51 protein-coding genes and 1 pseudogene (1 of these 52 only partly in view) are annotated in these 56178 nt (G+C 67.1%); 24 read left to right on the top strand and 28 right to left on the bottom strand.

The window, feature by feature from the left end; all coding sequences use genetic code 11:
* Together AC1EJR_RS04435 and AC1EJR_RS04430 are read left to right on the top strand one after the other, a co-directional pair.
* On the top strand, positions 1-1637 hold the 3' portion of the coding sequence (locus AC1EJR_RS04435; RefSeq protein ID WP_477113023.1) for a hypothetical protein. 955 nt of this gene lie to the left of the window's left edge; the window shows 1637 of its 2592 coding nt (coding positions 956-2592); its start codon lies off the left edge, out of view; the stop codon is at positions 1635-1637.
* A 181-nt stretch (positions 1638-1818) separates the two neighbouring features.
* A complete protein-coding gene (locus AC1EJR_RS04430) occupies positions 1819-1986 on the top strand; it encodes a hypothetical protein (RefSeq protein ID WP_177219923.1) in 168 nt (55 codons plus the stop codon).
* A 40-nt stretch (positions 1987-2026) separates the two neighbouring features.
* Here AC1EJR_RS04430 and AC1EJR_RS04425 read toward each other — a convergent pair whose 3' ends face one another.
* The 3 genes from AC1EJR_RS04425 to AC1EJR_RS04415 all read right to left on the bottom strand — a co-directional run bounded on the left by AC1EJR_RS04425 (position 2027) and on the right by AC1EJR_RS04415 (position 6138).
* Entirely contained in the window at positions 2027-3481 is a 1455-nt protein-coding gene (locus AC1EJR_RS04425; RefSeq protein WP_441592701.1) for an aldehyde dehydrogenase family protein, read from the bottom strand.
* A gap of 167 nt (positions 3482-3648) precedes the next feature.
* Positions 3649-5457, bottom strand: a complete 1809-nt coding sequence (locus AC1EJR_RS04420; RefSeq protein ID WP_092295036.1) for an ATP-binding response regulator — start codon at positions 5455-5457, stop codon at positions 3649-3651.
* 18 nt (positions 5458-5475) lie between these two features.
* Entirely contained in the window at positions 5476-6138 is a 663-nt protein-coding gene (locus AC1EJR_RS04415) for a response regulator transcription factor (protein ID WP_092295038.1), read from the bottom strand.
* Between the two features lie 110 nt (positions 6139-6248).
* Between AC1EJR_RS04415 and AC1EJR_RS04410 the strand changes: the two genes are divergently transcribed.
* Positions 6249-6674, top strand: coding sequence for an amidase family protein (locus AC1EJR_RS04410; RefSeq protein ID WP_441592699.1), 426 nt, complete (start codon positions 6249-6251; stop codon positions 6672-6674).
* Between the two features lie 60 nt (positions 6675-6734).
* Here AC1EJR_RS04410 and AC1EJR_RS04405 read toward each other — a convergent pair whose 3' ends face one another.
* Positions 6735-7757, bottom strand: coding sequence for a class I fructose-bisphosphate aldolase (locus AC1EJR_RS04405; protein ID WP_477113021.1), 1023 nt, complete (start codon positions 7755-7757; stop codon positions 6735-6737).
* Positions 7758-7955: 198 nt separating this feature from the next.
* Between AC1EJR_RS04405 and AC1EJR_RS04400 the strand changes: the two genes are divergently transcribed.
* Entirely contained in the window at positions 7956-8336 is a 381-nt protein-coding gene (locus tag AC1EJR_RS04400) for a hypothetical protein (protein WP_092295119.1), read from the top strand.
* A gap of 39 nt (positions 8337-8375) precedes the next feature.
* On the opposite strand, the gene AC1EJR_RS04395 is transcribed toward AC1EJR_RS04400, so the two are convergent.
* From AC1EJR_RS04395 to AC1EJR_RS04350, 10 genes are all read right to left on the bottom strand, one after another.
* Positions 8376-9602, bottom strand: a complete 1227-nt coding sequence (locus AC1EJR_RS04395; RefSeq protein ID WP_477110087.1) for an MFS transporter — start codon at positions 9600-9602, stop codon at positions 8376-8378.
* An 18-nt stretch (positions 9603-9620) separates the two neighbouring features.
* The gene (locus AC1EJR_RS04390; protein WP_092295044.1) at positions 9621-10829 is read right to left on the bottom strand and encodes a chromate transporter; all 1209 of its coding nucleotides are present in this window, start codon (positions 10827-10829) and stop codon (positions 9621-9623) included.
* Between the two features lie 48 nt (positions 10830-10877).
* A complete protein-coding gene (locus AC1EJR_RS04385) occupies positions 10878-11846 on the bottom strand; it encodes a chromate resistance protein ChrB domain-containing protein (protein WP_441592697.1) in 969 nt (322 codons plus the stop codon).
* Between the two features lie 78 nt (positions 11847-11924).
* A complete protein-coding gene (pepE, locus tag AC1EJR_RS04380; protein WP_441592696.1) occupies positions 11925-12617 on the bottom strand; it encodes a dipeptidase PepE in 693 nt (230 codons plus the stop codon).
* Between the two features lie 161 nt (positions 12618-12778).
* Entirely contained in the window at positions 12779-13627 is an 849-nt protein-coding gene (locus AC1EJR_RS04375; RefSeq protein WP_477113020.1) for a phosphodiesterase, read from the bottom strand.
* Entirely contained in the window at positions 13624-14691 is a 1068-nt protein-coding gene (locus AC1EJR_RS04370) for an ABC transporter ATP-binding protein (RefSeq protein ID WP_092295051.1), read from the bottom strand. The genes AC1EJR_RS04375 and AC1EJR_RS04370 overlap by 4 nt, the downstream gene beginning before the upstream one ends.
* Complete coding sequence (locus AC1EJR_RS04365; RefSeq protein ID WP_092295121.1) at positions 14684-15568, bottom strand: ABC transporter permease; 885 nt, start codon at positions 15566-15568, stop codon at positions 14684-14686. The genes AC1EJR_RS04370 and AC1EJR_RS04365 overlap by 8 nt, the downstream gene beginning before the upstream one ends.
* Before the next feature lie 32 nt (positions 15569-15600).
* Positions 15601-16419 carry an ABC transporter permease gene (locus AC1EJR_RS04360; protein ID WP_477113019.1) on the bottom strand — a complete coding sequence of 273 codons (819 nt, stop codon included), beginning with the start codon at positions 16417-16419 and terminating at the stop codon, positions 15601-15603.
* Between the two features lie 180 nt (positions 16420-16599).
* Positions 16600-17634 carry an ABC transporter substrate-binding protein gene (locus tag AC1EJR_RS04355; protein ID WP_092295053.1) on the bottom strand — a complete coding sequence of 345 codons (1035 nt, stop codon included), beginning with the start codon at positions 17632-17634 and terminating at the stop codon, positions 16600-16602.
* Positions 17635-17709: 75 nt separating this feature from the next.
* Positions 17710-18801, bottom strand: coding sequence for a substrate-binding domain-containing protein (locus AC1EJR_RS04350; RefSeq protein ID WP_477113097.1), 1092 nt, complete (start codon positions 18799-18801; stop codon positions 17710-17712).
* A gap of 405 nt (positions 18802-19206) precedes the next feature.
* Between AC1EJR_RS04350 and AC1EJR_RS04345 the strand changes: the two genes are divergently transcribed.
* Positions 19207-20055, top strand: coding sequence for an EAL domain-containing protein (locus tag AC1EJR_RS04345; protein WP_255370827.1), 849 nt, complete (start codon positions 19207-19209; stop codon positions 20053-20055).
* Between the two features lie 12 nt (positions 20056-20067).
* On the opposite strand, the gene AC1EJR_RS04340 is transcribed toward AC1EJR_RS04345, so the two are convergent.
* Positions 20068-22623 carry a penicillin-binding protein 1A gene (locus AC1EJR_RS04340; RefSeq protein ID WP_441592693.1) on the bottom strand — a complete coding sequence of 852 codons (2556 nt, stop codon included), beginning with the start codon at positions 22621-22623 and terminating at the stop codon, positions 20068-20070.
* Positions 22624-22925: 302 nt separating this feature from the next.
* Between AC1EJR_RS04340 and AC1EJR_RS04335 the strand changes: the two genes are divergently transcribed.
* Complete coding sequence (locus AC1EJR_RS04335; protein WP_092295055.1) at positions 22926-23999, top strand: porin; 1074 nt, start codon at positions 22926-22928, stop codon at positions 23997-23999.
* 137 nt (positions 24000-24136) lie between these two features.
* Here AC1EJR_RS04335 and AC1EJR_RS04330 read toward each other — a convergent pair whose 3' ends face one another.
* A complete protein-coding gene (locus tag AC1EJR_RS04330; protein WP_092295057.1) occupies positions 24137-24445 on the bottom strand; it encodes a hypothetical protein in 309 nt (102 codons plus the stop codon).
* 472 nt (positions 24446-24917) lie between these two features.
* Here AC1EJR_RS04330 and AC1EJR_RS04325 point away from each other — a divergent pair, with 472 nt between their 5' ends.
* The 4 genes from AC1EJR_RS04325 to AC1EJR_RS04310 all read left to right on the top strand — a co-directional run bounded on the left by AC1EJR_RS04325 (position 24918) and on the right by AC1EJR_RS04310 (position 27714).
* Positions 24918-25925 carry a M35 family metalloendopeptidase gene (locus AC1EJR_RS04325; protein WP_477113018.1) on the top strand — a complete coding sequence of 336 codons (1008 nt, stop codon included), beginning with the start codon at positions 24918-24920 and terminating at the stop codon, positions 25923-25925.
* 12 nt (positions 25926-25937) lie between these two features.
* Positions 25938-26378: a hypothetical protein gene (locus AC1EJR_RS04320; RefSeq protein WP_144203527.1), complete on the top strand. Its 441-nt coding sequence runs from the start codon at positions 25938-25940 to the stop codon at positions 26376-26378.
* 109 nt (positions 26379-26487) lie between these two features.
* Positions 26488-26928: a hypothetical protein gene (locus AC1EJR_RS04315; protein WP_441592691.1), complete on the top strand. Its 441-nt coding sequence runs from the start codon at positions 26488-26490 to the stop codon at positions 26926-26928.
* 348 nt (positions 26929-27276) lie between these two features.
* Positions 27277-27714: an OmpA family protein gene (locus tag AC1EJR_RS04310; RefSeq protein ID WP_477113017.1), complete on the top strand. Its 438-nt coding sequence runs from the start codon at positions 27277-27279 to the stop codon at positions 27712-27714.
* Positions 27715-27846: 132 nt separating this feature from the next.
* Here AC1EJR_RS04310 and AC1EJR_RS04305 read toward each other — a convergent pair whose 3' ends face one another.
* The gene (locus tag AC1EJR_RS04305) at positions 27847-29331 is read right to left on the bottom strand and encodes an alpha/beta hydrolase (protein ID WP_477113016.1); all 1485 of its coding nucleotides are present in this window, start codon (positions 29329-29331) and stop codon (positions 27847-27849) included.
* A gap of 232 nt (positions 29332-29563) precedes the next feature.
* On the opposite strand from AC1EJR_RS04305, the gene AC1EJR_RS04300 reads away from it, so the two are divergent.
* Entirely contained in the window at positions 29564-31102 is a 1539-nt protein-coding gene (locus AC1EJR_RS04300; protein WP_092295065.1) for a catalase, read from the top strand.
* Between the two features lie 54 nt (positions 31103-31156).
* Here the strand turns inward: AC1EJR_RS04300 and AC1EJR_RS04295 are convergent, their stop codons facing one another.
* A complete protein-coding gene (locus AC1EJR_RS04295) occupies positions 31157-31798 on the bottom strand; it encodes a DUF2459 domain-containing protein (RefSeq protein WP_092295067.1) in 642 nt (213 codons plus the stop codon).
* Entirely contained in the window at positions 31798-32391 is a 594-nt protein-coding gene (locus AC1EJR_RS04290) for a TetR/AcrR family transcriptional regulator (protein ID WP_092295068.1), read from the bottom strand. The genes AC1EJR_RS04295 and AC1EJR_RS04290 overlap by 1 nt, the downstream gene beginning before the upstream one ends.
* A gap of 92 nt (positions 32392-32483) precedes the next feature.
* Between AC1EJR_RS04290 and AC1EJR_RS04285 the strand changes: the two genes are divergently transcribed.
* Positions 32484-32915 (top strand): VOC family protein, encoded by a 432-nt coding sequence (locus AC1EJR_RS04285; RefSeq protein WP_477113015.1) that lies wholly within the window; start codon positions 32484-32486, stop codon positions 32913-32915.
* Between the two features lie 12 nt (positions 32916-32927).
* Here AC1EJR_RS04285 and chrA read toward each other — a convergent pair whose 3' ends face one another.
* From chrA to AC1EJR_RS04270, 3 genes are read right to left on the bottom strand one after another with little or no spacing between them, the layout of a single operon-like run.
* Positions 32928-34142: a chromate efflux transporter gene (gene chrA / locus AC1EJR_RS04280; RefSeq protein ID WP_441592688.1), complete on the bottom strand. Its 1215-nt coding sequence runs from the start codon at positions 34140-34142 to the stop codon at positions 32928-32930.
* Complete coding sequence (locus tag AC1EJR_RS04275) at positions 34139-35533, bottom strand: ATP-binding protein (protein ID WP_092295071.1); 1395 nt, start codon at positions 35531-35533, stop codon at positions 34139-34141. Before AC1EJR_RS04275 ends, chrA begins: the two co-directional genes overlap by 4 nt.
* Positions 35530-36219: a response regulator gene (locus tag AC1EJR_RS04270; protein WP_092295131.1), complete on the bottom strand. Its 690-nt coding sequence runs from the start codon at positions 36217-36219 to the stop codon at positions 35530-35532. Before AC1EJR_RS04270 ends, AC1EJR_RS04275 begins: the two co-directional genes overlap by 4 nt.
* 139 nt (positions 36220-36358) lie before the next feature.
* Here AC1EJR_RS04270 and AC1EJR_RS04265 point away from each other — a divergent pair, with 139 nt between their 5' ends.
* From AC1EJR_RS04265 to AC1EJR_RS04250, 4 genes and pseudogenes are all read left to right on the top strand, one after another.
* A complete protein-coding gene (locus AC1EJR_RS04265; RefSeq protein ID WP_477113014.1) occupies positions 36359-38131 on the top strand; it encodes a glycosyltransferase family 39 protein in 1773 nt (590 codons plus the stop codon).
* Between the two features lie 39 nt (positions 38132-38170).
* Positions 38171-39229, top strand: coding sequence for a bifunctional UDP-4-keto-pentose/UDP-xylose synthase (locus AC1EJR_RS04260; protein WP_477146878.1), 1059 nt, complete (start codon positions 38171-38173; stop codon positions 39227-39229).
* A 7-nt stretch (positions 39230-39236) separates the two neighbouring features.
* Entirely contained in the window at positions 39237-40127 is an 891-nt protein-coding gene (locus tag AC1EJR_RS04255) for a polysaccharide deacetylase family protein (RefSeq protein ID WP_092299942.1), read from the top strand.
* 60 nt (positions 40128-40187) lie between these two features.
* Positions 40188-40399 (top strand): annotated as a pseudogene (locus AC1EJR_RS04250) (hypothetical protein); the annotation flags it as partial.
* A gap of 39 nt (positions 40400-40438) precedes the next feature.
* Here AC1EJR_RS04250 and AC1EJR_RS04245 read toward each other — a convergent pair.
* On the bottom strand, positions 40439-42757 hold the full coding sequence (locus AC1EJR_RS04245; protein ID WP_477146877.1) for a heavy metal translocating P-type ATPase: 2319 nt from the start codon (positions 42755-42757) through the stop codon (positions 40439-40441).
* 136 nt (positions 42758-42893) lie between these two features.
* Here AC1EJR_RS04245 and czcI point away from each other — a divergent pair, with 136 nt between their 5' ends.
* The 4 genes from czcI (at position 42894) to AC1EJR_RS04225 (ending at position 49036) form a co-directional block, all read left to right on the top strand.
* Positions 42894-43259 carry a cation efflux protein, CzcI family gene (gene czcI, locus AC1EJR_RS04240; protein ID WP_092299937.1) on the top strand — a complete coding sequence of 122 codons (366 nt, stop codon included), beginning with the start codon at positions 42894-42896 and terminating at the stop codon, positions 43257-43259.
* A gap of 79 nt (positions 43260-43338) precedes the next feature.
* Entirely contained in the window at positions 43339-44604 is a 1266-nt protein-coding gene (locus AC1EJR_RS04235; RefSeq protein WP_143093935.1) for a TolC family protein, read from the top strand.
* Positions 44605-44623: 19 nt separating this feature from the next.
* A complete protein-coding gene (locus AC1EJR_RS04230; RefSeq protein WP_477113913.1) occupies positions 44624-45847 on the top strand; it encodes an efflux RND transporter periplasmic adaptor subunit in 1224 nt (407 codons plus the stop codon).
* Positions 45848-45862: 15 nt separating this feature from the next.
* A complete protein-coding gene (locus tag AC1EJR_RS04225) occupies positions 45863-49036 on the top strand; it encodes an efflux RND transporter permease subunit (protein WP_477110478.1) in 3174 nt (1057 codons plus the stop codon).
* On the opposite strand, the gene AC1EJR_RS04220 is transcribed toward AC1EJR_RS04225, so the two are convergent.
* Genes AC1EJR_RS04220 through AC1EJR_RS04210 form a run of 3 tightly spaced genes read right to left on the bottom strand, consistent with a single transcriptional unit; the run spans position 49020 to position 51633 of the window.
* A complete protein-coding gene (locus tag AC1EJR_RS04220; protein ID WP_441644359.1) occupies positions 49020-49427 on the bottom strand; it encodes a VOC family protein in 408 nt (135 codons plus the stop codon). The genes AC1EJR_RS04225 and AC1EJR_RS04220 overlap by 17 nt on opposite strands.
* A gap of 49 nt (positions 49428-49476) precedes the next feature.
* Entirely contained in the window at positions 49477-50928 is a 1452-nt protein-coding gene (locus AC1EJR_RS04215) for a heavy metal sensor histidine kinase (RefSeq protein WP_255370953.1), read from the bottom strand.
* A gap of 27 nt (positions 50929-50955) precedes the next feature.
* Positions 50956-51633 (bottom strand): heavy metal response regulator transcription factor, encoded by a 678-nt coding sequence (locus tag AC1EJR_RS04210; protein ID WP_092299922.1) that lies wholly within the window; start codon positions 51631-51633, stop codon positions 50956-50958.
* 201 nt (positions 51634-51834) lie between these two features.
* Here AC1EJR_RS04210 and AC1EJR_RS04205 point away from each other — a divergent pair, with 201 nt between their 5' ends.
* On the top strand, positions 51835-52194 hold the full coding sequence (locus AC1EJR_RS04205; RefSeq protein WP_092299919.1) for a hypothetical protein: 360 nt from the start codon (positions 51835-51837) through the stop codon (positions 52192-52194).
* A gap of 18 nt (positions 52195-52212) precedes the next feature.
* On the opposite strand, the gene AC1EJR_RS04200 is transcribed toward AC1EJR_RS04205, so the two are convergent.
* A complete protein-coding gene (locus AC1EJR_RS04200; protein ID WP_092299916.1) occupies positions 52213-52518 on the bottom strand; it encodes an H-NS family nucleoid-associated regulatory protein in 306 nt (101 codons plus the stop codon).
* A gap of 323 nt (positions 52519-52841) precedes the next feature.
* On the opposite strand from AC1EJR_RS04200, the gene AC1EJR_RS04195 reads away from it, so the two are divergent.
* The gene (locus AC1EJR_RS04195; RefSeq protein WP_477113914.1) at positions 52842-53102 is read left to right on the top strand and encodes a copper resistance protein CopQ; all 261 of its coding nucleotides are present in this window, start codon (positions 52842-52844) and stop codon (positions 53100-53102) included.
* 30 nt (positions 53103-53132) lie between these two features.
* On the opposite strand, the gene AC1EJR_RS04190 is transcribed toward AC1EJR_RS04195, so the two are convergent.
* Entirely contained in the window at positions 53133-55196 is a 2064-nt protein-coding gene (locus tag AC1EJR_RS04190; RefSeq protein ID WP_092299910.1) for a putative bifunctional diguanylate cyclase/phosphodiesterase, read from the bottom strand.
* A gap of 384 nt (positions 55197-55580) precedes the next feature.
* Here AC1EJR_RS04190 and AC1EJR_RS04185 point away from each other — a divergent pair, with 384 nt between their 5' ends.
* Together AC1EJR_RS04185 and AC1EJR_RS04180 are read left to right on the top strand one after the other, a co-directional pair.
* Complete coding sequence (locus AC1EJR_RS04185; RefSeq protein WP_092299907.1) at positions 55581-55763, top strand: glycine zipper 2TM domain-containing protein; 183 nt, start codon at positions 55581-55583, stop codon at positions 55761-55763.
* Positions 55764-56076: 313 nt separating this feature from the next.
* On the top strand, positions 56077-56178 hold a 102-nt coding region (locus tag AC1EJR_RS04180; RefSeq protein WP_477106569.1), incomplete at its 3' end, for a transposase.

Raw genomic sequence — 56178 nt, 5'->3', positions numbered from 1 at the left:
TCAGCACCGCCGGCTTCGTGACGCTGCCGGTCGTCATCACCTCGGACGTGACCGTCAACGCGCCGCTGGACGTGCGTCTGGTGGCGCCGAACATGAGCTATCACCAGACCTTCCACCTCGTGGCGGGCACGCATAGCTACAACCTCGCCGTGCCGGTGCAGCCGCAGACGTACGCCGTGGAGGTGTCGGACTTCATCTACGACGGCGTGGTGTACAACACGCAGACCGCGGACTACCTCGTCGTGCTGTCCACGGGCAAGGCGCAGCTGCATATCGACGTCGCGCAGGGCGCGAACCTCAAGGTGCGCGGCTTCCCGGATTTCCTGAGCTTCGGCGGCTGCGCCGACCTGACGCCGGGCAATGCGGTGGACTTCGTCGCGGCGCGCGCGTCATCGGTGTTCAAGTACGCGGGCTTCGATGGGGCCGGCGATCCCGGCCAATACCTGACCGACGACGCCCAGACCACGCGCACCATCCTGCTCGCGCGCGATGTGGAGCAGCAGATTGGCGGCGGCCACAAGGTGCTGCCGGTGATGGTGTCCTATACCTGCAACCTGTCCCTTGGCGACACGCCCACGCAGCTCGCCAACACGCAGGGGCTGGCTCACAGCTTCGGCAACCTCATCCTGTCGCTGAACCTGGCGAAGGCCCACACCGATGTCGACCATCCGGTGCCGTGCGGCTTCGTGGTCAACCCGGACTTCCTCGGCGCCTGCCAGCAGGGCGGATTCGCGCCGGACTACGCCATGCCGGTGCGCGAGCCGCTGCGGCAGGCCCTGGCCCACTGGAAGGTGGTCGCCACGATTCCGCAGAACATCGAAGAGAACATCCGGGGCTATGTGGCGGCCGTGAACTGGCTGATCCGCACCGTGGCGCCGGCGGTCACCTTCGGCTGGCAGGTCAACCTGTGGGGGGTGGGGGCGTCCGAGTGGATCTACGCATCCGACGACTCACCGGTCCGCAACGGCCGGGTCACCGCCGCGTATGTGCGGGCGCTGAAGGTCCACGAGGGGCCGTACGCGCCGGACTTCCTCGCCGTGGACCGCTACGAGGCCGACGACTTCACCATCCGCGCCTACGCCAACGGCTATTGCTACTGGGTGCACGAGTGGAAGCGCTTCTTCGACTTCTGCGCCGAACTGAGCCGCGATCTCAAGGTGCCGATCATGCCGTGGCAGGTGCCGGCCAGCCATGCGCCGCTGGTCACGGACCCGGTCAACGACAACTTCGACACGCAGAACTGGGGCACGGGCGGCACGTACATCCTCGGCGATCCGGCCATCGGCAGCGATTACCACAACATCAATCCGAAGATCATCGCCCTGCAGTTCCCGGATGCCTTCCACTGGGCGATGGGCACGAGCGCCGAGGACATGTTCGAGCGCTCGATACCGTTCGACGTCAGCGCCCCGGCCTATGGCGACTTCCCGTATCGCGGCATCTTTACGCTGCTGCTGGGCGGCGGCGCCACCACGGGCATCATCTCGACGGTGGGCGATGACACCTCCTTCGTGCGTGACAAGCTCAACGCGTACATGGACCACCCGATCCCGTTCGGCAACGACGCCGCGTCGCTGGGCACGCCCCGTCCGCAGCGCCGGCTGCGGCGGCGCGGATTGGTGCGATGCGGCAAATAAGGCACGCGCCATAGGCGATGAGCCAGGCGCGGCAGGAGCAGGGATTTCCATGATTGTCACGGCCCGGTGAAGTGACGACCATGGGCCTCAATAGATTGCGTTGGGCAGTACCGCGGGCGCCCCGATTCGAGCCAGCCCGCCATCACAGAAGTAGTCGAAGAACGAACTCTGGGAGACATCCATGCAAGTCTATGACGGCCTTGTTTTTGCCTGCGCCATGATGCTGATCTGCGCGTACACGTATCTGGGCGTGCAGTCGCAGAGCCTGGCGCTCAAGTACGGCTCCCCGGCCATCGTCGGCGTGCTGACGATCGCCTACGCGCTGCTGCCGATGCGGATGGTCGGCTGACCGACCCTCCGCATCCCATCCTCCTCCGTTCTGGCTGACGCTAGCGTAGCGACAGCCAGATCGCCTTTGGTTCCGTGAAGTTCTCGATGGCGGCATCGCCGTGCTCGCGCCCCAGGCCCGAGTCGCCCGACCCGCCCCACGGCAGCCTCACGTCCGTATAGCCATAGGTGTTGATCCACACGGTGCCCGCGCGCAGCTCGCCGGCCACCTTGTGCACGCGCGCGATGTCCGCGCTCCACACCCCGGCCGCGAGGCTGAAGGCGGTGCCGTTGGCGATGCGCACCGCGTCCGCCTCATCGTCGAACGGGATCACGCTGGCCACCGGGCCGAAGATTTCCTCCTGCGAGATGCGCATCTCGTGCTCGACGTTGGCGAACACGGTGGGCGCCACGTAGAAGCCGCGCTCGCCGATGCGCGCGCCGCCGGTGACCGCGCTCGCGCCTTCCTTCTTGCCGATCTCCACGTAGTCCAGCACGGTCTTCATCTGCGCCGCCGAGACCACCGGGCCCATGGTCGTGCCGGGCTCGGCCGGGTCGCCCACGCGGATCGCGCGGGCGCGCGCGGCCATCCGCTCGACCACTTCGTCGTAGACCTGCCGCTGCGCCAGGATGCGCGAGCCCGCCGAGCAGACCTGGCCCGCGTTGAAGAAGATGCCGGAGGCCGCCGCGCGCGTGGCGGCGTCCAGGTCGGCATCGGCAAAAATCACATTGGCGGACTTGCCGCCCAGCTCCAGCGTCACGCGCTTGAAGTTGGCCGCCGCGCCCTGCATGATGCCGCGCCCCACGCCCGGCGAGCCCGTGAAGGTCACCTTGTCGACGCCCGGGTGCGCCACCAGCGCGTTGCCGACCACGCTGCCCTTGCCCGTGACGATATTGAACACGCCCGGCGGCACGCCAGCCTCCAGCGCCAGCTCGGCCACGCGCAGCGCGGAGAGCGGGGTGATTTCGGCCGGCTTCACCACCAGCGTGCAGCCGCATGCCAGCGCCGGGGCAATCTTCCACATGCCGATCATCAGCGGGAAATTCCACGGCACGATGGCGGCCACCACGCCCACCGGCTCGCGCACGGTGTAGGTCAGCGCGTCGTTGCGGGCGGGAATCACCTGGCCGTTGATCTTGTCGCACCAGCCGGCGTAGTAGCGCACGGTGTCGATGGCGGCCGGCACGTCCTGGCGCCGCACGCCGGCCAGCGGCTTGCCGCAGTCCTGGCTTTCCAGCTGCACCAGTTCCTCGGCGTGGGCTTCCAGCAGGTCGGCGAAGCGGTAGAGAATGCGCCCGCGCTCGGCGGCGCGCATGCGGTTCCAGACCTTCAGCGCGGCGCGCGCGGCCTGCACGGCGCGGTCCACGTCGGCGGCATTGCCCTGCGCCACGCGGGCGATGGGCGTTTCGTTGGCCGGATTGATGTCAGTGGAGTATTCGCCACTTCCGGGCGGCGCGCGCTGGCCGTCGATCAGCAGATCATGGGTCGGCAGGTCGCCGGATGGGGATAAAGGCATGGAAGGCTCCTCGCTGCTGGGTCATTGTTGGGGATGACGTGCGCATTGGCCGGACGAGCTGCGGTGCCGCGCCCGCTTCTGCCTTGCAGTGTGGTGGGCGTGCTGATCTAAGTCCAATTAATAGGACTGATTCATTCATGCTTTTAATGCATGAATGGGGGTGGGGCTTATTGTTCCGCCCGCGAGCATTCACCCTGGTCGATTTCCACCCAGTGGGACTCGCGCAGCAGGGTGCTGATGGCCGCGTGGAGTTCGCCCGGCACCACGGGTTTGTGGAGCAGGGCGGTGCCGCCGGCATGGGCATGCCGCAGGCGGTCAGCGGCGGTGTCGCCGGTGATGATGATGGCCGGCAGCGCACGGCCCACGCGCTCGCGGATGGCCGCCATGGCTTCCTGCCCGGTGCGATGGCCGCGCAGGCGGTAATCGGCCAGGATCAGGTCCGGGGTGAAGGCGTCCAGCGTGGCCAGCGCCTCTTCCTCGCTCTCGGCGGTGCGGCACTGGCAGTGCCAGACCGCCAGCAGCCCGGCCATGGCCTCGCGGATGGCCGGGTCGTCGTCGATCACCAGCACGCGCAGCCCGTCCAACCGCATCGCGGCGCGCGGATGGGCGACTTCCTCGGGCGCGGTCCAGGCCAGCGGCAGCCGTAGCCGGAACACCGAGCCACGCTCTGGCGCGGAGGCCAGCGTCACGCGCGTCTGCATCGTGCGCGCCAGTCCTTCGACGATGGCCAGCCCGAGGCCCAGCCCCTTGCGCTGGTCGCGCTCGGGATTCCCGAGCTGGTGGAACTCGCGGAAGATGTCCTGGTGCTGCGCGGCCGGAATGCCGATGCCGGTGTCCCAGACCTCCACCGACACATGGAAGCGGCGCGTGCGGCAGGCCACCAGCACGCCGCCCGTGCGCGTGTAGCGGATGGCGTTCGCAATCAGGTTGCGCAGGATCAGTTCCACCAGCGTCGGGTCGCCGAACAGCGTGGCGGTGGTGTCGCGCGTGCGGTAGACCAGCCCGCGCGCGTTGGCTTGCGGCGCGAACTCGTTCTCGAGCTTGTACAGCAGCGGCTGCAGACGGAACGGGCGCGGCCGGGGCGTGATCACGCCCGCTTCGAGCTTCGAGAAATCGAGCAGCGTGTTCAGCATCTCGCGGGCCGCGCCGGAGGAAGCCTCGATATGGGCCAGCAACTGGCGCTGGTGGTCATCGAGCCGCGTGCGGCCCAGCGAGACCACGAACAGCCCCAGCGCGTGCAAAGGCTGGCGCAGGTCGTGGCTGGCGGAGGCCAGAAACACCGACTTCGCCCGGTTGGCTTCCTCGGCCCCGCGCTGGGCGTGGCCGGCGCGCGCGGTCTGGTCGCGCAACTGCGAAATGAGTTCGACGTTTTCGAAGCGCAGGGCGATGGCATGCCGCGCCACGCGCGCGTAGTTGCGCGCGAAAATCATCAGCACGACCAGATAGAGCGGCGTGCCGAGGAACATCGGCAGGTAGGCGATATCGCCCGTGGCCAGGAAGACCATCCAGACCGGCACGATCGACGGGATGAAGAAGCCCACCGCCACCGGCAGGCAGGCCGAGAACACCGCGAGCGCCGCTGCACTCATGCCGGCGATCAGCGACAGCACGCAGATCACCACGGCCGGGGAGCGGATATCGAGATAGAGCCAGGCCACCAGCCCCCACAGGCTGCCGATCAGCACCAGCATCACGGTCATGACCCGCGCGTAGCGGCCCGAGCCGGATTCGGTGAGCCGGTTCGGTACCGCCAGCCGGCCGAAATAGGCCGCCGCGCAGGCGATGGCCATTGCCGCCGCCCAGGGCAGCGCGCCCGGGTGCCCGCCGGTGATGGTCAGCCCGCTGGCCAATATCAGCGCGGCCAGCGCGCAGCCGAGCATGGCGATGCCAAAACTCTGGTCGATCAACTCCATCTGCGCCGTCAGCAGGCGCGGCTCGTCGTAGCGCGGGAGCAGGCCGAATGGAGTCGATGTCATGCGGATGGCGGCGGGCAGTCAGCGTTGCGCCTGCACCAGCCCGCGGCGCTGGGCCTCGAGGATGGCTTCCACGCGGCTGACCACGCCAAGGTGGCCGAGAATGGCCGCCACGTGCACGCGCACGGTGTTCTCGGACAGCCCCAGGTGATAGGCGATGACCTTGTTCGACCGCCCCAGGTTGAGCTGCCCCAGCACCTCCAACTGGCGCGGCGTGAGCTGGCTCGGCGCATAGTGCGCCGCCTGCGGGGCGCCATTCAGCCCATTCAGGCCATCAAGGCAGCCGCCGTTGCCATCCGTGGCGAAATGCGTGCCGCCGCTCAGGCAGCAGGCAATCGCTTCCTCGATCTCGCGCGCATCGGCGGACTTCGGGAGGAATCCGGCAATGTCCTTGCGCGCCTCGGCTGATATGGCGTCGAGCCCGGAGGTGCCCGAGACGATCAGGAATTTCGCCGTCTGAAAGTGACGCTTAAGTACCTTTACGCCCTCGATCCCGTTCAGGCCCGGCATCTGGATGTCGAGCAGGACGATGTCCACCGGCTTCTCGCCATGCTGCGCCACGGCCTCCATCACCGAACCGGCCTCGATGATCGTATCCACGCTCGGACTGTCCGCCAGCAACAGCTTGAGCCCCGTGCGAAACAGGGTGTGGTCATCGATCAGCAGGAGGCGGGCACGGGGCATGGAACGGCGGGGGGCGGGGGAGGAGACGATTGGACTCGATTCCGGCCAGCTTGTCCATGCGGGGCGTTGCGCAGACGCCCGGCTAGTCCGGAAAGATTATTGGCACTCGCGTGCCGGGGTGCGAGGATCGCCACGTGGACGAATTCCGCGACTTGTCCATACCACTTTGGATACCCACTCCCTCCCGGCAGTGGGTATTTTTTTGGGCTTTTGCTTGTCGACGGTGTGCGGGGCCGGGCTTACGCCGGCAGCAGTCCCGCCGTACGCCCGTGTTACCGATTCCGGCACACAAGCATGGCGTCTCGACATTCCTCATCAACGGCCAAACCGTGGACGCTACCTATCTGCAGGGAGCAACCGTGCCCCTGAACCTGACCGGCCTTCCGGGATTGTCGATTCGGTTCGGTTCAAGCCACGACGGCATGCCGATCAACGTTCAATTGGTATCCAGTTGGCAGGCCGAGTCGACGATTCTTCATCTCGCCGGCCTGCTGGAAAGGGCGAGCCAATTCCACGGTCTTCGCCCATCCCTCTGAACGAACGAGACGCCGCTCGGATGCCGACGTCCCACGTGGCGCACTGAGCGTGTTGCAGGCTCAGCCTGTGGCATCCTCGAGCGCCGCCTGGTATTGGCCCAGGCAGGCCATGCCGTTCAGGCGGGAGCGTTGCAACAGGGCCCGTTGTGCGAGCGCCGCGTTGCCTGCCTCGCCTCTCCACGCCAGCAGCGCCGGTTCCTGCAAGGCGCGCCCGTACGAAAACGACAGCCGCCAGGGCAGCGGGGCGAGTCGGTTCATCGCATCGAGATTGGCGGTGGCTTCGGAGGGTGTCTGGCCGCCGGACAGGAAGAAAACGCCCGGCACCGCCGCCGGCACCGTGCGCCTGAGTATCTGCACGGTATGCATGGCCACGTCGGCCGCTGCAGCAAGCCCGCACGCCTTGCCGGGCAGCACCATGCTCGGCTTCAGCAGCATGTGCTCGAGCACCACCCTGTGCCGGTGCAAGGCGTGGAAGACTTCGTGCAGCACGGCCTCGGACACCTCGGCGCAACGCGCCATGGTGTGCGCGCCGTCCATCAGCACCTCGGGCTCGACGATCGGCACCACGCCCGCTTCCTGGCAGGTCGCGGCATAGCGCGCCAGCGCTTCCGCGTTCGCTGTGATGGCGAGCCGGCCCGGGAGCGTGTCCGAGATGTTGTACACCGCGCGCCACTTAGCGAAGCGCGCGCCCTGCTGGCGATAGCCCGCGAGCCGTTTCGCCAGCCCATCGTGGCCCTCGGTGATCTCGTCCCCGGGCGCGTGGGCGAGCGCCAGCTTGCCCTTGTCCACCTTGATGCCGGGCACGATGCCCTGGCGCGCCGCCATCTCCGGTAACGGTGTGCCATCGTCGGCGCGCTGGCCCAGCGTTTCCTCGTACAGGATCACGCCACTGATGAACTCGCCGAGCCCCGGTGTGGACAAGAGCAGGCTGCGCCACGCGCGGCGCGTCTCCTCGCTTGATGGGACACCGATGTGCTCGAACCGCTTGGCAATCGTTGGCCCGCTCTCGTCGGCGGCCAAGAGGCCTTTGCCGGCCTGAACCAGCGCATCCATGGTGCTTTGCAATTCGCTTTTTGTATCCATGATGTGCTCCGGGACGCGTGGCATGAGCCCCCACGGCATGGGGTTGTGCTCTTCAGGCGCCTATAAATGTAGGAGACGGCCACGTGTTTGTGAACGATTCACGGAATCCATCTGGCCGGTGGTTGCCGTCAACGGTCAGTCGCCAGAAGCGCCATGTCCTTCCTCACACTGGTCTTCCATGGACGAGCCCGGTTCGCCATGACGGGTGTTCACATTCTTTTGGCGACGTTCGGGTTGGCTGCCTGCGTGTCGACTGGCGTCGATGTGAAGCAGGAACAGTTGTCGTACTTCATGATCGGCTTCTCCACGCTCGACGACGTTACCGGGCAGCTCGGAAATCCGACCTGGCGGGCATCCCTAAGTAGCGGCTCGACGGTCCTGATCTATTCGTTTGCCAGCTCCAGGCCACATCCCGAGAGCTTTCTGCCGTTCATTGGCCCGCTGTTCTCAGGCGGCGAGATTCGGTCGGTGATGGTCCTTTTCGAATTCGACCAAAACGGCGTCCTCCGGAGTCACGGGAGGACGACATCCAGTAGCGTTTCAGGATGGAGCGTATTGCCGCCCGGCACCCTGCCGTGACGTGGTGCGCTCATGGCGATATTCAACGCCGTGTTCCCATCAATTCAGGGTGCCAACACGCCGGAAGGCGACCAGCATGGCAAGGTCATAGCCGATTTTCAACACACCACAAGCCAGCAATGGCGCTCCAGCCCACCCCATTGCCATGAGCCCACCGGCCAGCACTGGGCCGATCGCGGCAGCCAGGCTGCGCGGCACCGCCGTCAGGCTTGCTGCCGCCGTCCGCTCGGCGGGGGTGACCACCGCCATCACGAATGCCGTCCGTGTTGGTACATCCATTTGAGACAGCGCGCTGCGCGCCAGCAGCAACAGTAACGTCAAGCTCAACGACGGTGCGAACGCGGCGGCAATCAGGAACGCGCTGGAAGGGATATGCGTGAACACCATGGTGTTCAGTAGCCCGATCCTTCGGGCCAGTGGCACAGCGGCGAGCTGGGAAGCCGTGGTAAGCAGCCCGGCCCAGAAGAAGAACTGGCCCGCCGCACCCGGGGACATCCCGAAACGCTGCATCAGCCAAAGCGACAGCAAGGCATTGACGACCAGGCCGCCCGCAAACGCATCGACACTGAACAGCATCGCGAGCCGGATGACGATCTGGCGCGATGGCCCCAACGGCGCGGCCGTCGACATCGACTGCGGATGGGGTTCGGGCAACCTCGCGTAGAGCACCCAGAGCGCCATGCCCGTCAAGGCGTAGACGAGGAACATCAGGCGCATGCCGTCCAGGAAGGACAGGTCGGTATGCCTGCCAAGCCAACCAGGTATCGCTGCGGCCAACGCTCCGAACGCCGCGGAGAGGGAACCCGCAAGTCCGTAGCGCGCGAACAATGCCGTGCGCGCGTCAGGTGTCGCGGCCTCGGCCAGCCGCGCCTGCTCCAGCGGCAGGAACACGCTGACATCCCCCGAGCTCGGGTTCAGCGTGCCGATAAAGGCAACGATCAAGAGCGGCCAGAGCGATGACAGACCCGCAAAGGCCGCCCCGGTGCCGGCCATCAGGGCGGCCGCCAGTATCAGCAGACGGCGCTGCGGAAAGCGGTTCCCGACGAGTCCGACCAGAATGGTCGTCATCGCGGAGCCAATCAGCGTGACGCTGCTGATCAGTCCCACGGCGAGTGGGTCGAAGCCCAGGGCCAGCAGGTACGCGGGCAGCAGTACAGCCACGAATCCATCGCAGAAACCGCGCAACGCCCGCCCGGCGAGCAGCGGCATCACGCCTGCGTCGGTGCCGGGTGGAAAGGCAAGGTCGGAAAGCAATGCGCGAATCATTTGCTGTGCCGCAACACGTCAGTGATGGAGCAACGGATAGGCCACCAGGCCAATCAAGGCCGCAGCCGCGACGATCATGGGTTCGGACAGCTTCTTGAACCTGATCAGCAAGGCGACGGTAAGGAGCGCCAGGAGCGCGGTCGGGATATCGACAATCGAGCGCTTGGCCAGGACGATCACCGCCCCGGTGATGGCGCCGATGGCCGCCGCGGTGACGCCGTCGACGAACGCCAGGATGGCCGGCAACTTCCCGTACTTCTTGAAGTAAGGCGCCGGCAGGACGGTGAACAGGTAGCAAGGCAGGAACGTCGCCGCGGCCGCCACGCAGGCACCAGGCAGGCCCGCAACAAGGTAGCCAATGAAGCCGACGGTGATGACAACCGGGCCGGGCGTAATCATGGCGACCGCCACGGCGTCGACAAATTGCTTGTCGTTCAGCCAGTGATGTTCGGTCACCACGCCGCCATAGAGGAAGGGCACGATGGCAAGCCCGGAGCCGAAGACGAATGCACCGGCCTTGGCAAAGAACACACCGATCTGCGAGAGCAGCGGCCAATCCACGGTACTCAGCATGCCGCTTGCGGCCGGTAATGGGGCTGCCGCGATCGCATTCAGCCTGCCTTGCCGCAGCCACTTTGGCGGTGCGCGCCAGAACCAGACCAGCACCCCGGCCGCGAGGAACAGCCACGCGACCTCCGATTCGGTGATGACCGTGACCGCCACGAGCACCAGATAGATGAACCACAGCAGCTTGTCTTTGCCTACGCTCTTCCTGGTCAGCTTGTAGGCGCTGATCGCGATGATGCCGATCACCGCCGCGCCCACGCCGTAGAACACCGACTGCATCCAGGTGAGACCGCCGAAGCGTACATAGGCCCAGCCGAGCGCCAGCACCATCAGGAATGATGGCAGCACGAAGGCGACGCCGACGAGTGTGGCCCCGAGGATGCGGTAGTGCACGTATCCGAGGTAGATCGCGAGTTGGGCGGCAAGCGGGCCCGGCGCCAGTTGCGCGAGGGCAAGGCCTTCCTTGTAGTCGGCATCGGTAATCCACTGCCGCGCATCGACCAGATCCCGGTGCATATAGCCCGCAAGCGCCACCGGTCCCCCGAAGCCCAAGGTGCCAAGCCGCAGGAAGTACATCACCAGTTGCCGCAGCGTGTAACCGGGGCGTTCGTGCGCAGAAGGGCCGGAAGGGGCGGAAGCAGGCGGCTGGGGTGAGTTCATCTTGGCTTGCGTGGAGAGCGGTCCGGCAGTCTGGCAGCAGGCAACGACCTAGCGTTTGCGCGCGCTGGAAAAGTGCGCATAGAGCGAGTCGAGGACATTCCCTACCTCCTCCAGTAGCGCATCGTCATCGGGCAGGCGCTCGCGTGCGCCTGCCAGTACCGCTTCAAAACCACTGGCCTCCGCAACGGGTGTCCCGCCGATGTCCAGTACGTGAACCATCTGGCCCACGCGCGCCAGTCCCTTGTTCTCGTCGAGCCCGAAGCTGGCGAGCAGCACCTCGAAGGAGACCCGGTCGCCGACATGGGTGAATGTCGCACCATCGAAGTCGAACCCCAGCGCCTCCTTTGGGCATTGGCGAACGTCCTCCAGCCAGAGGAAGTTGGCGTGGGGATCGATAAAGCGCCGGATCAGCCAGGCACAGGCAACGCGGTCCACCCAGAGGTGCCGGCGCGTTGCCCAGCGTCGGCCTTGGTATTGGCTTGGGTCGCGTCTCGGAATGCTGCCCGCCATGCCCTGTGGTTCGCCCGGCGACAGCATGATGTCGATGGCCGCATTGAAATCGCGCCACTGTGCTTCGGCGCGGGCCGAGGCCTCATTCGGGAAGAAGTCGATCTTGCGGATCGCTTCGAATCCACGGCCGTACCGGCGAGCCATGCGTAGGAGGCTTGCTTCGTCCGTTTCCGCCAACGTCGCACGGGCGCGGGAGAGTTCGGCCATCCAGTCGGCGTATTCGGGAGTCCGATCGAACAACGCGCGGTACTCGGCATCTTGCTGTGTGTCGGTGGCCTGCACGGAAAGCGTCCAGACCTTGCCATCCTCGCTGGTCGCGTCTGTGGCCAGGGCTTGCAACGGGTCTCGCAAGCCTGCGACGTCGGGCACGACATAGACGCCATCGCGTAATGCCGCCGCGCCCAACGCCTTGATGCCGCGCCAGAATCGCATGCGAGCGGTGGCGGCCGAGGTGGGCAGGCTGACAACCAGCACCACCCAGGGGGAAGCGAATTGAAGAGCAGTCATGCGCCCAGCTTAATGGGTCGTAGGCCCTGCTTCAATGCTGTAGAGATCTCTACAGCCCAATGGTCGCCGATTATGAAGTCAAGGCGCTGCCAATGGCCCCGCCGCCACATCCCAAGTCCGATCCCCCAAAAACCATCGCGCCGCATGCGGGCCGTGCAAGGTGTGGCGATTACCCGACACGCGGACCCAGTTGCCTTCGGGCAGGCCGAGGACGGGGGTGTCGGGTGAGAGGGTGGTGAACTCGGCCAGGCGCTGGTCGCGGGTTTCGCCGCGGAAGCCGGGGATCACGAGGTTGTAGTAGTGCGGGTTGAGCTGGAACGGGATCAGGCCGAGGGCGTCGAGGCCGCCCGGGTCTACCACGGGCATGTCGTTAGTTGTGCGGATGCTGGGCGTGGCGAGGTTGGAGCCGGCACTCCAGCCGATATAGCGCGCGGCGCCGGCGCGCACGCGGGCGGCCATCGGGGCCAGCAGCGCCTGCTGGCGCAGTACCTGGAGCAGCCGGAAGGTATTGCCGCCGCCCACCACGATCAGCGTGGCCGCGTTGACTGCCGCCAGCGGGTCCGCCTCGGCGTGCAGGCCGCGCACGGTGATGCCGATGGGCGCCAGCGCCTCGCGGACCTGTTCGGTGTAGGCGTCCCAGTCACGCGTGACCCCGGCGTAGGGGACGAACAGCGCGTCGGTACGGCCATCGGCCAGTTCCGTGATGGCCGCGTGCGCGTGCACGAGGTAGCCGTCGTCGGAGGTGGAATTGCTCAGCAGCAGGAGATCCATGTCGAAGCAGGTCGTCGTGTTCCGTTATGCGGAACCGCGATCCGGAAGTTGGGTAAGCCGACGATGGTACCCAAGGTGGCGGGCGCATGACAACCGCGCCCCGCTCATCTCCTGTTCATCTCCCTATATCTATTAGTGTGTCTTGCGGTTTCCGGGCCGGATCAGTCGATCAGCCGCCCGCTGGCGTCGAAGAACGGGTGCGCCGGGCCGTAGTCCCCGCTGGCGGCGAGGTGGGTCACCAGCCCGTGGGCCGGGTGCCACCAGTGCAGCAGGTAGCCGGGCGGCTCCATGCGGAAGCGGGAGGCGGCCTGCGGATCGAGGTCCAGCGCCACCTGGTGGGCCGGCCCCGGCGCGGTGATGGCGATGGTGCCGCCAAAGCGCCGCGTGATCTGGCGGTGCAGGTGGCCGCAGACCACGCGCTCCACCTGCGGGTGCCGGGCGATCAGGGCCTCCAGCGCGGCGGCGTTGTCGAGCCCCTGCTGGTCCATATGGCCGATGCCGGTGACAAAGGGCGGATGGTGCAGCATCAGCAGCGTCGGCTGGGCCGGCGCGGCGGCCAGCGTGGCATCGAGCCAGGCCAGTCCTTCGTGCGTCACCCGGCCGCCGGGCTGGCCGGGGACGGTGCAGTCGAAGCCGACCAGCCGCAGCGGGCCCGCCGCCATCGCATAGTGGATGGGCGCCTCGCCGTCGCCGTGGTCGAACAGGTAGGCGTGGTCGGGGAACACCTTGCGCAGCGTGGTGCGGTGGTCGTGGTTGCCGGGCAGCAGCCGCACCGGCATCGGCAGCCGTTGCAGGATGTCGCGCAGGAAGCGGTATTCGTCTTCGCTGCCGAAGTCGACCAGATCGCCGGTAATGATGACCATATCGGGGATTTGCGGGGCCGCCAGCAGGGTGTCGATGGCCTGATGGAGCGCGCCGGCCGTATCGACCCGCCGATAGGACAGCTTGCCGCCGGCCTTGATATGGAGGTCGCTCAGTTGCGCGACGAGATAGGGGGAAGGAGCGGTCATGCAGCGTCGGGAAGGGTGATCAGGTGGGCGGTGTCGATGCGCAGGCCGACGCGCGCGCCAGCCGGCCAGCCGTCGCGGCGCGCGGTATCGACAATCAGCGGCGTGGCGGCGCCCACGTCCACCAGCAGGCGTGTGTGGTTGCCGAGGAACAGCGCGGTGACCACGGTGCCTTCCACATGGGCGCGATCGGCGCTATCAGCGTGCACCAGCGCCACGTCCTCGGGCCGGAACATCAGCCGCGCGGCTGGCGTCGCGGGGGCGTCGCTGGGCGGCCCCATCGGCACGCTGCCGCCTGGCACGCGCCACAGGCCGGCTTCGGCCTGCGCGGGCAGGTGGTTCATGGTGCCGATGAAGTCCGCCACGAAGGCGTTGGCCGGCGCGCGGTAGATCTCCTGCGGCGTGCCGGACTGGGCGATGCGGCCGCGGTCCATGACGATGATGCGGTCGCCCAGCGCCATCGCCTCGGCCTGGTCGTGGGTGACGTAGACCGCGGTGATATGGAGGCTGCGCAGCAGCTGGTTGATGTCCGCGCGCAGGGCGTCGCGCAGCTTGGCGTCCAGCGCGGTCAGCGGTTCATCGAGCAGCAGCACGCGCGGCTGCACGGCGATGGCGCGCGCCAGGGCCACGCGCTGCCGCTGGCCGCCGGAGAGCTGGTCCACGCGGCGGTCGGCGAACGGCTCGAGGTGCATCATCGATAACATATCGCCGACGCGCCGGCGCTGCGTGGCACCATCCACGCGCCGCACGCGCAGGCCATAGCCGATGTTCTCGGCCACGGTCATGTTGGGGAACAGCGCGTAGTTCTGGAACACCATGCCCACGCCGCGCTGCTCGATCGGCTGGTCGGTCACGCGGGTCTCGCCAAACCAGACCTCGCCACCCGCGTCCGGCTGCTCCAGCCCGGCGATGATGCGCAGCGTGGTGGTCTTGCCGCAGCCGGACGGCCCCAACAGCACCACGGTCTCGGCGGCCCCGATGTCGAGGTCAAGCGGTTGCAGGGCCAGCGTGCCATCCGCGAAGGTCTTGGCGCACTGGCGCAGGCGAATCGGGGTGGGCTCATGCATGGCGGGTCTCGGCGGAGGCAGTTACGGGCGTGGCGGCGGGGAGTGGGGCGGTGGCCGGCTCGGCAGGTTCTGATACATGGCGGCGCGCTCGGGCGCCCATGGCGCTGAACGCCTGCATCGCTACCAGCAGCGGAATGATCATGACAAAGAAGACGATGGTGTAGGCGGAGCCGATCTCCAGCCGCATCGACGCATAGCTGTCTGCCAGCCCCACCGGCAGGGTTTGCGTGGTGGGCGTGTGCAGCATCCAGGTCAGGTTGAACTCGCCCACGGACAGCGTGACCACCATCAGCGCCCCGGCCAGGATGCCCTGCCGGCAGTTCGGCAGCACCACGGTGAAGAAGCGCTGCAGCCGCGTGGCGCCCAGGCTGGCGGCAGCGTCTTCCAGCGTGCGGATGTCGATGGCGGACAGGATGGCCAGCACTGCCCGCACCATGAACGGCAGCGTGAACAGCACGTGGCCGATCAGGATGAACACCCAGCTCGTGCGCAGCGCCTGCCAGCCACCATAGAGCAGGATCAGCCCCAGCGCGGTGGCCAGCCCCGGCACGGCCACCGGTAGCATCAGCAGTTCCTCGATCAGCCGGGTCACGCGGTTGCGGCGCAGCGCCATGTAGTAGGCGGCGGGCACGCCAATCACCAGCGTGCAGGCGAGGCAGGCGAGCGCAATGCCGAGCGAGAGGAAGATGGTGTTGCGATAGAGCGCCCAGACCTCCAGCAGCCAGCGCGTGGTGAGCCCGCTGGAGAGGCCCACGAAGATGTTGTTGGTCAGCCCGGCCAGCACGGACAGCACCACCGGCACGGTCATGAACAGGCAGACGGCCAGCGTGAGCGCCAGTTGCAGCCAGTAGCCGGCGCGGCGGCGCGGTGCGGTCATCGGCGGTTTCTTCATGGCTTTTTTCGCGGTACTCATGCGGTGGCGGCGACGGCGTCGCCCGAGATCCAGCGCGCCACAGCCAGCAGGGCCCAGGTGACCGCGCCGAGCAGCAGCGAGAGCGCAGCGGCCATGCCGAAGTTGGCGTAGTTGGTGAACTCGTTGTAGATGGTCAGCGGCAGTACGTCGAGCTGCGTGGCGAGCGTGAAGGCCGTGCCGAAGGCGCCCATGCTGGTGGCGAAGCAGATCGCCCCGCTGGACAGCATGGCCGGCATCAGCGCGGGCAGCATGACGTCCCGCACCACGCGCCACGGACTGGCGCCGAGCGAGCGCGCGGCTTCCTCGAGCGAGGGGTCGAGCTTCTCCACTGCGGCCATCACGGTCAGGATCACGCGCGGAATCGAGAAATACAGGTAGCCGACGAACAGCCCGGCCAGCCCGTAGGCGAAGGTCCAGCGCTCGCCGACCAGCGCGTCGCCGACCATCGCCAGCAGGCCGTTGCGCCCGCCGAGCATGATGACCATGAAGCCGATCACCACGCCGGGAAAGGCCAGCGGAAAGGTGAGGATGGCCACCAGCACGGGTTTGCCGGGTACGGAGTGGCGCTGGAGGAAGGTGCCGGCGATGCCGGCAATCACCAGCGTGGCCAGCGTGACGGCGGCGGAGAGCGCCACCGTCACCAGCAGGCTATGCAGGTAGCGCGCGCTGGTCAGCACGGTCCAGTAGACGCCCGCGCCCTGCTTGCCGGTGACGCTGACCTCGATCAGGCGCGCCATCGGCAGGCAGAAGAACGCCAGGAAGACCACCAGCGCGGGCAGGGCGAACAGGAACAGCGGGAGAGATCGCTTGGTCATGGCAGTGACGGGGGCGGTTTGGTCCAAGATTGGTGTTCTCCCCTCTCCCTTTGGGAGAGGGGCGGGGGAGAGGGCAGGCGGTTCGACATGCGGTATCGCACCGAGATGCTCCAGCCCTCTCCCCCGGCCCCTCTCCCGCGAGCGGGAGAGGGGAGAACACACGCGGCAAGCTGCAAATGCTTACCGTACTTCCTTCATGTACTGCTCGCTGAACGCCTTCTGCGCGGCGGCCATCTTGCCGAAATCGACCGGCTTGGCGCGGGCGTAGTCGGCGGCCGGCAGGAAGCGCGCTTCCACGTCCTTCGGCATCGGCACGTTACGCACCGGGCGCAGGTAGGCGTTGGCCCACAGCGCCTGGCCGGCGTCCGACAGCACGAAGTCCAGCACCTTGCGGCCCTCGGCCGGGTGGGGCGCGTTGTTGACCAGGCTCATCACGTACGGCACCACCAGCGAGCCTTCCTTCGGAATCACGAAGGCCACGTTGGCGCGGTCCTTGTAGCGGGCGCGGTAGGCGTTGAAGTCGTAGTCGAGCAGGATCGGGATTTCGCCGGACAGCACGCGGGCGTAGGCGGTCTGCTTCGGCACGATCGGCTGGTTCTTCTGCAGGTCCTTGAAGAACTTGTAGGCCGGCGCGAAGTTGTCCAGCGAGCCGCCGAGGGCCTGGTTCACGGCCACGGCACCCACATAGCCGACGAAGGCGCTGGACGGGTCCAGGTAGCCGATCAGCCCCTTGTACTCCGGCTTGAGCAGGTCGGCCCACGACTGCGGCACGGGCTTGCCGCGCAGCGCATCGACGTTGACCATGAAGCCCAGCGTGCCCGAGTGGATGGCGAACCAGTTGCCCTGCGGGTCTTTCAGGCCCTCGGGGATGTCGGCCCAGTGGGCCGGCTTGTACGGCTGGGTCACGCCGTCGGCCTTGGCCTGGATGCCGAAGGTCACGCCGAGGTAGGTCACGTCCGCCACCGGGCTGGCGCGCTCTGCCACCAGCTGCGCGAGCGCCTGGCCCGAGTTCTTGTTGTCGAGCGGCACCGTCACGCCGGTCTTTTCCTTGATGGCGCGGATCTGCGCGGCCCAGTCGGCCCATTCGGGCGGGCAGTTGTAGCAGATGGCGGTCTGCGCGGCCGCGCCCTGGCTGAAGGCGACGCCGAAGGCGGTGGCCGCCACGGCAGTGGCCAGCCAGCGCAGCGGGCGGCGCCAGGAAAATTGCGTTGTCATGTCAGGCTCCCGGGTTTGAGATCGATTGGATAAGGACAGCAGGGCGGCAGGCGAAACGGTCAGTCAGGCGATCGGTCAGGATGCAGGCGGCGCGGCCACGGTGCCGGCCACGCGCAGCGCGTGGGGCAGCAGGGTCACGCTCGGGGCGGAGGCGGACAGCGCCTCCGGACGCGTGCCGGCGTGCAGGCGCTTGAGCAGCAGGCGCACGGCGGTGGCGCCGATGTCGGTATTGGGCTGCACCACGGTGGCCAGCGGCGGCTCCACCAGTGCGCCGAGCGCGATGCCGTCGTAGCCGAGCACGGAGACGTCGCGCGGCACGCGCAGGCCCAGGCGCTTGAGATCCGAAATCACGCCGATCGCCAGCAGGTCGTTGGTGCAGAAGAACGCGGTGGGCGCGGTGGCGCCGCCCATCAGCGTGCCAATCCGCTCGCTATGGCTGGCGGTATGGGAGGGCAGGTTCACGGGCGGCAGCGGCGGCAGGCCATGGGCGCGCATCGCATCCTCATAGCCGGCAAACCGTTGGCGGGCGCGGTCGGACGCCATGAACGCGCCCGACACCACCGCGATACGCCGATGGCCCGCAGCGATCAGCGCGTTCACGCCCTCGCAGGCGCTGGTGCGGTTGTCCACGGAGACCGAGTGCCGCTGGCCGGCCGTGCTGGCCTGGTTGTAGGCCAGCACGTAGGGCACGCCTTCACTGTCGAGCTGGTCGAGCACGGCGCTCTGCGCGGCGTCCGAGACGGTCAGCACCATGCCGTCCACGCGGTGGCGCAGCAAATATTCCACACGTTCGCGCTCGCGGGCGGAGTCGTAGCCGCTGGTCACCAGCATCAGCGAATAGCCGGTGGCCAGCGAGACTTCCTCGATCCCGGCCCAGCATTCGGCGAACACCGCGTTCTCCAGCGTGGGCAGCATCACGCCCAGGATGCGCGTCTGCTGCGAGCGCAGTTTGGCGCCGAGCAGGTTGGGCCGGAAGGCCAGCCGGCGCGCGGCCTCGTGCACGCGCTGGGCGGTGGTCTCCCGCACCAGCTGCGGATGGCTGAACACGCGCGAGGCCGTGGCCAACGAGACTTCGGCGGCCAGCGCCACGTCCGCCAGCGTCACGCCATTGCCGCGTTCGCCTTCGGTATCGGCAGACAGCAAAACGGAACGGCGGGCGTTGGGCATGGGCAGGTTCGGCGGGTAGTCGGCGAGCAATGAAAACGTTTTCATTGAAGCGCCAAAAAATCAGGCGTCAAGGTATTCCGTCGCTGCGGTGCCGCATTTGCGGCAGGCCCGGCGGGCTTGCGCCTGTTGAATCGGGGTGGATTCTCCGGCCGTTTCATGACGCCGCCATGACAGCACCCATGCGCCTTTCGTCACAAAATTGCCACACAAGATCGGGAATATGCCGGACCGGGCGCATGGACCGCCGCCTTGTCGCGGGTACGGCACCGGTGTGACGCAAGTGCACGCTGCATGGCATCCCCCCTGCAAGTGGGGGATCAAGTTGCGTCTTGGGCGCGCCGTTAGCCAACAGTGGGAGTGGCTTTTGCCCACAGCACGATCCACAGCCAGTTTGAGTGCAAGCCCTTGTCGCGACCTCTGACGCCTACTATTGCCGATTGCCTCGAACACCAACGCCTGCGGCCTGTCTTCCAGCCGATCGGGTCGCTCGCCAATGGCGAGATCATTGGCTACGAGGCCCTGATCCGCGGTCCCGCCGGGACGCCGCTGGAGAGCCCTGTTGCGCTGTTCGCTGAAGCGGCGCGTCTGGGTTGTCTGGTGCGGCTCGAGCGGTTGGCGTCACGCATCTGTATTGCCGCGTTCATGCGCGCCGGGCTCCCCGGCAAGCTCTTCATCAACTACAGCGCGGATTCGATTCGCGAGGTGGACAGCCATCGCGACGAAGTGCGCGCCTTCCTGAAAACCCACGGCATTACTTCGGACCGCATCGTCATCGAACTGACCGAGCAGGCCCCGCTGGGCTCGCTGGATAGCCTGTCGCGGGCGGTGGAGTCCATCCGTGGGCGCGGCGCCCAGTTCGCGCTGGACGACTACGGCACCGGCCACGCCAGCCTGGGGCAGTGGATCGCCCTGAAACCTGATTACGTGAAGATCGCCCGCGTGGTGGTGGATGGCGTGGCGACGTCGCCGTTCCAGCTGGAGGCGCTGCGCGCCATACGCCGGCTGGCCGATAGCAGCGGCACGGCGCTGGTGGCGGAGGGTATCGAGCAGGAAGCGGATCTGCGCATCTGCCGCGACCTTGGCATCGACTACGCGCAGGGCTACCTGCTGGCACGGCCCACGGCCGAGCCGCCGCTGACGATTTCGGAAGACGCCTTGCGCGTGATCCGTTCCGGCCCGGTGGAGGTGTTGCCGGGCGACAAGGTGTCCGAGCCGGGCACCGACCCAGCCATGCGCCTGCGGTCCGGCGAGTAAGCCCGGCCGTCCTTAGCGGACGGGCGCCGGCGCCATCGACGGGCCCGCAGGGAGCGGGGAGGGTGCGCTGGGTCCGATCGGCGCGCCTGGCGCAGAAGCCATCACCGGTTCTGGCTCCGATGCCGGGATGACCTCGACGACTTCATTGGCATCGAGCGCCATGCCGGGCTCGGCGGCTTCCCCGTGCTCGGTATTTGCCCCGCCTGCCTGACTGTTCCCAGCCATCGCCGCAGAGGCACCAGTTCCCCCCGAACCTCCCGAACCTCCGGATGGCATGGCCTCCGCCTCCGTGGCCGGCAGTACCGGCCGGCGCGGCGACGGGCGCGGGGTGGCCGGCGCCTGATCAGACTTGTTCGAAGCGAACAGCCGCTGGAACCAGCCACGCACCTGCCCCGTGATCGACGTGTACCAGGTCTTCTCGTCCGCCTCCGCAAACCGCGCGCGGCCGTCGATGACCCGCGTGCGTAGCGCGCGCTGGTAGAAATCGCCGACGATGGGCAGCGCGCTATGGGCGCCCTGGCCCCAGTAGTCGCTACGCAGCGTCACGCGGCTGTCGTTGAAGCCCACCCAGGCGCCCGCCACCAATTGCGGGTGCATCAGGATGAACCAGCCGTCGGCGTTGTCCTGCGTGGTGCCGGTCTTGCCGGCCACGTCGGCGCGGATGCCGTAGCGGCTGCGGATGGCGGTGCCGGTGCCGCGGTCGATCACATCGCGCATCACATCGACCAGCGTCTCGGTGGCCGTGGCCGACAGCGCACGCTCGGGTGACGGCTCGCGGAACTGCGCCAGCACATTGCCTTCGCGGTCCTCGATGCGCGTGACCATGGTCGGCGCGATGTACAGGCCGCCGTTGGCGATGGTGCCGTAGGCCGACACCATCTCCTTGAGTGTGACCGGGCTGGTGCCCAGCGCCAGCGACGGTACGGCATCGAGCTTGCTCTCGCGCACGCCCATGGCCCGCGCCAGCCGCGCCACGCGGTCTGGCCCCACGGCCTGCACCAGTTGCGCGGTGATGGTGTTCTTCGAATAGACCAGCCCGTCGCGCAGGCTCAGGGCGCGGCCCGTGGCGGGGGACTCGTCGGTCGGGCGCCAGATCTCGCCGCCGGCCAGTTGCATTTCCACCGGGTTGTCGAACAGCGTTTCCTCGGGGGCGTGGCCGTGCGCGAAGGCTTCGCCATAGACGAAGGGCTTGAAGGTGGAGCCCGGCTGGCGGCGCGCCTGGGCCACGTGGTCAAAGGCATCGACCGTGAAGTCCCGGCTGCCGACCCAGGCGCGGATGGCGCCCGTGGACGGGTCCAGCGCCATGAAGCCGGCCTGCACGCGCGTCTTCTGCTGGCGCAGCGCCTGCATGAACGCGCGGTCGGCGAAGAGACGCTTGAGCGCGTCCTCCTCGCTCTGGCCGCTGGCGACGGCGTTGCGGAACTCGGGCGTCTCCCGCACGAAGGCCTGCACCAGCGCCCGGCTTTCCGCCCAGCCCGCGCGCGGCGCCCAGGCCGCGTTGGCAATCGACTGAAGCTGGTTGCCCTGGCGCGTGACCGCCTGGTTGGCCATGGCCTGGAGGCGCGAATCGATGGTCGTACGGACGACCAGCCCATCGGTATAGAGGTTGTAGTCGTTGCGATCGGCCCAGCCGATCAGCCATTTGCGTAGCTGCTGGGCGAAGTGGGCGGCCGGGCCGGGGGCCTCGGTCTGGCGCTCGAAGTCGATCCGCAATGGCCGTTTCCTGAGCGTCTCGAAGCGGCCGGCGTCGAGCTTGCCGCGCTTGACCATCTGCGCCAGCACGATGTTGCGCCGCTCCAGCGCGCGCTCGGGGTTCAGCACCGGGTTGTAGTAGCTGTTGCCCTTGAGCATGCCGATCAGCGTGGCGGCTTCCAGCACGTCGAGCTTGTCGGCGGATTTGTCGAAATAGGTGCGCGCGGCCATCTCGATGCCGAACGCGTTGTACAGGAAGGGCACCGTATTGAGATACGTCTCAAGGATCTCGTCCTTGGAATACAGCGCCTCGATCTTGAACGCGGTGATCGCTTCCTTGAGCTTGCGCGTCATCGTCGGCGCACGGCCGATGTCTTCGGGATAGCGGTTGCGGGCCAGCTGCTGCGTGATGGTGGAGCCGCCCTGGCGGTCACCCGAGAAGGTGTGGAACGCGGCGGAGGCGGTGCGGCGCCAGTCCAGCCCGTGGTGCTGGTAGAAGCGGTGGTCCTCGGTGGCGATCAGCGCATCGATGACATTGGGGGAGATGTCCTTGAGCCCGACCCAGTCGCGGTTGGCCCAGCGGTAGACGGCCAGTTCCTTGCCATCGGCGGAGAGTACCTGCGCTGGCTGTTCGGACTTGGCCTTGCGGATGTCGCTGATGCCCGGCGTGAACGGAATCAGGACCAGCAGATAAAGCAGGAACAGCGCCGGGATGGCCGCGAGGCCCAGCAGGACTTCGCGCCGGGTGGGCCGGCGCAGCCGCTGGATTGCCGGTTGCAAGACCGGCAGCCACCGCGATTGCAGGTGGGTGCGCAGTCGAGCAAGCGGAGCGGCAAGCCTTGGCTTGACAGGTCTTCTGATGGGGTCCAGGGGCATGACGCAGGCATGTTGCGTCCGCATCACATCCGGTCCGCTCACACGCCAATCTCGAAAGGTGTGAATCCTACCAAAACCCGGGTCGGGAAAACCCGGATTTTGCATGTTTTGCGTGCGCGTATCCCCCGGTAGTGGGGTGTTGCAGTAATGCCTACGACACATTCATTTCATATTGGGTTGTAACAATCCGCCTCGCCCCCCAAAGACCCGCACGGGCATCTGGTCCAGCAAGGCGCCGCCGCGCGCCTGCCGCGACCGGAACGGGGAAGCATCTCAATGTCTTAACAAAACGAGAAACCACAGTGAAGAAAGCTCTATTTGCCCTGGCGGCAGCCGCTACCTGCGCAACGTCCGGCGCAGCCCTCGCCCAGTCCGCATCCAACGTCACGCTGTATGGCATCGTCGACGCCGGCGTAGAAGTGGCGACCCACGTGCCGGGCGGCAATGGTCAGACGGCCGTGCGCATGAACTCGGGCAACCTGTCCGGCTCGCGCTGGGGCCTGCGTGGCGTGGAAGACCTCGGTGGCGGCCTGAAGGGCATCTTCACCCTGGAATCGGGCTTCGATATCGACACCGGCGTGTCCGGCCAGGGCAACCGCCTGTTCGGTCGCCAGGCTTTCGTCGGCCTGCAAGGCAGCTTCGGCGCCGTGACCCTGGGTCGCCAGCAGAACTCGCTGTACGACCTGTTCGGTGCCTATGACCCGATGGGCGTGGGCCCGCGCTACTCGCTGAACAGCGTCGATTCGGGCTTCAACGGCCGCGCCGACAACGCCCTGAAGTACACCGGCAAGTTCGGCGGCCTGACCGCCACGGCCTTCTACAGCACGGGCCGTGACGCCGTGGCTGGCTCGCCGGGCGAACTGCCGGGCGACTACAAGGCTGGCCGCAACGTGGGCGCAGGCGTGGCCTACACCGCCGGCGGCTTCTCGATCGGCACGGCGTATGACCAGTACCAGGGCGCCACGTCGGCTACGTCCGACCGCGCTGCCAAGCGCCTGGCCGTGGGCTCGTCGTACGACTTCGGCGTGGCCAAGGTGTTTGCCGGCTACCGCTGGATGCGCGATGACGGCATCGCTACCGCAGCCACGGCAGCGACCCGCAGCAACGTCTACTGGCTCGGCGGCCTGTACCGCGTGACGCCGGCCCTGTCGCTGACCGGCGCCGCGTACTACACCGATGCCAACGACAGCGGCAACGATCCGTGGATGTTTGTCCTGTCGGCCGACTACTCGTTCTCGAAGCGTACGGACGCTTACCTGAACGTTGGCTACGTGCGCAACAAGGGCACGTCCAACCTGGGCCTGAGCGGAGTTGGCACGGCTGTGGCCGGCCAGAACCAGACCGGCGCAGTCGTCGGCGTGCGTCATCGCTTCTAAGCACCACGTTTGAGCGAGAGCCGGCAGGCGAGGCCTTTCCCCTCGTCCTGCCGGAAAGCACAACGCCCCTTACCCGGCTTGGCGGGAAGGGGCGTTCTGCTTTTTGTGTTCGGTATTGGGGGCGGCGCGGAAATGGATCAGATGGGACGGGCGTGGCTCGCGTCCTCGGCGCGCAGGCGCTCCAGCGCCTTGGTCAACATCGCACCCTCTTCGGCTTCAGCGGTGTGGCACAGCGTGTTGATGGCCTGATGCAACTGCGTCTTGTCGTGCGGCGACAGCATGTCGGCGGCTTCCATGGCCTCCAGCTCCTTGCCAACGCGCTTGGCAAGCTTACGCACGAATTCCGGGTCGAGCTGCCCCTGGCTGGCACCATGGGCAAGGTGATAGACGAGGGCAGCTAGGCCCTCTGGTGTCGTTTCCGTCACGGCAATGGGATGGCGTTTCATGGCAACTCCGAGTTAAGGGCCGTTTCATTCTAACGATGGATCAGGTCGCGTAGTTTTCGAAATTTGTGTCAGCAGAGGCTGGATGTGCGTGATGCTGCCCGCTGGCGACTTATTACGGAAATATTGCGTGCGCAGAATGTCATCTTGTCGCGTCCGCTGTATATATCGCACTGAATAATGCGACCGGAGGGGTTGCCACGGGCCCGACAAAACACCGCCTGACCGATATCCACGGCAAGCCATAGAGCTACCGGGATGGGTCGGGTGGATTGCCAAGCAAGCGGGGAATCGGAGCCGTCCTAAGGACGGCTCTATTTGTTTGTGCGCCGGCACATTTCCATTGCAGTCCCACGACGATTCGGAAGCCGCGGCGGGAAACTCCCCGCACGCCGCGCGAATTCAGAGAACTGCTATAGACCGCCTCAATCGCGTCACGTGATGCTGTGTGCTCTTACCATGAATGGAAGAGGACATGATGCGAAACGACAAGCGGCACATGCTGGATGGGGCGAGCCGCACCGGCACTGGTGGCTGGCTGATCGCCACCAGCGATTCTACAAACATGGGCAAACGCCTTGGCCTGGAAGGGGACCACGCCACGTGCCCCGCCTGCAAGGTCGGCGGCCCGGTCTACAACGACTGCGATCCACGCTGGACCGACATGGGGAAATCCGTGCTGGTGGAAGGCGCGCGCGTGTATTGCCAATGCAAGGAAAAGCCGCGGGTGTTTGCATCGCAGTTCACGATGTCCACGGAGGTTGTCAGCGGCAATGTGAAGGGCGCGGCGGCGGGCGCCGATTCGAAAATGCCGTACACCCATAACAATTTGGCGGGCCGTTCAACCACGCCTGACGCAGCGAGTCTTGCCGCGTACGAGGCGGATCCGACGATGATTTGTCCCAATATGACCAACGCGGAATTCTATGCGGCGGTCATGCGGGTACGGGATATTGCCGTCGCACACATGGAGGCGCGTTTGATGGAACTGGCGCGCTGGAGCGAGTCGGATAAGGATAAGGTACGCATCTGGTTTACGAATGCCACGCCGGACATTCGCAAACGCTTGCGTGAGGGAATCACGAGAATTCGGAAAATCTCTCTATCGCTTACCGAGAAAAATTTCGAGCGCTTTAGTGAGGAAGCGGTGCGGCGCGTTGGCTGTGTGCCCGCCGCCGGGAAAGGCGATGAACCGGCGTGGGCGAGCGTCTGTAAGTCCGATAAGACGTTTGCGATATTCATTGGCACCACATTTTGTTATTTGCATGAGGAAAAGAGGAATTATCAAGGAATAATCGAAAATGTCAGCAGTATGACCACGGTTTTTATTCATGAGGTTTCCCATTTTCCCGCTGCAATGGACACGGTAGATCGCTATTCTGGCATCAAGGCGGCCCGGCTGCTGGCGAAGCTCCGCAATAGATTCGTCATTGAAAATGCCGATAACATCGCTGCATATGTCGCCGACGTTCCGAACTGGTAATGGAGGGGGACGATGAAATCCTTGAGTCGCCTTACAGTTGCATTAATTCTCGCCGCCATAACATTCAATGCCGGCGCCTGCCATATGCTCGAAGTGGAGCACACCGTGTACTTCGAAAATGGCGCTACAGCTGTGGGAGTCCACCAGATCAAGAAATTTGCCGAATGGCGAGTTGGCACCCGCAAGAAATTCTATTCTGGCTTCGATGTCTACCTTTTGGGATTCGAAGGGCGCGGCATTACCGGTGAAATGGCGAAGAAGCGGATCTCAGAGGTTCAGAGGCTGTTATTGAACTCCGGCCTGCCTCAGGATGCGCTGAAAGAGGTGGAAATACGGCCGTGGTATACCGCATCAATAACCGATGGGCCAGATGTGGTGCGTATCGACGCCCTTGCTCACTGCCCCAACTACTGTTGCAGCCTCGAACCACTCCCCGACAACGTCGTCCGCTGATTCATCCAACCCGACAAACAGAGCCATCTCCCGACGGCTCTTCGAGCGGTTCAGCCGAGAAAATCTGGTGGCCGTCGGCTATGTTCCCGCACGGCTCCGGAGACCACAAATGGAAACCCTGACGTGCCTCGCAGTGATCGCAACGTTCACGCTCACAAGCTTTGGTTCCCACACCTGCAGTCTGTCGGCAGCCACGCACGAAGTGAAGTTTCTTCCCGGTTCGACGACGCTCTCGACCACGGAGGTCAAGCGGTTTGCGGATTGGCGGATCCAGACGCGAAAGTATTTTCCCTCGGGGTTCGACGCAATAATAATCGTCGCGTGGGAGGGCTATGGGGTTACCCGTAAAACGGCCGAAACGAGAGTGGAACACGTGCAGCGACTGCTGAAGAACTCGGGTATGCCGGATAGCGCGTTGGCTGAACCTCCGCAGATCCGCCACACGGACATGAGGGGAGCCGACGACCAAATGCTCCACACAGTCGAGATTGCTGTCGCGGCACGGTGCCCCAATTACTGCTGTCCAGCTTCCGACCATATCGCCAGATAATCCACGCTAGTTGACAAACAGAGCCGTCTCCCGACGGCTCTGTATGCAAGGCCGACAAGACGTTTACGATTTTTATCGGTGTCACATATTGCTACTTACCGATCGAAGCCATCCGCCATAGAGGTGTGGTGGAGCCTGATGACAGCATGGTCACGGTCTTTGTTCATGAAGTTTCTCATTTTCCCGCCGCGATGGATAGCGCGGATACCTGTTCGAGTATCAAGATTTCCCGCCTACTATCAAAGTATCGAAATAAATTTCTATTTAATAATTCCGACAGCATTGCTGCATACATTTCGAATGTCTCCGATTAACGGCATCGTAATCATGGTAAATATGAAGAAACTAATGGCAGCTTTCATCTTCGCTCTAACAAGCTTGAATGTCGCTGCCTGCATCGTCTATGAGAGGCAATATCGCGTTCACTTCGAATCGGGATCCGCAACGGTAACCGCGAAGGAGATCAAGCGATTCGCCGAATGGCGAATCGCGACCCGGAAGTATTTCTTCTCAGGTTTCGACGTGTACCTGACGGCTTGGGAAAGCGAGGATGGATCTCGTGAACTGGCAACGGCCAGGGTCGAACAGGTTCGCAATCTGCTGCTGAAATTCGGCCTCAGTGCCAATAATGTGAAGGACACGGAATTCCGGCCCATTTATGCGGCGTCCGTGCATTACGGTCCGGACCTGGTGCGGATCGATGTGGATGCGCGTTGTCCGAACTATTGCTGCCGCGACGAGAAATGCTGCCCTGCGTGGCGGGCTGCGGAGGAGGCTGCCAGGTAGACCCCGGTTCGCCCCCAGTTCGCCGCAATATCACCTGGATATTGCGGCGAACGGCATTGATAGCGGGGATCCTCGCCGCCAAAAACAGAGCCGCCTCAAAGACGGCTCTGTTAATCCTTCGTTCTCCCAAACCTACGGCAAACAAGGCGCCGCCATCGCCGCCCCCTGCCGCAGGGCCTTGTTGGTGTCTGAGTCGTCCGCCCCCAGCGTGTTGTCGGTGAACTTGCAGCCGTAGTTGGCGTTGGCCACTACCGATGGCGTCAGCACGTCGTCGCCGGCGGGTGGGGTGCCGGTTTGCTCCCAGGCCACCATGTCGTCGAACGCGCGCACCTGCTCGGCCACGGTGAAATCGCAGTGGCTGATGCCCCGGATCGCGCGCTGGACCAGCCATTTCGCCGTGCCGTTGGCGTCCGCGCGGCGCTTGTAGATCTGCTCCATGCTGAAGGGCACGTACATGTCGCCCAGTGTGTGCAGCGTCAGCACCGGCACGCTGATCTGCGCCGCCGTTTTCGGAATCCAGCGCAGGCCGTCGCGGCGCAGGCGGTTGGCGTCGGCCACCGGCTTCACGCGGAAGATCGAGGTGTTGATCGCCTGCTCCTCGGGCGTCAGCGCCGCGTCGTCATCCATCTGGAAGGTCAGGCCGGTGGTGTCCACCACGTTCTGCGTCAGCACGCCGTTGACCGTGCCATCCTGGCCGAAGGTGCTCCAGACCGCGTCCTGCAGGCTCTTGGAGGCGGGGCTGCCGCTGAAGCCGATGGCGAACATCGGCCGCTCGCCGCCGGTCAGGTTCTTGACGATCTGGCGGAGTTTCTCGCCCTGGCCCGTGTTGGTGACCGGGTAGGTGGTGAACAGCGCCGCCTGCACCGAGGTCACGATCTGCGCCCAGTTGCTCACGGGCCAGGACGTGGCCGGCACGTTGGCCAGCAGTTGGGCGGCGGTCTGGTAGCCGCCGAAGTAGTTGAACAGCTCGGTGTCGCCCACCACGCCGCACATCGGCACCGCGCCGTGGTACGTGACCTTGTGGTTGGCCGTGGCGATCGTCTCGGCTTCCACGGCTGCCGCGCTGACATGGCCGCCCATCGAATGGCCGATGATGTACACGCGCGTCGGCGCGGCCAGCGTGCGGCCGTTCTGTTTGGCGATGTTGACGAAGGCCAGCGCGAGCGCGTTCGTGTCTTCCACACCGGCCCGCACGTCATAGTAATTCGTTGAATAACTGGACGCGGCCCAGGCATAGCCGGCTTCCAGCAGGTGACGGCGGATGCTTGGCGGATTGACGTCGAGCGCGTTGCCGGTGCCGGCGTAGCCATGCGCATACATCACGAGCTTGCCGTTCCAGGCCGCGGGCACCTCGACCATGTAGCCGGCCTTGCCGAGCACGCCGGACCAGCGGTCGGCGGCGGGTGCGCCCGCCATCGGCGTGAATTTCTGCGTCACAGCGGCGGTGTCGATGGTGAACGTGCGGGTGTCCTGCGGCCGCGCGTCCTCGGGCTGCACGGTGGGCGGCGGGGTTTCGGCGACAGGCGGAGCAGGTGGTGGATCGTCACTACCGCCGCATCCCGACAAGAGGAGGCCGGCCACGACGAACAGGGCTGCCTGCGAAACAGCTCGATGCATGATGTCTCCTTGGAATTCGTTTTTATTCGATAGGTGAAGCCGCGTCACTGTAGCGCTGGCGCACGCGGCATCCAACATCTCAAACGGGTGTAAGAAATGGTGCGGCGCATCGATTGATGCAATGCATCAGGGTCATTGAACATCACAATTGGCGCCATGGCAGGCGGGCCAAATAAGATGGCGCGGCGCCCCCTCACTTGCCTGTTTTCAGGCATTTCCGAGGACCCACAAAATGGCTCGATTCAGACGATTCGCACTCAGACCCGTCGCTTACGGCCTTGCTGCCCTGTTTTCCCTCTCCGCCGGTGCCCAGACCATGACGCGCGACAACGGCGCGCCCATCGGCGACAACCAGAACTCCCAGACCGCCGGCCCGAACGGTCCCACGCTGCTGCAGGACGTCCACCTGATCGAGAAGCTCCAGCGCTTCCATCGGGAGCGGATTCCCGAGCGCGTGGTGCACGCACGCGGCACTGCAGCACAGGGAGAATTTGTGTCCGAAGGCGATTTTTCGGACCTGACTACCGCCAAGGTGTTCGCCGGGGCTGGCAAGCGCACGCCGGTCACGGTGCGGTTCTCGACGGTGATCCACGGCAAGGGATCGCCCGAGACCGTGCGCGATCCGCGCGGCTTCGCCACCAAGTTCTACACGGACGAGGGCAACTGGGACCTGGTGGGCAACCACACGCCCATCTTCTTTATCCGTGACGCGATCAAGTTCCCGGACATGGTTCACTCGCTGAAGCCGTCGCCCGTGACCAACCTGCAGGACCCGAACCGTTTCTTCGACTTCTTCAGCAGCGTGCCGGAGAGCACCCATATGCTGACGCAGCTCTATTCGGACCTCGGCATCCCGGCGTCGTACCGGATGATGCAGGGCAACAGCGTGCACGCGTACAAGCTGATCAACGCCAAGGGCGAGGTGCACTACGCCAAGTTCCAGTGGCGTCCGCGCCAGGGCGAGAAATATCTCACCCGGGCAGAGGCCGCGAAGATCCAGGGCGCCGACTTCAACAACCTCACCAGCGATCTGTTCGGCGCCATCCAGCGGGGCGATTTCCCGAAATGGGACTTCTACGTGCAGCTGATGAAGCCCGAGGATCTCGGCAAATATCGATTCGATCCACTCGATTCGACCAAGGTCTGGCCCGACGTGCCGTTCCGCAAGCTCGGCACCATGACGCTGAATACCGTGCCGGAGAATTTCTTCGAGACCTCGGAGATGTCGGCCTTCGCGCCGTCGAACCTTGTGCCGGGCATTGAGCCGTCCGAAGACCGCATGCTGCAGGGCCGGCTGTTCTCGTACTACGACGCGCAGACGTACCGGCTCGGCGCCAACAAGCAGAAGCTGCCGGTCAACCGTCCGCGCGTGGCGGTCCGCAACTACAACAGCGACGGGCATGGCGATATCGGCGGCACGACGGGCGATATCAACTACCAGCCGTCGCGGATGGCCGGGGCGTATTCCGACAATCCGCACTATCGCTTTGCACGCACGCCGCTGGCGGGCACGACCCAGCAGGCGCCGATCGCTCGCACGGACAACTTCACGCAAGCCGGCGACTACTATCGCAAGTTGTCCAAATCGGGGCAGGAGAACCTGATCGGCAACCTGGCGGCCGACCTCGGCGTGGTGAAGCATGCGGAAGTGAAGCAGATCATGCTGAGCCACTTCTACAAGGCCGATGCCGACTATGGCCAGCGGCTGACCAAGGCGGTCAGCGGCGATCTTGCCGATGTGCAACGACGCGCCGCGCTGCTGAAGGACTGATGGCGTGACGCCACGCCGTTAGGAGAACGGCGGGCGGCGGCCCCGCTAGCTGTCTCAGGGCGCCTCCGGGGCCGCCGCCGCAATCTCGCGCACCTGCCGCATCACCCCTTCGGCAAACAGCACCGGCCCGCGCACCGGCACGCCGGCCGTGCGCAGGGCGTGCGCGGTCCACGTATTGCAGGTGTAGAAGCCCGCGTAGGTGGCCGTGGCCGCGAAATACAGGCCGCCTTCGTAGGGACCATCCCCGAGGCCGATGGGCTTGTCCGACGCGTCCGTCTGCACCGCATCGCCAAGAAACTCGCGCAATTGCGAGATGCCGGCTTCGTCGAGCGCGAGCCGCACCACGTTACCGGCGCCGTAGGCCGCCGCTGGGGTATCCCGCAGGATCGTCAGCAGGATGGCGCCTTCTCCGGGGAACAGCGCCGAGATCAGCGTCATCGGGCCGCGCTCGCGGCTCAGCAGGTATTGACGATCCCCAAATCCAAAACAAAGAAAACGCGAGCCGGCGTAGCCCACGGTCAGCCGCAGCAGACGCGCATCGGCGTCCTCGGTGCGGATGCAGAGTTCGGTGTGCCAGTCGCCTTCCACGACGTCGATGGTGGTGACCGGCGTGACCGGGGCGGCAGCAGGCGTGGCGTTGCAGCCTGCCAGCGTGGCGGCCATTGCGCTGCCGACGAGCCACCGCCACGCGCGCATCACGATGGCGCCACTGTCCGTTCGATCATGCCGATCATCGCCGCGCGGAATGCGTTGGCGTCCGCGCCGGATGCGATGGCCAGCGCGGTGCGGTCGAAGGCGGCCGAGAGCAGGGCGGCCAGCGCATCGATCGGCGTGCCGCCGGGCAGCCCGTGGCCGACCGCCATCGCCAGACCCTCGCGCAGCGTGCGGCCCGCGTGGGCGGCATCGAGCGCGAACATCGCTTCGGTGCCGAGCACGGCCGGTCCGTCGATCAGCAACAGCCGGGTGCGGCCCGGCACCGTCATGGCGGCCAGATAGGCCTCGCTGCCGGCGATCAATGCCGCGCGCACCGGCAGCGCGTCCGGCGCGGCCAGCTCGATCTCCCCGGCCACGGCGCGCGCCTCCTCCTCCAGGATGGCGCGGAACAGGTCCTGCTTGTCCGCGAAATGGTGATAGAGCGCGCCGCGCGTGATGTCTGCCGCCGCCACAATCTCGGGCGTGGAAGTGGCCGCATAGCCCTTTTCGACAAACAGCTTGCGCGCGGCGGATAGCAGGGCAGCGCGCGTCGCTTCTGTCCGTTCCTGGTTCGAACGGGTCTTTTTACTTTGCATACATACAGCCTGTATGTTATAAATTCAGGAAAGATACAGGCTGTATGTTATGCGATCCGCGCCCGGCCGGCGCGCCACAACGGAGACTTGCGATGAAAACCACGAGTTACTACCCGGTGATCATGACCACGAACGTGGCGGAGACGGTGGCGTTCTACACGCAGCACGTGGATTTCCGCCCGCTGTTCGAGAGCGACTGGTACGTGCACCTGCAGTCCAACGCCGACGCGCGCACGAACCTCGCCATTCTCGATTGCACGCATGAGACGATTCCCGCCCCGGCGCGCGGCCAGCAGGCGGCCGGGCTGCTGCTCAATTTCGAAGTGGAGGATGTGGACGCGGTGCACGCCCGCATGCAGGCGGCGGGGTTGCCGATCCTGCTGCCGTTGCGCGACGAAGCGTTCGGCCAGCGCCATTTCATTACCGTGGACCCCAGCGGCGTGATGCTGGACATCATCCAGCCCATTCCGCCGAGCCCCGAGTTCGCGGCGATGTACGACGCCAGCGCATTGCTGCCGGGCTAATACCTCGACACTTCAGCCCCCGAGCGCCCAGCCCGCCGCCGCGCAGGCCAGCACCACGCCCCACGGCGGCAGCCGCCACGCGGCCAAGGCCACCAGTGCCAGCAGCGCGAGCGCGAAGTCCGCCGGGGCGTGGATCGCGCTGGTCCAGACCGGCGAGTACAGCGCCGCCACCAGCAGGCCGACCACGGCGGCGTTCACCCCGGCCAGCGCCGCCTGCGTGCCGGCGTTGCGGCGCAGCCGCTCCCAGAACGGCAGCGCGCCAAAGACCAGCAGGAACGATGGCGCGAAGATCGCCACGAGGCAGAGCATGCCGCCCGCCCATCCTGAGGGGGCCGTTTGCATCGCGCCGCCGAGGAAGGCGGCGAACGTGAACAGCGGGCCCGGCACGGCCTGCGCGGCGCCATAGCCGGCCAGGAAGGTGTCGTTGTCGACCCAGCCCGTAGGCACCACGGCCGCCTGGAGCAGCGGCAGCACCACGTGGCCGCCGCCGAACACCAGCGCGCCGGCCCGGTAGAAGGCATCGAACATTGCCAACGGCTGGCTCGGAAACAGCCGATGGGCCAGCGGCAGTGCCACCAGCAATACGACGAACGCCAGCAGGAAGGCCGCGCCGGCACGCTGGCCGATGGGCACCGGCAGCGCCGCGTGCGGCTGCGCCTGCGCGGGCCGGAACCAGCGCGCGCCGGCCAGCCCCGCCGCCAGCATCACGGCCACCTGGCACCACGGCGACGGCACGACGATGACCGCCGTCGCCGCCAGCGCCATCACGCTCAGGCGCGGCGCGTCCGGGCAGAGCGAACGCGCCATGCCCCATACGGCCTGCGCCACCACGGCCACCGCCGCCACCTTCAGGCCGTGCAGCAGGCCTTCCGGCACATGGTTGCCCGTGGCCGACAGCCCCATCGCCAGCACGATCAGCGCGATGGCCGATGGCATGGTGAAGCCCAGCCATGCCGCCAGCGCGCCCCGGTAGCCGGCCCGGGACAGCCCGATCACCATGCCGACCTGGCTGCTGGCCGGCCCGGGCAGGAACTGGCAGAGCGCGACGATATCGGAATAGGCTTGCTCGCTGAACCAGCGCCGCCGCGTGACGAAGGCCTCCCGGAAATAGCCGAGATGCGCCACCGGGCCGCCGAACGACGTCAGCCCCAGCCGCAGGAAGATCAGGAAGACCGCCCAGGCGTTGCCGCGGGCGTCTGTGTGTTCGAGGTCTGGCACGGCACTCATGGCGATTGGGGGGGCGGTGTCTGGCCCTCGGCGGGGCGGATGGTGGCGAGCAGCCCGGTGCGGCCGCTGCTGGCGAGGTTATCGAAAGTTAATGACAGGCCGTGCAGCGTGGCCACGCGCCGGGCGATGGAGATGCCCAGCCCGTTGCCCTGTTCACGCTGCCCGACGCCCCGGAAGAAGCGGTCGCCCAGGCGCGGCAGCAGGCCGGGCGCCACGCCGGGGCCGTGGTCGGACACCGTGATCGCGTCTGGGGCGAAGGCCAGCGTCACCAGCGTGCCGGCGGGGCTGTAGCGGATGGCGTTGTCCATCAGGTTGCGGAGCATGATGCCGAGCAGTGCCGGATCGCCGCACACCGGCAGGGGCGGGTGGATGGCCGCCGGCCACGTGACCTCCATGTCCACCTGGCGACGCTCGGACAGCGTCAGGCAATCGGACAGCACCTGCTGGACGATCTCGCGCCAGTCCACCGCCGCGCGCACCGGCTGCGTGTCCTCGTCCTCGAGCCGGCTCATGGTCAGCAGTTGGGACACCAGATGGCTCAGCCGGTCGATGCCGGCCTCCACGTTCGCAGAGGCCTGCGCGCGTTCCTCGGGATCGTTCGACTGGCGCGCCACGTCCCACTGCGCCTTGAGCGCGGCCAGCGGGGTGCGCATCTCGTGTGCGGCATCGGCGGTGAGCTGGCGTTCGTGCTCGATCAGCGCCGAGACGCGGTGGAGCAGGGTGTTCATCGCGCCGACCAGCGGCGCCAGTTCCGGCGGCACATCGGCCAATTCCAACGGCGCGGGGTCGCCGGGGGCGCGCGCGGCGATGGCAGTGGAAAGCGCGCGCAGCGGCCGCAGCGTGGCGCGCACGGCCCACACCACCAGCGCCATCAGCAGCGGCACGCCCAGCACCCACGGCAGCACCTGGGCCTGGAGGTAGGACACCACCAGTTCCTCGCGCTCGGCCTGGATCTGTCCGACGCAGACGCGCCAGCCTTCCACCGGATCGTCGAGGTAGTAGAGCCGCCACGGCACACCGTCGATGGAGACGTTGGTGAAGCCCTTCACACGCGACGCGCGGGGCAGGCGGTCGCCGTCCGGATCGATATGCAGCGGCTCGCCGCCGGGCCGCCACGCGGCGATGGCGAGGTCGCCCAGGCCCGCGTCACCCATGTCGCCCAGATCGGCATCGCCGGGCAGGGGACCGTTCTGGGGCGGCGGCTGCGGCACCGCGCCCACATTGATCAGCGGCAGCACGGCCTGCATCTGCTGGGCCATGCGCACCATGGCGGTGTCGTACAGCTCGTTGATCTCCTCCTGTGTGCTGAGGTAGATCAGCACGCTGGTGAGGCTCCAGGCGAGGGCCACCCCCACCAGCACGGCCAGGATCAGGCGCCGCTGCAGGGTCATGCGTCGTCTCCGGGGCTGGCGATGGCTTCCGGCGTGCCGAGCGTGTAGCCGGCGCCGCGCAGGGTGCGGACGATGCCGGGGTGGATCTTGCGGCGCAAATGATGGATGTGGACCTCGAGCGTGTTGCTCTCCGAACCCTGTTCCCAGGCGTAGAGCTTTTCGCGCAGGAATTCGCGCGTCAGCACGCGGCTCGGGTGCGCCAGGAGCACCTCGAGCAGCATGGCCTCGCGGGCAGTCAGGTCCACGGGCTGGCCCTGCCACGTAGCTTGTCGGGCAGCCGGCTGGTAGGCCAGCGCGCCGTGGTGCCAGACCGGCTCGGGCATGCCCGCGCTGCGTCGCGTGACGGCGCGCAGCCGGGCGGCGAGTTCGTCGAGATCGACGGGCTTGATCAGGTAGTCGTCGGCGCCGGCATCGAGGCCGCCGATGCGGCTGGACACCGCATCCCGCGCGGTCAGCATCAGCACCGGCGTCTGGCAGCCCTGCTGGCGCCAGCGGGCGAGCAGGGCCACGCCGTCGTCGTCGGGCAGGCCGAGGTCGAGCACCACGGCGTCGTATTGCATGTTGGCGATGGCGCGATCCGCCTCCGCGCCGGTGGTGAACCAGTCCACGGCATGCCCCTTGAGCTTCAGCCCGCGTTGCAGGCCGTCGCCGAGCATGGGGTCGTCTTCAACGATAAGGATTCTCATCTTGGGTGCGAAAAAGGGCGCATACGGCACGGGGAACGGCGTGAAGCGTAGCACCGCGCGGGCGGCGTCGCACGCTTAATGTGGGATTAAGGTTGCTCTCCTAACCTGCGCGCTCGTCTCACCCAGTCCCCCCGCGCGCATGCCGCAATCGCAGTCTCATCCGCAGTCCCCCTCCCTGTCCACTCAGCAGCCCGCCGTCACCCCGGCCCGTCCGCTGGAGGGCTGGCGCCTGGGCGCCTGGTCGCCGGCCATGGCCTGGGCCGCCGCCTTCGTCGCCGTGGCGCTGCTGGTCTGGTTCGGCACGCTCGGCATGCGGCACCTGCTGGGGCCGGACGAGGGCCGCTACGGCGAAATCTCGCGCGAGATGCTGGCTACCGGCGACTGGGTCACCATCCGCTACAACGCGCTGAAGTACTTCGAGAAGCCGCCGTTCCACATGTGGGTCACGGCGCTGACGTACGCGCTGTGGGGCGTGGGCGAATGGCAGGCGCGGCTTTGCGTGGCGCTGGCCGGGCTGGCTGGCATCGTCATGTCGATGCTGGCCACGTGGCGCTGGTTCGGCATCCGCGCGGCGGCCTTCGCGGGGCTGGCCCTGCTGGCGGCGCCGATGTGGAGCGTGGCGGCGCACTTCAACACCCTCGACATGACGCTGGCCGGCGTGATGGCCTGCGTGCTCGCCTGCATGCTGCTGGCGCAGCATCCCGCCGCTTCGGCCAGCGCGCGGCGCGGCTGGATGCTCGCCTGCTGGGCGGCGATGGGCGCCGCCGTGCTGACCAAGGGGCTGGTGGGCGTAGCGCTGCCGGGGCTGGTCCTCGTTATCTATATAGGCATCACGCGCGACTGGCGCTTGTGGCGTCGGCTGCACGTATTCACCGGCATGCTGGTGCTGCTGGCCGTGGCCGTGCCGTGGTTCTGGCTCGTATCGGTGCGGAACCCGGAATTCCTGCATTTCTTCTTTATCCACGAACACTGGCAGCGCTATACCTCGGGCGTCCACTCGCGGCCGGGGCCGATCTGGTACTTCCTGCCACTGGTGGTGGGCGGCTTCCTGCCGTGGGTGGGACTGTTCCCGCGCCTGTGGCGTGCCATCGGTACGCCGCCGGTCGATGAGCCGGATGATGCGGCGGAGCGCTTCCGCCCGGCGCTGCTGGCGGGCATCTGGGCCATCGCCATTTTCGTGTTCTTCAGCCTGTCGCGTTCGAAGCTGCCGGGCTACATCGTGCCCGTGATCCCGGCGATGGGCATCCTGGCCGGCGTGGCGCTGGACCGCCTCGACGTGCGCGCCTGGCGGCGCCAGCTCGGCGGCATGGCCATCGTGGCCGCGTGCGGCCTGCTGGCCAGCCCGGTGGTGGCCACGCTCAACGCCAACCATACGCCGAACGCCTTCTATCGCGCCTATGCGATCTGGGCAGCGGCGGCGTTCGTGGTGATGCTGCTGGGCATTGCCGCCGCGCGCTGGCTGCTGCGGCGCGGCGTGCTGCCCAGCGTGGCCGTGTATGCGCTCGGCATGTACCTGGGCTTCACGGTGGCGCTGGTCGGCCATGAAACCGTGGGCGGCCCGGCGTCCGGCGCGGACATCGCCCCGCTGGTCCAGCAGAAGCTCACCCCGGGCATGCCGTTCTATGGCGTGAAGATGCTCGATCACACCCTGCCGTTCTACGTCCAGCACCCGCTGACCATGGTGGCGGAGGCGGACGAACTGTCCTTCGGCACCGAGGTGGAGCCGGAGCGCTGGCTGCCCGATATGGCCGCGTTCGCCAAGGTCTGGCGCAACGGCCAGCCCGCCATGGCCGTGATGTCGCCGGAGAACTATCTGGCGCTGTCGCCCACGCTGCCGCTGTACGTGGTGGCGCGCGACTGGCGCCGGGTGGTGGTGACCAACGTGCCCACCCCGAGCCCGACGTCGCGCTGACCGGCTTTCCTGCTTACCTTTCTGTTCCTGTCTGAAACCATGCATCCCAAGCGAGTCCTGATTCTTGGCGTCAACGGCTTTATCGGCCATCACCTCACGCGCCGCATCCTCGAGACCACCAACTGGGAGGTCTACGGCATGGACATGGCCTCCGACCGCCTCGGCGATCTCGTGAACCATCCGCGCCTGCACTTCTCCGAAGGTGACATCACCATCAACAAGGAGTGGATCGAGTACAACATCCGCAAGTGCGACGTGGTGCTGCCGCTGGTGGCCATCGCCACCCCGGCCACCTACGTGCGTCACCCGCTGCGCGTGTTCGAACTCGATTTCGAGGCCAACCTGCCGATGGTCCGCGCGGCCGTGAAGTACAAGAAGCACCTGGTGTTCCCGTCGACCTCCGAGGTCTACGGCATGTGCGCCGACGATGAGTTCGACCCGGAAGCGTCCCCGCTGGTCTACGGCCCGATCAACAAGCCGCGCTGGATCTACGCCTGCTCCAAGCAGCTGATGGACCGTGTGATCCACGCCTACGGCATGGAGGAAGGGCTGAACTACACGCTGTTCCGCCCGTTCAACTGGATCGGCGCCGGGCTGGATTCGATCTTCGAGTCGAAGGAAGGCTCCTCGCGCGTGGTGACGCAGTTCCTGGGCCATATCGTCCGGGGCGAGCCGATCAAGCTGGTCGATGGCGGCGCCCAGAAGCGCGCGTTCGCCGATATTTCGGACGGCATCTCGGCCCTGATGCAGATCATCGAGAACAAGAACGGCGTGGCCAGCGGCAAGATCTTCAACATCGGCAACCCGGCCAACATCCACTCGGTGCGCGAACTGGCCGAGATGATGCTCAAGATGGCTGCCGACTACCCCGAGTACGCCGAAGAAGCCCGCAAGACCAAGATCGTGGAGACGTCCTCCGGCGAGTTCTACGGCAAGGGCTATCAGGACGTACAGCACCGTGTGCCGAAGATCGACAACACGATGGAAGAACTGGGCTGGCAGCCGAAGCTGAACATGGAACAGGCGCTGCGCCGCATCTTCGAAGCCTACCGCGACAAGGTGGTGGAGGCGCGTACGCTGGTCGACGCCTCGCACTGAGCACGGCATGGCACGCATTGCCCTGAAAGTCGACGTGGACACGCTGCGCGGCACCCGCGAAGGCGTGCCCAAGCTGCTGTCGATGCTCGCCGCCGTGCAGGCGGAGGCCACGTTCCTGTTCAGCCTCGGCCCGGACCACACGGGCTGGGCGCTGCGGCGCGTGTTCCGGCCCGGCTTCCTGAAGAAGGTGTCGCGCACGTCGGTGGTGTCCAACTACGGGCTGCGCACGCTGATGTACGGCGTGCTGCTGCCGGGGCCCGACATCGGCCGCAAGGGCGCCGCCGAGATGCGCGCCGCCGCTGCGGCCGGACACGAGTGCGGCATCCACACCTGGGACCACGTCTACTGGCAGGACAACGTACGCACGCGCGACGCCGCCTGGACGCGCCGCCAGATGCAGCACGCACACCGCCGCTTCGTCGAGGTCTTCGGCACGCCGCCCACCACGCACGGCGCGGCAGGCTGGCAGATGAACGACGACGCCTTCCTGCAGATCGACGACTGGGGCATGGCCTACGCCTCTGACGGACGCGGCACCGCGCCGTACATCCCCACCGTAGCGGGCAAGCCCTGCCGCCACGTGCAGATGCCGACCACGCTACCCACGCTCGACGAGCTGATCGGCGTGGACGACCTCACCGAGGACAACGTCCACCACGCGCTGCTGCGCCTGACCGACGGCCCCGGCGATCACATTTTCACGCTCCACACGGAGCTGGAAGGCGGCAAGCTGGCACCCGTGTTCGAGCGCCTGCTGGCCGGCTGGCGCGCGCAGGGCCACGACCTCGTGTCGATGGCCACCTATTACCGCCACCTCGACCGGTCCGACCTGCCGCAACTGCCCGTCACCTGGGGCGAAATTGCCGGCCGCAGCGGGGAACTGATCATCCAGCCGTAGGTTTGCGGAGATTAGCCCCCTAATCTCCGCATATCCTGCGGCGAATAAGTTGCGGATGCGGAGGTCGTCTCGGGCCCCATTGGCCGCCAGCGCGTGCATTTCGAGGCGCCGCCGGCCGATCAACTCGAAGACGAGTCCCACCTGTTCCTCAAATGGACCGTGCAGTCGACCACGCCCACCTGAACCTTGACGCGGTACTGGCCAAGGCGCGCTTCTGGCGTCACTGGGCGATGCTGCCGTTGAACGAGCGGCAAGTGAAGCTTCTCAACCGACCGGCGGGCGCAGTACCGGTTACGAACTGGAGGACAGGTTCACGAACGCACGCCCCGCGCCAGCCGAAGCCCGTTGAACACCACCAGCAGGCTGGCGCCCATGTCGGCGAACACGGCCATCCACATCGTGCCCAGGCCCATCACGGTCAGTACGAGGAAGACCGCCTTGATGCCCAGCGCCAGCGCGATGTTCTGCTTGAGGATGGCCGCCGTGCGCCGGGAAAGCTGCACGAAGGTGGGGATCTTGCGCAGGTCGTCGTCCATCAGCGCCACGTCGGCCGTCTCGATGGCGGTATCGGTGCCCGCCGCGCCCATGGCGAAGCCGATGTCGGCGCGCGCCAGCGCCGGGGCGTCGTTGATGCCGTCGCCCACCATGCCTACGCCGCCGCCGTGCGTGTGCGCCTGCCCGGCCAGCGCCGCGATGGCGTCTGCCTTGTCCTGCGGCAGCTGATTGCCGCGCACCTCGTCGATCCCCACCGCCGCGCCAATCGCCTGCACCGTGTGCGGGTTGTCGCCGGACAGCATCAGCGTCTTCACGCCTAGCGCGTGGAGTGCCTCGATAGCCTGCCGGCTGGTGTCGCGCACCGTATCCGCCACGCCGAACAGCGCCAGCGCGCGCGGGTTCGCCCCATCCGCGCCGGCGGACGCCAGCAGGACGAGCGTCTTGCCCTGCCGCTCGATCGCCTCCAGCCGGGCCTCCAGCGCCGGCGAGCACGCGCCGAGGTCGTGGATCAGGCGATGGTTGCCGAGGAAGTACGTCACACCCGCCACGCCGCCGCGCACGCCCTGCCCCGGCAACGCGGCAAAATCGTCCACGGCGCGCGGGGCGATGCCTTCCGCTTCGGCCGCCACAGCCACGGCCCGCGAGACCGGGTGGTCGGAGCGCGCGGCCAGGCTCGCCGCAATCGCGCGTGCCTGCGGCAGGTCATCCGCCAGCAGGCCGACATCGGTCTGCACCGGCTTGCCGTGCGTGAGCGTGCCGGTCTTGTCGAGTGCCAGCCACTTCAGGTGCCGGCCCTGTTCCAGATAGGCGCCACCCTTGATCAGGATGCCGCGCCGCGCGGCGGCGGCCAGCCCGCTGACGATGGTCACCGGCGTGGAGATCACCAGCGCGCACGGGCAGGCAATCACCAGCAGCACCAGCGCCTTGTAGATCCAGTCGGGCCAGGCGCCGCCCAGCAGCAGCGGCGGCACCACCGCCACGGCCACGGCCAGCGCGAACACCACCGGGGTGTAGATGCGCGCGAACTGATCGACAAAGCGCTGCGTGGGCGCGCGGCTGCCCTGCGCGGCCTCCACGGCGTGGATGATTCGGGCCAGCGTGGAATCGCTGGCCGGGGCCGTCACGGTGTATTCGAGTTCGCCGGACTGGTTGATCGAGCCGGCGTACAGCGGATCCCCCACGGCCTTGTCGACCGGCACGCTCTCGCCCGTGATCGGCGCCTGATCCAGCGCGGACTGGCCGCGCAGCACGCGGCCATCGATCGCCACGCGCTCGCCGGGGCGCAGGCGCACCACGGCGCCCACGGGCACGTCGCGCGCCATCACGGCCAGCCAGGTGCCGTCCGGCTGCTGCACGGTGGCCTGCTCGGGCGCCATCGCCATCAGCCCGCGCACGGCGTTGCGCGCGCGGTCCAGCGAGGCGGCCTCGATGCGCTCCGCCAGCGCGAAGAGGACCATCACCATCGCCGCCTCGGGCCACTGGCCGATCAGCATGGCGCCGGTGACGGCGATGCTCATCAGCGCATTGATATTGAGGTTGCCGTGGCGGATGGCGATCCAGCCCTTGCGGTAGACGCCCAGACCCGACACCAGCACGGCGGCCAGCGCCAGCACGGCGGGCGCATACGGCAGGCCCCATTCGAACCAATGCGCCACCTCGGCGCCCAGCGCCGCCACGCCGGCCAGCGCCAGCGGCCACCAGGGCTTGGGCGCTTCGGGGGCGGCGACCGGCGCATCAGCCTGGGTGTCGGCATTCAGCGGCTGGGCATGCATGCCGAGCGTGGCAATCGCCTTGACCACGCCCTCAGTCGAATCCAGCGTGTGGTGGACGGTCAGCACGCGCTGCATCAGATTGAAGTCGAGCGCAGCCACGCCGGCCATGCCGCCAAGCTTGTTGCGGATCAGCGTTTCCTCGGTCGGGCAATCCATGGCCTCGATGCGGTAGGCGGCCGAGCGCGTACCGGCCGGGGCCGCCTTCGGCTTACGGATGGGCGTCGGCATCGACACCGTTGCCGTACCGCAACCGCCGCCACAGCAGGCGTGCTCGGCGGCAGGGGCATGGGCATGATCGTGGGCATGATCGTGGTCGTGCGCATGTGCATGAGGCATCACGTGATCGTCGGTATGGCGAGCCATGGCGGTGAGCGTTGGTCTGATATGGATGTCATTGAAGACCCTGTAGTCGCTACAAGGTCAACCCTTCGGGGCGAAGCCCCACAGATGACACGGTTGTCACGTGCGCCCGCGCGGCAGCCCCGTATAATCGGCCGCCATGCGTCGCCTGCTCCTCGTCTTTCTCGCCATCCTGCTGCCGATCCAGTTCGCCTGGGCCGGTGCTGCGGCGTATTGCGCCCATGAGGAGCGCACGCCGGCGAACGGCGCCAGTTGGCACATCGGGCATCACAGCCATGTGCATCCTGGCGCCGATGCCCATCAGGACGCCGCCAAGCCGGCCCCGAAACTGCCCGACGCCGACTGCGCCGCCTGCCACTTCCCCGGCTCGCACGGGGTGATTGCGCAGGCCATCCTGCCCGGCAGCTACCATTTCGTCACCGTGCGCTACCTGCCGCGTGTTGCGGGCTTCGGCTCGATCCCCGCGCGCGCCCCAGACCGGCCCCAGTGGTCCCGTCCCGCCTGAGCGGCGAGACGCGGACAATCCCCCTTCCCTGACTGCCTGACGTCTCGCCGGTTTTCCCTGTTTGCAACGGTGAAATTCGATGAGAAACCTTGTATTGCCCTGGGCAATGGCCGCCGCTTTGGCGTGGTGCGGCCTCCTGCCCCATGCCGCCGCGCAGCTTGCCTTGCCACCTGTGTCACCGCCTGCCGGCCAGGAGCCACCCGGCCCGCTGACGCTGGAAACCGCGCTGGCGCTGGCCATCGCGCAGAACCCCACGCTCTCCGCCTCGCGCCACGAGCTTGACGCCACCGAAGGCGGCATCACCCAGGCGCGCGTGATACCGAACCCCGAAGTGGCCGTGCTGATGGAAGACACGCGCCAGTCCACCCGCACCACCACGGCGCAGATGAACCTGCCGGTGGAGCTGGGCGGCAAGCGCGCCGCGCGGATCGGCGTGGCCCAGCGCACCCGTGAACTGGCGCAAGCGCAGCTGGAAGCTACGCAAGCCGACCTCCGCGCCAGCGTCATCGGCGCCTTTTTCAACGTACTGGTGGCCCAGGAGCGCGTGCGGCTGGCAGCGGGTGCCGTCGACATCGCCAGGCGCGGCGCCAACGTGGCCGCGCGCCGCGTGGCGGCCGGCAAGGTCTCGCCGGTGGAAGAAACCAAGGCCGGCGTGGAGTTGGCCAATGCCGAACTCGAGCGCGCCGAGGCCGATGCGGCGCTTGTCGCCGCGCGGCAGGCGCTGGCCACGCTGTGGGGCAACCCGTCGCCCCAGTTCGCCGAAGCGGACGGCAGCCTCGATACGCTGCCCGCGCGCCCGGACGCCCTCGTCCTGCGCGAAGCGCTCGACGCCGCCCCCGCCACCGTGGCCAGCCAGCGCGAACTGGCGCGCCGGCAGGCCGAGATCAACGTGGAGCGCAGCCGCCAGTATCCCGATGTGACGCTGAGCCTTGGCGCCAAGCGCGAAAACGCGTCCGACCGTGGCTACTACCCGGTGCTCGGCGTGGCGATTCCGCTGCCGCTGTTCGATCGCAACCAGGGCAACCTCTACACCGCGATCCGGCAGGCCGACAAGGCGGCGGACACCTATCGCGCCACGCGGCTCCGGCTGGACCACGACCTCCAACAGGCCACCAGCCAACTCGCCGTCTCGCGCGGCTCAGCGCAGACGCTACGCGACACCGTGCTCCCTGCCGCCCAGCGCGCCTATCAGGCCGCCACGCAGGGCTTCGAGGCCGGCAAGTTCAGCTATCTCGAAGTACTGGACGCCCAGCGCACGCTGTTCCAGGCGCGCATCCGCTATCTCGGCGTGGTGGCCAATGCCTGGCAGGCCGCCACCACGATCGACCGCATTCTCGGCCGCTGACGCGCCGCAAGGATTTCCCATGACCCTCACACGAAAACAAGGCATGGCCATCGCGGCCATCGTCATCGGCGGCCTGATCGCCGCGCTGGCGCTGCTGCTGGTGGGCCGCGAGAGCGGTTCGCATGACGACCACGGCCACGGCAGCCACAGCGATCACGGCGATCACGGCAATCAGGCACCCGCCGCCTCGGCGCCTCAGGCCCCAGCCGCCGCCCCCGGCCTGATCGCCATGACGCCTGAGCAGATCGCCAACGCCAACCTCGTGCTACGTACCGCCGGCCCGGGCCGCATCCGCAGCACGGTGCAGTTCCCGGGCGAAATCCGCTTCAATGAGGATCGCACCGCGCACGTGGTGCCGCGCGTGGCGGGCGTGGCGGAGGCGGTCGCGGCCAACCTCGGCCAGCGGGTGAAGAAGGGCGACTTGCTGGCGGCTTTCGCCAGCTCGCAGTTGTCCGAACTGCGCAGTGAATGGCTGGCCGGCCAGCGCCGGCTGGAGTTGGCGCGCAGCACCTTCGCGCGCGAGAAGCGGCTCTGGGAAGACAAAGTCTCCGCCGAGCAGGACTACCTCGCCGCCCGCACGGCCTTGCAGGAAGCCGAAATCGCCGTGCGCAACGCCACGCAGAAGCTGACCGCCATCGGCGCGAAGCCTTCGGCGGACGGCATCAACCGCTTCGAACTGCGCGCGCCGTTCGACGGCATCGTGGTCGAGAAACACCTGTCGCTGGGCGAAGCCGTGGGCGCCGACACCGCCGTCTTCACCCTCTCCGACCTGACCACGGTCTGGGCCGAATTTGTGATCGCGCCGAAGGATCTCGGCCACGTGCGGCTCGGGGAGGCGGTACGCGTCACTTCCACCGCGTTCGACGGCACCGCCGACGGCAAGGTCTCCTACGTGGGCGCCCTGCTCGGCCAGCAGACCCGCACGGCCACCGCCCGTGTGACGCTGGCCAATCCCGAGATGGCCTGGCGCCCCGGGCTGTTCGTCACGGTCAGCGTCAATACGGGCGAAGTGGACGCCCCCGTGGTGATCGAAGCCGAAGCCCTGCAGACCGACGATGGCCACACGCAGGTCTTCGTGGCGGTGCCCGGCGGCTTCGCGGCGCGCACGGTCAAGACCGGCCGCACGGACGGCCAGCGCATCGAGGTCACGGACGGCCTGCCCGCCGGCACGCGCTACGTGGCGGCCAACAGCTTCGTGCTGAAGGCCGAACAGGGCAAGGCTGGCGCCGAGCACGCCCACTGAGCGGAGCGACCACACATGTTCGAACGCATTCTCCGCTTCGCCATCGCCCAGCGCTGGCTGGTCATGCTGGCCGTGCTGGTCATGGCCGCGCTGGGCTTCTACAACTACGGCCGGCTGCCGATCGACGCCGTGCCGGACATCACCAACGTCCAGGTCCAGATCAACACGGCGGCGCCGGGCTACTCGCCGCTCGAATCCGAGCAGCGCATCACTTATCCGATCGAAACGGTCATGGCCGGCCTGCCGGGGCTGGTGCAGACGCGCTCGCTGTCACGCTACGGGCTGTCGCAGGTCACGGTGATCTTCCGGGACGGCACCGATATCCACTTCGCGCGGCAACTGGTCAGCCAGCGCATCCAGGACGCCCGCGCGCAGCTGCCAGCCGGCGTGGCGCCGCAGATGGGGCCAATCTCGACCGGCCTCGGCGAGATCTACCTGTGGACCGTGGAGGCCGAGCCCGACGCGCGCAAGCCGGACGGCACGCCCTACACCGCCACGGACCTGCGCGAGATCCAGGACTGGCTCATCAAGCCGCAGCTGCGCACCGTGCCGGGCGTGACCGAGATCAACACGATCGGCGGCTTCGCCAAGGAATACCTCGTGGCGCCGAACCCCGAGAAGCTGGCGGCCTACGGCATGTCCCTCCAGCACGTGGTGCAGGCGCTGGAGCGCAACAACGGCAACGTCGGCGCCGGCTATATCGAGCGGCGCGGCGAGCAGTACCTGGTGCGGGCGCCGGGGCAGGTGAAGTCGATCGACGACATCCGCGACGTGATCGTCGGCACCGCCCAGGGCCAGCCGATCCGCATCCGGGATCTGGCCGATGTGGGGCTGGGCCGGGAGTTGCGCACCGGCGCGGCCACCGACAACGGGCGGGAGGTAGTGCTCGGCACGGTCTTCATGCTGATTGGCGAGAACAGCCGCGCCGTGTCGCGCGCGGTGGATGCGCGCATGGTGGCGATCAACAAGTCGCTGCCGGCCGGCGTGCGGGCGGTGACGGTCTACGACCGCACCGTGCTGGTCGACAAGGCCATCGCCACGGTCAAGAAGAACCTGCTGGAAGGCGCCGCGCTGGTGGTGGCGGTGTTGTTCCTGTTCCTCGGCAACCTGCGCGCGGCGCTGATCACGGCGATGGTGATCCCGCTGTCGATGCTGTTCACGTTCACCGGCATGGTGGCGGCCGGCATCAGCGCCAACCTGATGAGCCTGGGCGCGCTGGACTTCGGCATCATCGTCGATGGCGCGGTGGTCATCGTCGAGAACTGCGTGCGGCGGCTGGCCCATGCGCGGCAGGCCGCCGGACGGCCGCTGACGCGTGCCGAGCGCTTCGAGGAGGTGTTCGCGGCGGCGCGGGAGGCGCGGCGGCCGCTGGTCTTCGGCCAGCTCATCATCATGATCGTCTACGTGCCGATCCTGGCGCTGACGGGCGTCGAGGGGAAGATGTTCCACCCGATGGCGAACACCGTGGTGCTGGCGCTGCTGGGTGCGCTGATCCTCTCGGTGACCTTCGTGCCGGCCGCCGTGGCGCTGTGCATTGGCGACCGCGTGGCGGAGAAGGAGAACCGCGTGATGGGCTGGGCGCGCCGCTGGTACGCGCCGGCGCTGTCGCGCGCGCTGGCCAATACGCCGGTGGTGCTGACCGGCGCCGTGGTGGCCGTGCTGCTGAGCGGGCTGGTGGCCACGCGGCTCGGCAGCGAGTTCATCCCCAACCTGAATGAGGGCGACTTCGCCGTGCAGGCGCTGCGCATTCCAGGCACCAGCCTGACCCAGTCGGTGGCGATGCAGCAGCAGATCGAAACCCGGCTCAAGGCGAAGTTTCCCGAGGTGGAGCGCGTGTTCGCGCGCACGGGCACGGCAGAGATCGCGGCGGACCCGATGCCGCCCAACATCTCGGACGGCTACATCATGCTCAAGCCGCGCGACCAGTGGCCCGATCCATCCCGCTCGTACGACGCGCTGCGCACGGCCATGTCAGCCGAACTGGAGCAGCTGCCCGGCAACCGCTACGAGTTCTCGCAGCCGATCCAGCTCCGCTTCAACGAGTTGATCTCTGGCGTGCGCAGCGACGTGGCGGTGAAGCTCTATGGCGACGACAACGCCGTGCTGGCCGCCACCGCCCAGCGCATCGCCGAGGTGCTGCAACGCGTGCCCGGCGCCGCCGAGGTCAAGGTGGAGCAGACCTCCGGGCTGCCGGTGCTCACGGTAGACATCGACCGCGCGCGCGCCGCGCGCTACGGCCTGAACATGGCCGATGTGCAGGAAACCGTGGCAATTGCCGTGGGCGGGCGGGAGGCCGGCCTGTTCTACCAGGGCGACCGCCGCTTCAATATCGGCGTGCGGCTGCCGGAAGGGATTCGTGCCGACGTGGAGGCGCTGCGGCGCCTGCCGATTCCGCTGCCGGCCGCGGAAACCAAGGGCGCCGAGGCGCGCACGAGCTACATCCCGCTGGGCGAGATCGCCACGCTGGAGATTGCGCCGGGGCCGAACCAGGTATCGCGCGAGAACGGCAAGCGGCGCATCGTGGTCAGCGCCAACGTGCGCGGGCGCGATGTCGGCAGCTTCGTGCCGGAGGCGATGAGCGCCGTCGAGCGTGGGGTGACGGTGCCGGCCGGCTACTGGATTGCCTGGGGCGGCACGTTCGAGCAGCTGCAATCGGCCACGCAACGGCTCGCCATCGTGGTACCGCTGGCGTTGCTGCTGGTCTTCGGGTTGCTGTTCGCCATGTTCGGCAATCTGCGCGACGGCCTGCTGGTCTTCACCGGCATTCCGTTCGCGCTGACGGGCGGCGTGCTGGCGCTCTGGCTGCGTGGCATGCCGCTGTCGATCTCGGCGGCGGTGGGGTTTATCGCGCTGTCTGGCGTGGCGGTGCTGAACGGGCTGGTGATGCTGTCGTTCATCCGCACCCTGCGGGACGGCGGCCAGCCACTGGACGCGGCGGTCACCACCGGCGCCCTGACCCGCCTGCGGCCGGTGCTGATGACGGCGCTGGTGGCGTCGCTGGGCTTCGTGCCGATGGCCATCGCCACCGGCACGGGCGCCGAGGTACAGCGCCCGGTGGCCACGGTGGTGATCGGCGGCATCCTGTCATCGACGGCGCTGACGCTGCTTGTCCTCCCGGTGCTGTACCGGTGGGCGCATCGGCGCGGGGGATTGGGCGCCGCCGGGCCTGCTCTTAGTGCTCGCAGTTGACCATCCAGCTCATGCCGAACTTGTCGACGAGCATGCCGAATCCTTCGGCCCAGAATGTCTTCTGGTACGGCATGAGCACCTTTCCGCCTTCGGCCAGCGCCTCGAAGATGCGCTTGCCCTCCGCGTTGGGCACGTAGCCGACGGACAGCATAAAGCCCGAGAAGGGATACGGCTGGCCTTCCCTGCCGTCCGAGGCCATGATCTGGCTGTCGCCGATCTGGATGTTGGCGTGCATCACCTTGTCCCCCCAGGCCGGCGAGGCAGGCGCCTCTCCGGGCGGCGCTTCCTTGTAGCGCATCAGGAACGTCACCTTGGCGTCGAGCACCTTGCCGTAGAACGCCATCGCCTCGTCGAAACGGCCACCAAAATCGAGATACGGTTGTACCTGCATATCGGTCTCCTTTACGTCACGTGGGTTGCCCAGATCCGGGCGCCGTCAATTATGCGCCGGCCTTGCTGCCGGTCAACGCGTCCGGAAAGTCGATCTCGAACTCGGTCTGTACCGCATCGCTGCGCACGGTGACGCTGCCGCCATGCAGCCGCATGATGGTATCGACGATGGCCAGCCCCAGCCCCGTGGAGGTGGCCGAATTGCGGCGCGACGGGTCGGCGCGGTAGAAGCGCCCGAACAGGTGCGGCAACGACTCCGGCGCGATGGCCGGGCCGTCGTTGGCCACGCGGATGTCGGTAAAGCCCGGCCGACCGCGCCCCACCGCCACGCGCACGGTGCTGCCGGCCGGCGCGTGGCGCAGGGCGTTGTCGAGCAGGTTGATGATGGCGCGCCGCAGCAGCGTGCGGTCGGCCGTGACCGTGGCGACGCCCGACACGGCCAGCGTGACGTCGCGGTCGGCGGCCACGGCCTCGAAGTACTCGGCGACCTTGTCCAGTTCTGCGCGGGCGTCGAGTTCGCATGCCCCCAACGCCACCTGCGCGTTGTCCGCGCGGGCCAGGAACAGCATGTTCTCGATCATCCGCGCCAGCCGCTCGTATTCCTCGAGGTTCGATTCGAGCAGCGATTCGTACTCGGCGGCGCTGCGGCGTTGGGCCAGCGTGACCTGCGTCTGTCCCACGAGGTTGCTGATCGGCGTGCGGAAGTCGTGGGCCAGATCGGCCGAGAATGCCGAGAGCCGCGTGAAGCTGTCCTGCAGCCGCGCCAGCATGCCGTTGAGGGCGCCGGCCAGTTCGCGCAGCTCCTCGGGCGCGCCGCCCACGTCCAGCCGCGTAGCCAGCCGGCTGGTGGTCACCGCCGCCGCGTCGCCGGCCATGCGGCGCAGCGGCCTTAGGCCCCGGCGCGCCAGCAGGTAGCCCAGCGCCGCCGCCACCAGCGCGCCGCACAGCACCGCGCCCAGTAGCTGGCTGCGGTATTCGCTCATCAGCGCCACGCGGTAACCGGCATCGCTGAGCACGATGATCTCCACGGCGCGGTCGGTATTGCCCAGCACGCCCAGCGCCGCCATGCCGCGCGACGGCACGCCGTTGCGCGGATACCAGGTCTGGAGCATGCCCTTGTCCGGCGCGGCGTTAGCCGGCAGCACGCGCAGCGGCGGCACCGACTCGTTGCGCGGATTCAGCGTGATCAGCGGCTCGCCCTGCCGCGTGCGCACCACGAGGATCAGGCCCTCATGGCCCATGGCGATATCGGCAAAGCGGTGGGTGTCGGCACGGATATCGGCTTCGTCGCCCACCTCGCGCAGCAAGTGGCGCACGAGCAGGATCTCGCCAACCAGTTCGCTCTCGTCGCGCGCCTGGAGCTGGCTGTCGAGCGCGCTGGAGAGGTAGGCGGCCACGCCGACCAGGATCAGCGCCGTGGTCAGGCCATAGGCCAGCGCCAGCCGCGTGGTCAGGGACGCCGTGAGGGAAACCGGGAGCGCGCCGGAGAGGCGGCCCAGCATTCGTCGCCAGCGACGCGCCATCGCCGCTCAGCCCTCGTCCGATTCGTCGAGCACGTAGCCCATGCCGCGACGCGTGTGGATCAGCTTGCGCGGGAACGGATCGTCCACCTTGGCGCGCAGCCGGCGGATGGACACATCCACCACATTGGTATTGCTGTCGAAGTTCATGTCCCAGACCTGGGAGGCGATCAGCGAGCGCGAGAGCACCTCGCCCCGGCGCCGCGCCAGCAGTTGCAGCAGCGCGAATTCCTTCGATGTGAGATCGATCTTCTGCCCGGCACGCGAGACGCGGCGCCGGATCGCATCGATCTGGAGATCGGCCACTTCCATGAACTCGCTCTCGCGCAGCGGCCCGCGCCGCAGGATGGTGCGGATGCGCGCCACCAGTTCCGCGAAGGCGAACGGCTTGACCATGTAGTCGTCGGCGCCCAGTTCCAGGCCCTTGAGGCGGTCGGACAATTCGTCGCGAGCGGTCAGGCAGAGCACTGGGGTGTCCTTGTCGCGGCGCAGTTCGCGCAGCACCTGCCAGCCGTCCATGCCGGGCAGCATCACGTCGAGGACGATCAGGTCGTAGTGCTGCTCGCGTGCGTGGCCCAGGCCGTCCACGCCGTCGCGGGCGAGATCGGCCACGAAACCTGATTCCGTGAGGCCCTTGAGCAGGTAGTCGCCGGCCTTGGGTTCGTCTTCAACAATCAGGATGCGCATGGGAATTCACTGACAACAGCCATGGGTTGCGGGGGGAATCCACGACACTAGCCGAGGTTGGTACGCAATGGGCGAAGATTGCAGGAATGTCATCTTGGCGCCAGCGTTCTGACGGGTGGAATCCCAGTACAATGCGGGCTGCCATGATGAAAGGACGCCACCTGTGCGTCCCGTCTGGCGCGCCGCCCCCAAGATCCCGCAATGAAACGCCTGCCTGCCCTCTCCCTGCTGTGCCTTGCCCTGTCCACCCTGCCCGTTTCCGGCGCCAGCGCGGCGGTCGTGGACTCCAGCGTAGCGGAAGTGGCCGGTTTGTCGATGTCGGAACGGCATGTGGCCATCAAGGCCGAGGCCGAAGCCGCCATCGCCAACACGGAAGCGGCCCAGTGCACCGAGGCGACCAGCGCGGCCAACCTGCCGGCGCCCCTGCCCGTGCTCGCGGAACTGCCGCGTGTGGCGCTTGAGCATCATCGACACTCCATGCCGATGGCCTCGCCGGCGGCGTTCGCGACCTCAGCGGCCTACGTCCCGCTGCCGGTCGAGCGCCCGGCCCCCCACTGCTGAACCCTGCCCGCGTGGCGCTCAGTCCACGCGATAAAAATCGATCGACTGCCCCGCGTTGACTGCGCGCTGGAGCCAGTCGGGATATTCGCCGGTACCGTCCCACGTCTGCCCCATCGCATTGCGGTAGAGCACCCGTACGCGCGCAACTTCGGGTTGGGCGGCGATGGTGGGGGGTACGTCGGTTTCCACGGTGACGGCGTCGCCGTCTTCGCTATCGGCAAAGCAACCTGCTTCGACCAGATCGTCGAACGTCAGGCCATGGCGATCCATTTGCTCGCGGATCCACGCTACCGCGGCTAGTTTGGCTGCATCAGACTCGGACATGACTATCGTGCGGCGCCCGCCGCAAGATGGGCGGGCTGGTGAAAGACCTTTTTGGGGGAATGGCCCTGAACGGCTGGGCCAGTACGGATTCTACAGGGTGTTTGCTCCGCCCCCGCCGCATTTCGTGCGGCGGCACATCGTCACACCGCTGGAATTGCTGCATGACAGCATTGTCATGGATGGGTCATCTTGGCGTCGGGGGCCCGCTTCTAGACTGCCTGCCATGGTCGCCATCAGCCCGGTGCGCGTCGTCAAGAACGGCGCCACGCAGCGCGGCCCAACGCAGTTTCCCGCCTCCCTGGGACACGCAACGGAGTCTCACTATGCCTTCTATCCGACAAACCATCCGACAAACCATCGCCTACGCTGCGCTGGCCGCCACACTGGCCGCCACACTGGCCGGCACCGCCGGTCTCGCCAACGCCGCGCCGCGGTCGACCGACCCGTTCACCGACGGGGCCCGTGTGGGTGCGCGCGATGTCTATTCCGACGGCGCCCGCGCCGTGCACGACACCCGCAGCCCGTTCGTGGACGGTGCGTTCAGCGCTACCGGCCCGCGTGACGCGTTCGACAGCGGCGCCTGATCGACACCCCTCCCTCGCGCGCAGGCGGCTTCAGCCCGCCTGCTCCACGCCGGGAAATTGCGACGCGGGCATCGGGCGGCCCAACAGGTAGCCTTGCAGCGCGTCGCAGCCCAGATCGGCAAGGAAGGTCCGCTGCGCGGCCGTTTCCACACCTTCCGCCACCACCTGCAGTTTCAGCGTGCGGCCCAGCGCCACGATGGCGGACACGATGGCCGCATCCTCCGTATCCTCCGCAAGATCCCGCACGAAGCCACGATCGATCTTCAGCTCGCTGGCCGGAATCCGCTTCAGGTGCAGCAGGCTCGAATACCCCGTACCGAAATCATCGATGGCGATGCGCACGCCCATGTCGTCCAGTTGCGTGAGGATGGCCAGGCTGGCCTCCACGTCGCGCATGGCCGTGGACTCCGTGATCTCCAGCGTCAGGCTGGCCGGCGGCACGCCGTGGCACGCCAGCGCCTCCCCTACCGACTCGACCATGCCGGCATGGCAGAACTGCAGCGCCGACAGGTTGACCGCCATCGACCAGCTCGTATGGCCCAGCGCGTGCCACTCGGCCAGTTGGCGGCACGCCTCGTCGAGCACCCAGGCGCCAATCGGCACGATCGCGCCGGTCTTCTCCGCCAGCGTGATGAACTGGTCCGGCATCAGCATGCCGTGCGCGGGATGGTTCCAGCGCAGCAGCGCCTCCGCGCCGACCAGCTCGCCGCCCGCCGCCGCGAACTTGGGCTGGTAGTGCAGCTGTAGCTGCCCGTGCTTGAGCGCGCCGCGCAGATCCTGGATCAGCGCCTGCTGGGTGCGCGCCTGGTGATTCATCGAGCGTTCGAAGAAGCAGTACGCGTTGCGGCCGGCGGCCTTGGCGTGATACATCGCCGCGTCCGCGTTGGACATCAGCGCGTCCTGGTCCTGCCCATCCGCCGGATGCAGGGCGATGCCGATGCTGCCCGAGACATGCAGCGCATGGCCGGCCACCTGCACGGTCTCGCGCAGCGCTTCCAGCAGCCCTTCGGCGATCACGCCGGCGTCCTCGGGTTCGTCGATGCGCACCAGCAACACGAATTCGTCGCCGCCCACACGCGAGATGGTGTCATCGGCGCGCACCGCCGAGCGCAGCCGCCGGGCGATTTCCACCAGCAGGCCGTCCCCCACGTGATGGCCGTAGGTATCGTTGACGCCCTTGAATCCGTCGAGATCGACGAACAGCACGGCAAAGCGCGCATGCTGGCTGGCGCCGGCCTGGATGGCCTGCGCGAAGCGGTCGTCCAGCAGCGCGCGGTTCGGCAGATGGGTGAGCTTGTCGTGCAGGGCGAGGAATTCGAGTTCCTTATTCGCCACGCCGAGCGCCTGTGCCAGCATGGCGGTGCGCATTTCCAGCCGCATGTCGAGGACCGACGTAATCAGCGCCACCGCCAGCACGCAGACCGTGACGACGAGGATGGGCAGCGCCAGCGAGCCGCTGTCCACGCCGTCCCGGGCCGCGCCGCACACGCTGCCGAGCGGAAACTGGGCCGCTGCCATGCCCGTGTAGTGCATGGCGGCGATGGCCCCGCCCATCACCACGGCGGCGCCGAGGCGCAACTGGTGGATGCGCGGCATGTTCCGGCGCAGCCGGAAGGCAATCCACAACGCCACGCCCGACGCCACCACCGCGATCCCAATCGACAGCACGAACAGCCACGGCACGTACTGGATGCCCGGCTGCATGCGCAGCGCGGCCATGCCGGTGTAGTGCATGCTGGCCACGGCGGCGCCGAGCACCAGCGCGCCCATCACCAGCCGGCGGCGAGGCAGGTGTTCCTGGCAGACCAGTTTCAGCGCGAAGGCCGAGGCGACGATGGCAATCAACAGCGAGCCCACCGTGATGGCGGGGTCGTAGCCCAGTGGAATCGGCAGCCGGAAGGCCAGCATGCCGACGAAATGCATCGACCAGATGCCCAGCCCCATGGCAACCGCGCCGCCGGCCAGCCACATATGGGCATAGCGTCCGCGCGCAGTGGCGATACGGCCGGCCAGGTCCAGCGCGGTATAGGACGCGAGGATGGCCACCAACAGGGAAAACAAGACGAGAAGCGCGTCGTAGCTCGGGGAAATCATGGTGGCGCGTGACGAAGCAGTGGCTTGGAGAGCCGGAATTCTGAGGGGTGGCGCCGCGCGAGCGTGCAATTCCCGTTATCAGTAAGGTTATCGGCGGATGGAGGCCAGACTTTAGCGGGATTGCGCTAGGCCCGCCTCCCCCGTTTTCCCTGCTTGCGCGCTGATATCCGACCTGTACCCGGCTTGCGCCCAGCTTGCCGAGGGCTTGACACGAGGCCGACCCGGCCCGCCCGCCGTCCGACAATTCCTACATCCCAATCGGCGCGCGCCGGAATGGCTGCGCCCAGCGCCCCGCCTATTCTTGAGTCGTGGCGGAAGCGCCGCATCGCAAATCTGCAAGACCTAGGCAATGCGACGCGGCCCGCGGAATGCAGGAGAGCAACCATGTGGAAACGACTGGCTGGCGCGCTCGCGGTGGGCGCATGCTGTTGGGCCTTCTCGGGCTGCACGGCAACCGGCGCCGTCGCGGGCGGCGTCGTTGGACACGAAGCGACCAACGGCAGCGCGCTAGGCACCGTGGGTGGTGCCGTGGTGGGTGGCGTGATTGGCCACGAGCTTGGCAAGTAACGCTGCAAGTAACGGATTGATGAAGTAACGTTTTCCGCGGTCTGGATGGCGGGCAGGGTCGTCCAGGCTAGCGCGGCATATGCTTGAAGATGGGAAGGATATGCCGCCGCGCGCCGCGCCATGAGCATCGGCTGTTGTGTTTTTCAACGATGAGCGGACGTTTTCATCGCTGAAAGGCATCGCGGCACACAACGATGTCAGATCTCCCCGATCGTCATGGCGCGGCCGTGGGAAACCCTGCAATGAGAAAGCCCCGGCGCGTGTGCACTGAACTGCACCCCAAAAGTTGGACACCAACTTTTGGGGTGTTTTCATGTATCGGTACTCGGAGCAGTTCAGGCTGACAGTTATCCAGAGCTACCTGGACGGTCAGGCAGGCTATGGTGAGATCGCCAAACGCCATGAAATAGACAGC

The sequence above is a fragment of the Cupriavidus sp. 05T42 genome, from assembly GCF_056396345.1.
This window is presented reverse-complemented; position numbering and strand designations above follow the sequence as displayed.

Coding starts and splice junctions, on each gene's coding strand:
- AC1EJR_RS04340 (WP_441592693.1), bottom strand. CDS start 22,623: ATGCCCCTGGACCCCATCAGAAGACCTGTCAAGCCAAGGCTTGCCGCT.
- AC1EJR_RS04245 (WP_477146877.1), bottom strand. CDS start 42,757: ATGGCTCGCCATACCGACGATCACGTGATGCCTCATGCACATGCGCAC.
- AC1EJR_RS04325 (WP_477113018.1), top strand. CDS start 24,918: ATGATGCGAAACGACAAGCGGCACATGCTGGATGGGGCGAGCCGCACC.
- AC1EJR_RS04300 (WP_092295065.1), top strand. CDS start 29,564: ATGGCTCGATTCAGACGATTCGCACTCAGACCCGTCGCTTACGGCCTT.
- AC1EJR_RS04190 (WP_092299910.1), bottom strand. CDS start 55,196: ATGATTTCCCCGAGCTACGACGCGCTTCTCGTCTTGTTTTCCCTGTTG.
- AC1EJR_RS04295 (WP_092295067.1), bottom strand. CDS start 31,798: ATGCGCGCGTGGCGGTGGCTCGTCGGCAGCGCAATGGCCGCCACGCTG.
- AC1EJR_RS04415 (WP_092295038.1), bottom strand. CDS start 6,138: ATGCCCCGTGCCCGCCTCCTGCTGATCGATGACCACACCCTGTTTCGC.
- AC1EJR_RS04375 (WP_477113020.1), bottom strand. CDS start 13,627: ATGACCGCTCCTTCCCCCTATCTCGTCGCGCAACTGAGCGACCTCCAT.
- AC1EJR_RS04205 (WP_092299919.1), top strand. CDS start 51,835: ATGAAACGCCTGCCTGCCCTCTCCCTGCTGTGCCTTGCCCTGTCCACC.
- AC1EJR_RS04430 (WP_177219923.1), top strand. CDS start 1,819: ATGCAAGTCTATGACGGCCTTGTTTTTGCCTGCGCCATGATGCTGATC.
- AC1EJR_RS04235 (WP_143093935.1), top strand. CDS start 43,339: ATGAGAAACCTTGTATTGCCCTGGGCAATGGCCGCCGCTTTGGCGTGG.
- AC1EJR_RS04260 (WP_477146878.1), top strand. CDS start 38,171: ATGCATCCCAAGCGAGTCCTGATTCTTGGCGTCAACGGCTTTATCGGC.
- AC1EJR_RS04310 (WP_477113017.1), top strand. CDS start 27,277: ATGGCAGCTTTCATCTTCGCTCTAACAAGCTTGAATGTCGCTGCCTGC.
- AC1EJR_RS04185 (WP_092299907.1), top strand. CDS start 55,581: ATGTGGAAACGACTGGCTGGCGCGCTCGCGGTGGGCGCATGCTGTTGG.
- AC1EJR_RS04305 (WP_477113016.1), bottom strand. CDS start 29,331: ATGCATCGAGCTGTTTCGCAGGCAGCCCTGTTCGTCGTGGCCGGCCTC.
- AC1EJR_RS04400 (WP_092295119.1), top strand. CDS start 7,956: ATGACGGGTGTTCACATTCTTTTGGCGACGTTCGGGTTGGCTGCCTGC.
- AC1EJR_RS04265 (WP_477113014.1), top strand. CDS start 36,359: ATGCCGCAATCGCAGTCTCATCCGCAGTCCCCCTCCCTGTCCACTCAG.
- AC1EJR_RS04220 (WP_441644359.1), bottom strand. CDS start 49,427: ATGCAGGTACAACCGTATCTCGATTTTGGTGGCCGTTTCGACGAGGCG.
- AC1EJR_RS04350 (WP_477113097.1), bottom strand. CDS start 18,801: ATGCCCAACGCCCGCCGTTCCGTTTTGCTGTCTGCCGATACCGAAGGC.
- AC1EJR_RS04275 (WP_092295071.1), bottom strand. CDS start 35,533: ATGACCCTGCAGCGGCGCCTGATCCTGGCCGTGCTGGTGGGGGTGGCC.
- AC1EJR_RS04230 (WP_477113913.1), top strand. CDS start 44,624: ATGACCCTCACACGAAAACAAGGCATGGCCATCGCGGCCATCGTCATC.
- AC1EJR_RS04385 (WP_441592697.1), bottom strand. CDS start 11,846: ATGACTGCTCTTCAATTCGCTTCCCCCTGGGTGGTGCTGGTTGTCAGC.
- AC1EJR_RS04365 (WP_092295121.1), bottom strand. CDS start 15,568: ATGACCGCACCGCGCCGCCGCGCCGGCTACTGGCTGCAACTGGCGCTC.
- AC1EJR_RS04390 (WP_092295044.1), bottom strand. CDS start 10,829: ATGAACTCACCCCAGCCGCCTGCTTCCGCCCCTTCCGGCCCTTCTGCG.
- AC1EJR_RS04355 (WP_092295053.1), bottom strand. CDS start 17,634: ATGACAACGCAATTTTCCTGGCGCCGCCCGCTGCGCTGGCTGGCCACT.
- pepE (WP_441592696.1), bottom strand. CDS start 12,617: ATGGATCTCCTGCTGCTGAGCAATTCCACCTCCGACGACGGCTACCTC.
- AC1EJR_RS04320 (WP_144203527.1), top strand. CDS start 25,938: ATGAAATCCTTGAGTCGCCTTACAGTTGCATTAATTCTCGCCGCCATA.
- AC1EJR_RS04395 (WP_477110087.1), bottom strand. CDS start 9,602: ATGATTCGCGCATTGCTTTCCGACCTTGCCTTTCCACCCGGCACCGAC.
- AC1EJR_RS04225 (WP_477110478.1), top strand. CDS start 45,863: ATGTTCGAACGCATTCTCCGCTTCGCCATCGCCCAGCGCTGGCTGGTC.
- AC1EJR_RS04405 (WP_477113021.1), bottom strand. CDS start 7,757: ATGGATACAAAAAGCGAATTGCAAAGCACCATGGATGCGCTGGTTCAG.
- AC1EJR_RS04315 (WP_441592691.1), top strand. CDS start 26,488: ATGGAAACCCTGACGTGCCTCGCAGTGATCGCAACGTTCACGCTCACA.
- AC1EJR_RS04200 (WP_092299916.1), bottom strand. CDS start 52,518: ATGTCCGAGTCTGATGCAGCCAAACTAGCCGCGGTAGCGTGGATCCGC.
- AC1EJR_RS04425 (WP_441592701.1), bottom strand. CDS start 3,481: ATGCCTTTATCCCCATCCGGCGACCTGCCGACCCATGATCTGCTGATC.
- AC1EJR_RS04290 (WP_092295068.1), bottom strand. CDS start 32,391: ATGCAAAGTAAAAAGACCCGTTCGAACCAGGAACGGACAGAAGCGACG.
- AC1EJR_RS04370 (WP_092295051.1), bottom strand. CDS start 14,691: ATGCATGAGCCCACCCCGATTCGCCTGCGCCAGTGCGCCAAGACCTTC.
- AC1EJR_RS04210 (WP_092299922.1), bottom strand. CDS start 51,633: ATGCGCATCCTGATTGTTGAAGACGAACCCAAGGCCGGCGACTACCTG.
- chrA (WP_441592688.1), bottom strand. CDS start 34,142: ATGAGTGCCGTGCCAGACCTCGAACACACAGACGCCCGCGGCAACGCC.
- AC1EJR_RS04270 (WP_092295131.1), bottom strand. CDS start 36,219: ATGAGAATCCTTATCGTTGAAGACGACCCCATGCTCGGCGACGGCCTG.
- AC1EJR_RS04360 (WP_477113019.1), bottom strand. CDS start 16,419: ATGACCAAGCGATCTCTCCCGCTGTTCCTGTTCGCCCTGCCCGCGCTG.
- AC1EJR_RS04285 (WP_477113015.1), top strand. CDS start 32,484: ATGAAAACCACGAGTTACTACCCGGTGATCATGACCACGAACGTGGCG.
- AC1EJR_RS04195 (WP_477113914.1), top strand. CDS start 52,842: ATGCCTTCTATCCGACAAACCATCCGACAAACCATCGCCTACGCTGCG.
- AC1EJR_RS04215 (WP_255370953.1), bottom strand. CDS start 50,928: ATGCTGGGCCGCCTCTCCGGCGCGCTCCCGGTTTCCCTCACGGCGTCC.
- czcI (WP_092299937.1), top strand. CDS start 42,894: ATGCGTCGCCTGCTCCTCGTCTTTCTCGCCATCCTGCTGCCGATCCAG.
- AC1EJR_RS04255 (WP_092299942.1), top strand. CDS start 39,237: ATGGCACGCATTGCCCTGAAAGTCGACGTGGACACGCTGCGCGGCACC.
- AC1EJR_RS04330 (WP_092295057.1), bottom strand. CDS start 24,445: ATGAAACGCCATCCCATTGCCGTGACGGAAACGACACCAGAGGGCCTA.
- AC1EJR_RS04420 (WP_092295036.1), bottom strand. CDS start 5,457: ATGACATCGACTCCATTCGGCCTGCTCCCGCGCTACGACGAGCCGCGC.